Origin of the sequence: Micromonospora sp. DT63 (genome assembly GCF_049841615.1) — a bacterium.
Classification (GTDB): Bacteria; Actinomycetota; Actinomycetes; order Mycobacteriales; family Micromonosporaceae; genus Micromonospora.
This window is the reverse complement of record NZ_JBNCKQ010000002.1, coordinates 852,723-907,725: the sequence shown is the minus strand read 5'-3', so window position 1 is coordinate 907,725 and position 55,003 is coordinate 852,723. Positions and strand designations below refer to the sequence as shown.

At 73.3% G+C, this 55,003-nt stretch carries 54 protein-coding genes and 2 riboswitches (2 of these 56 only partly in view); of the genes, 32 read left to right on the top strand and 22 right to left on the bottom strand.

Annotated elements, in window-relative coordinates; translation table 11 throughout:
• The 11 genes from ACLQ27_RS11055 to ACLQ27_RS11005 all read left to right on the top strand — a co-directional run.
• Positions 1–495, top strand: the 3' portion of a protein-coding gene (locus ACLQ27_RS11055; RefSeq protein ID WP_234583340.1) for a GNAT family N-acetyltransferase. It extends 15 nt beyond the left edge of the window; only the last 495 of its 510 coding nucleotides appear in the window; its start codon lies off the left edge, out of view; its stop codon occupies positions 493–495.
• 280 nt (positions 496–775) lie between these two features.
• The gene (locus ACLQ27_RS11050) at positions 776–1,216 is read left to right on the top strand and encodes a hypothetical protein (RefSeq protein WP_357494874.1); all 441 of its coding nucleotides are present in this window, start codon (positions 776–778) and stop codon (positions 1,214–1,216) included.
• 2 nt (positions 1,217–1,218) lie between these two features.
• Complete coding sequence (locus tag ACLQ27_RS11045; protein ID WP_357494872.1) at positions 1,219–2,448, top strand: SRPBCC family protein; 1,230 nt, start codon at positions 1,219–1,221, stop codon at positions 2,446–2,448.
• A complete protein-coding gene (gene gvpJ / locus ACLQ27_RS11040; protein WP_425866593.1) occupies positions 2,445–2,831 on the top strand; it encodes a gas vesicle protein GvpJ in 387 nt (128 codons plus the stop codon). Before ACLQ27_RS11045 ends, gvpJ begins: the two co-directional genes overlap by 4 nt.
• A 1-nt stretch (position 2,832) precedes the next feature.
• Complete coding sequence (locus ACLQ27_RS11035; protein WP_234583337.1) at positions 2,833–3,588, top strand: GvpL/GvpF family gas vesicle protein; 756 nt, start codon at positions 2,833–2,835, stop codon at positions 3,586–3,588.
• Between the two features lie 2 nt (positions 3,589–3,590).
• Positions 3,591–3,920: a gas vesicle protein GvpG gene (locus ACLQ27_RS11030; RefSeq protein WP_357494870.1), complete on the top strand. Its 330-nt coding sequence runs from the start codon at positions 3,591–3,593 to the stop codon at positions 3,918–3,920.
• Positions 3,889–4,203: a gas vesicle protein gene (locus ACLQ27_RS11025; protein ID WP_234583335.1), complete on the top strand. Its 315-nt coding sequence runs from the start codon at positions 3,889–3,891 to the stop codon at positions 4,201–4,203. The genes ACLQ27_RS11030 and ACLQ27_RS11025 overlap by 32 nt, the downstream gene beginning before the upstream one ends.
• A gap of 1 nt (position 4,204) precedes the next feature.
• Positions 4,205–4,588, top strand: a complete 384-nt coding sequence (locus ACLQ27_RS11020; RefSeq protein ID WP_234583334.1) for a gas vesicle protein — start codon at positions 4,205–4,207, stop codon at positions 4,586–4,588.
• Positions 4,572–5,399, top strand: coding sequence for a GvpL/GvpF family gas vesicle protein (locus ACLQ27_RS11015; protein ID WP_357494867.1), 828 nt, complete (start codon positions 4,572–4,574; stop codon positions 5,397–5,399). Before ACLQ27_RS11020 ends, ACLQ27_RS11015 begins: the two co-directional genes overlap by 17 nt.
• The gene (locus ACLQ27_RS11010; RefSeq protein WP_357494865.1) at positions 5,396–5,608 is read left to right on the top strand and encodes a gas vesicle protein; all 213 of its coding nucleotides are present in this window, start codon (positions 5,396–5,398) and stop codon (positions 5,606–5,608) included. Before ACLQ27_RS11015 ends, ACLQ27_RS11010 begins: the two co-directional genes overlap by 4 nt.
• Positions 5,605–5,958, top strand: a complete 354-nt coding sequence (locus tag ACLQ27_RS11005; protein WP_357494863.1) for a gas vesicle protein K — start codon at positions 5,605–5,607, stop codon at positions 5,956–5,958. Before ACLQ27_RS11010 ends, ACLQ27_RS11005 begins: the two co-directional genes overlap by 4 nt.
• Positions 5,959–6,043: 85 nt before the next feature.
• Here ACLQ27_RS11005 and ACLQ27_RS11000 read toward each other — a convergent pair whose 3' ends face one another.
• The 8 genes from ACLQ27_RS11000 to ACLQ27_RS10965 all read right to left on the bottom strand — a co-directional run bounded on the left by ACLQ27_RS11000 (position 6,044) and on the right by ACLQ27_RS10965 (position 15,380).
• Positions 6,044–6,973, bottom strand: a complete 930-nt coding sequence (locus ACLQ27_RS11000; protein WP_357494861.1) for an SMP-30/gluconolactonase/LRE family protein — start codon at positions 6,971–6,973, stop codon at positions 6,044–6,046.
• Between the two features lie 93 nt (positions 6,974–7,066).
• On the bottom strand, positions 7,067–9,268 hold the full coding sequence (locus ACLQ27_RS10995) for an AAA family ATPase (protein WP_425866590.1): 2,202 nt from the start codon (positions 9,266–9,268) through the stop codon (positions 7,067–7,069).
• Between the two features lie 36 nt (positions 9,269–9,304).
• Positions 9,305–9,826 (bottom strand): hypothetical protein, encoded by a 522-nt coding sequence (locus ACLQ27_RS10990; RefSeq protein WP_234583328.1) that lies wholly within the window; start codon positions 9,824–9,826, stop codon positions 9,305–9,307.
• Positions 9,827–9,863: 37 nt separating this feature from the next.
• Positions 9,864–10,616, bottom strand: coding sequence for a GTP-binding protein (locus ACLQ27_RS10985; protein WP_234583327.1), 753 nt, complete (start codon positions 10,614–10,616; stop codon positions 9,864–9,866).
• Entirely contained in the window at positions 10,594–11,073 is a 480-nt protein-coding gene (locus ACLQ27_RS10980; RefSeq protein WP_425866588.1) for a DUF742 domain-containing protein, read from the bottom strand. Before ACLQ27_RS10980 ends, ACLQ27_RS10985 begins: the two co-directional genes overlap by 23 nt.
• Positions 11,070–11,546: a roadblock/LC7 domain-containing protein gene (locus ACLQ27_RS10975; RefSeq protein ID WP_234583325.1), complete on the bottom strand. Its 477-nt coding sequence runs from the start codon at positions 11,544–11,546 to the stop codon at positions 11,070–11,072. The genes ACLQ27_RS10980 and ACLQ27_RS10975 overlap by 4 nt, the downstream gene beginning before the upstream one ends.
• Entirely contained in the window at positions 11,543–14,209 is a 2,667-nt protein-coding gene (locus tag ACLQ27_RS10970) for a nitrate- and nitrite sensing domain-containing protein (protein WP_425866586.1), read from the bottom strand. Before ACLQ27_RS10970 ends, ACLQ27_RS10975 begins: the two co-directional genes overlap by 4 nt.
• Positions 14,196–15,380 carry a hypothetical protein gene (locus ACLQ27_RS10965; RefSeq protein ID WP_425866584.1) on the bottom strand — a complete coding sequence of 395 codons (1,185 nt, stop codon included), beginning with the start codon at positions 15,378–15,380 and terminating at the stop codon, positions 14,196–14,198. Before ACLQ27_RS10965 ends, ACLQ27_RS10970 begins: the two co-directional genes overlap by 14 nt.
• Before the next feature lie 375 nt (positions 15,381–15,755).
• On the opposite strand from ACLQ27_RS10965, the gene ACLQ27_RS10960 reads away from it, so the two are divergent.
• On the top strand, positions 15,756–18,620 hold the full coding sequence (locus tag ACLQ27_RS10960; protein ID WP_357494850.1) for an alpha/beta fold hydrolase: 2,865 nt from the start codon (positions 15,756–15,758) through the stop codon (positions 18,618–18,620).
• Positions 18,620–19,516, top strand: a complete 897-nt coding sequence (locus ACLQ27_RS10955) for an ABC transporter permease (protein ID WP_234583321.1) — start codon at positions 18,620–18,622, stop codon at positions 19,514–19,516. Before ACLQ27_RS10960 ends, ACLQ27_RS10955 begins: the two co-directional genes overlap by 1 nt.
• On the opposite strand, the gene ACLQ27_RS10950 is transcribed toward ACLQ27_RS10955, so the two are convergent.
• Positions 19,506–20,108 carry a DUF4232 domain-containing protein gene (locus ACLQ27_RS10950; RefSeq protein ID WP_425866581.1) on the bottom strand — a complete coding sequence of 201 codons (603 nt, stop codon included), beginning with the start codon at positions 20,106–20,108 and terminating at the stop codon, positions 19,506–19,508. The genes ACLQ27_RS10955 and ACLQ27_RS10950 overlap by 11 nt on opposite strands.
• 292 nt (positions 20,109–20,400) lie before the next feature.
• On the opposite strand from ACLQ27_RS10950, the gene ACLQ27_RS10945 reads away from it, so the two are divergent.
• The gene (locus tag ACLQ27_RS10945; protein ID WP_234583319.1) at positions 20,401–20,850 is read left to right on the top strand and encodes a DoxX family protein; all 450 of its coding nucleotides are present in this window, start codon (positions 20,401–20,403) and stop codon (positions 20,848–20,850) included.
• Positions 20,851–20,974: 124 nt separating this feature from the next.
• Here ACLQ27_RS10945 and ACLQ27_RS10940 read toward each other — a convergent pair whose 3' ends face one another.
• Positions 20,975–21,280: an ArsR/SmtB family transcription factor gene (locus ACLQ27_RS10940; protein ID WP_234583318.1), complete on the bottom strand. Its 306-nt coding sequence runs from the start codon at positions 21,278–21,280 to the stop codon at positions 20,975–20,977.
• A 91-nt stretch (positions 21,281–21,371) separates the two neighbouring features.
• On the opposite strand from ACLQ27_RS10940, the gene ACLQ27_RS10935 reads away from it, so the two are divergent.
• The 4 genes from ACLQ27_RS10935 to paaN all read left to right on the top strand — a co-directional run bounded on the left by ACLQ27_RS10935 (position 21,372) and on the right by paaN (position 26,839).
• Positions 21,372–22,340: a DMT family transporter gene (locus ACLQ27_RS10935; protein WP_425866579.1), complete on the top strand. Its 969-nt coding sequence runs from the start codon at positions 21,372–21,374 to the stop codon at positions 22,338–22,340.
• A gap of 67 nt (positions 22,341–22,407) precedes the next feature.
• A riboswitch (SAM riboswitch) is annotated at positions 22,408–22,543 on the top strand.
• Between the two features lie 10 nt (positions 22,544–22,553).
• Positions 22,554–23,840 carry a threonine synthase gene (thrC, locus tag ACLQ27_RS10930; protein ID WP_234583316.1) on the top strand — a complete coding sequence of 429 codons (1,287 nt, stop codon included), beginning with the start codon at positions 22,554–22,556 and terminating at the stop codon, positions 23,838–23,840.
• A 255-nt stretch (positions 23,841–24,095) separates the two neighbouring features.
• The gene (locus ACLQ27_RS10925; RefSeq protein WP_425866577.1) at positions 24,096–25,115 is read left to right on the top strand and encodes a GNAT family N-acetyltransferase; all 1,020 of its coding nucleotides are present in this window, start codon (positions 24,096–24,098) and stop codon (positions 25,113–25,115) included.
• Between the two features lie 50 nt (positions 25,116–25,165).
• Positions 25,166–26,839 (top strand): phenylacetic acid degradation protein PaaN, encoded by a 1,674-nt coding sequence (paaN, locus tag ACLQ27_RS10920; protein ID WP_357494839.1) that lies wholly within the window; start codon positions 25,166–25,168, stop codon positions 26,837–26,839.
• A gap of 248 nt (positions 26,840–27,087) precedes the next feature.
• Here the strand turns inward: paaN and ACLQ27_RS10915 are convergent, their stop codons facing one another.
• Complete coding sequence (locus ACLQ27_RS10915; RefSeq protein WP_357494837.1) at positions 27,088–27,618, bottom strand: GNAT family N-acetyltransferase; 531 nt, start codon at positions 27,616–27,618, stop codon at positions 27,088–27,090.
• 302 nt (positions 27,619–27,920) lie between these two features.
• On the opposite strand from ACLQ27_RS10915, the gene ACLQ27_RS10910 reads away from it, so the two are divergent.
• From ACLQ27_RS10910 to groL, 3 genes are all read left to right on the top strand, one after another.
• A complete protein-coding gene (locus tag ACLQ27_RS10910) occupies positions 27,921–28,124 on the top strand; it encodes a cold-shock protein (RefSeq protein ID WP_088950422.1) in 204 nt (67 codons plus the stop codon).
• A 120-nt stretch (positions 28,125–28,244) separates the two neighbouring features.
• Positions 28,245–29,552: a hypothetical protein gene (locus ACLQ27_RS10905; RefSeq protein WP_425866574.1), complete on the top strand. Its 1,308-nt coding sequence runs from the start codon at positions 28,245–28,247 to the stop codon at positions 29,550–29,552.
• Positions 29,553–29,824: 272 nt separating this feature from the next.
• On the top strand, positions 29,825–31,447 hold the full coding sequence (gene groL / locus ACLQ27_RS10900) for a chaperonin GroEL (RefSeq protein WP_234583311.1): 1,623 nt from the start codon (positions 29,825–29,827) through the stop codon (positions 31,445–31,447).
• Positions 31,448–31,505: 58 nt separating this feature from the next.
• Here the strand turns inward: groL and ACLQ27_RS10895 are convergent, their stop codons facing one another.
• The 3 genes from ACLQ27_RS10895 to ACLQ27_RS10885 all read right to left on the bottom strand — a co-directional run bounded on the left by ACLQ27_RS10895 (position 31,506) and on the right by ACLQ27_RS10885 (position 35,483).
• Complete coding sequence (locus ACLQ27_RS10895; RefSeq protein WP_234583310.1) at positions 31,506–31,751, bottom strand: hypothetical protein; 246 nt, start codon at positions 31,749–31,751, stop codon at positions 31,506–31,508.
• A gap of 77 nt (positions 31,752–31,828) precedes the next feature.
• Positions 31,829–32,764 (bottom strand): GNAT family N-acetyltransferase, encoded by a 936-nt coding sequence (locus ACLQ27_RS10890; protein ID WP_357494833.1) that lies wholly within the window; start codon positions 32,762–32,764, stop codon positions 31,829–31,831.
• Positions 32,765–32,813: 49 nt separating this feature from the next.
• Complete coding sequence (locus ACLQ27_RS10885) at positions 32,814–35,483, bottom strand: S8 family serine peptidase (protein ID WP_425866571.1); 2,670 nt, start codon at positions 35,481–35,483, stop codon at positions 32,814–32,816.
• 193 nt (positions 35,484–35,676) lie between these two features.
• Here ACLQ27_RS10885 and ACLQ27_RS10880 point away from each other — a divergent pair, with 193 nt between their 5' ends.
• Positions 35,677–37,491 (top strand): glycerol-3-phosphate dehydrogenase/oxidase, encoded by a 1,815-nt coding sequence (locus ACLQ27_RS10880; protein WP_234588354.1) that lies wholly within the window; start codon positions 35,677–35,679, stop codon positions 37,489–37,491.
• Between the two features lie 89 nt (positions 37,492–37,580).
• A complete protein-coding gene (locus ACLQ27_RS10875; protein WP_357494829.1) occupies positions 37,581–38,117 on the top strand; it encodes a hypothetical protein in 537 nt (178 codons plus the stop codon).
• 9 nt (positions 38,118–38,126) lie between these two features.
• Here ACLQ27_RS10875 and ACLQ27_RS10870 read toward each other — a convergent pair whose 3' ends face one another.
• Positions 38,127–39,527 carry an FAD-binding oxidoreductase gene (locus tag ACLQ27_RS10870; RefSeq protein WP_357494827.1) on the bottom strand — a complete coding sequence of 467 codons (1,401 nt, stop codon included), beginning with the start codon at positions 39,525–39,527 and terminating at the stop codon, positions 38,127–38,129.
• Between the two features lie 56 nt (positions 39,528–39,583).
• Between ACLQ27_RS10870 and ACLQ27_RS10865 the strand changes: the two genes are divergently transcribed.
• Positions 39,584–39,868: a DUF4031 domain-containing protein gene (locus ACLQ27_RS10865; protein ID WP_357494825.1), complete on the top strand. Its 285-nt coding sequence runs from the start codon at positions 39,584–39,586 to the stop codon at positions 39,866–39,868.
• Here the strand turns inward: ACLQ27_RS10865 and ACLQ27_RS10860 are convergent.
• Positions 39,840–40,514 carry an HD domain-containing protein gene (locus ACLQ27_RS10860; RefSeq protein ID WP_425866569.1) on the bottom strand — a complete coding sequence of 225 codons (675 nt, stop codon included), beginning with the start codon at positions 40,512–40,514 and terminating at the stop codon, positions 39,840–39,842. The two genes, ACLQ27_RS10865 and ACLQ27_RS10860, sit on opposite strands and share 29 nt — an antisense overlap.
• Before the next feature lie 120 nt (positions 40,515–40,634).
• On the opposite strand from ACLQ27_RS10860, the gene ACLQ27_RS10855 reads away from it, so the two are divergent.
• A complete protein-coding gene (locus ACLQ27_RS10855; RefSeq protein ID WP_357575053.1) occupies positions 40,635–41,837 on the top strand; it encodes an FUSC family protein in 1,203 nt (400 codons plus the stop codon).
• A gap of 69 nt (positions 41,838–41,906) precedes the next feature.
• Here ACLQ27_RS10855 and ACLQ27_RS10850 read toward each other — a convergent pair whose 3' ends face one another.
• Positions 41,907–43,142, bottom strand: a complete 1,236-nt coding sequence (locus tag ACLQ27_RS10850; RefSeq protein ID WP_425866828.1) for an aminotransferase class V-fold PLP-dependent enzyme — start codon at positions 43,140–43,142, stop codon at positions 41,907–41,909.
• 79 nt (positions 43,143–43,221) lie between these two features.
• Positions 43,222–43,342: riboswitch (SAM riboswitch) on the bottom strand.
• Positions 43,343–43,365: 23 nt separating this feature from the next.
• On the opposite strand from ACLQ27_RS10850, the gene ACLQ27_RS10845 reads away from it, so the two are divergent.
• A complete protein-coding gene (locus tag ACLQ27_RS10845; RefSeq protein WP_357575011.1) occupies positions 43,366–44,850 on the top strand; it encodes a PrsW family intramembrane metalloprotease in 1,485 nt (494 codons plus the stop codon).
• Between the two features lie 15 nt (positions 44,851–44,865).
• Here ACLQ27_RS10845 and ACLQ27_RS10840 read toward each other — a convergent pair whose 3' ends face one another.
• Positions 44,866–45,033 (bottom strand): hypothetical protein, encoded by a 168-nt coding sequence (locus ACLQ27_RS10840; RefSeq protein WP_234588321.1) that lies wholly within the window; start codon positions 45,031–45,033, stop codon positions 44,866–44,868.
• Positions 45,034–45,125: 92 nt separating this feature from the next.
• Positions 45,126–45,464: a GroES family chaperonin gene (locus ACLQ27_RS10835; protein WP_234588322.1), complete on the bottom strand. Its 339-nt coding sequence runs from the start codon at positions 45,462–45,464 to the stop codon at positions 45,126–45,128.
• Positions 45,465–45,569: 105 nt separating this feature from the next.
• On the opposite strand from ACLQ27_RS10835, the gene ACLQ27_RS10830 reads away from it, so the two are divergent.
• A complete protein-coding gene (locus ACLQ27_RS10830; RefSeq protein ID WP_357494819.1) occupies positions 45,570–46,934 on the top strand; it encodes an AI-2E family transporter in 1,365 nt (454 codons plus the stop codon).
• A gap of 41 nt (positions 46,935–46,975) precedes the next feature.
• Here the strand turns inward: ACLQ27_RS10830 and ACLQ27_RS10825 are convergent, their stop codons facing one another.
• Complete coding sequence (locus ACLQ27_RS10825) at positions 46,976–49,165, bottom strand: ATP-dependent DNA helicase (protein ID WP_425866565.1); 2,190 nt, start codon at positions 49,163–49,165, stop codon at positions 46,976–46,978.
• A gap of 100 nt (positions 49,166–49,265) precedes the next feature.
• Between ACLQ27_RS10825 and ACLQ27_RS10820 the strand changes: the two genes are divergently transcribed.
• Positions 49,266–49,772, top strand: a complete 507-nt coding sequence (locus tag ACLQ27_RS10820; protein WP_234588325.1) for a DUF402 domain-containing protein — start codon at positions 49,266–49,268, stop codon at positions 49,770–49,772.
• A gap of 12 nt (positions 49,773–49,784) precedes the next feature.
• On the opposite strand, the gene sigJ is transcribed toward ACLQ27_RS10820, so the two are convergent.
• Complete coding sequence (gene sigJ, locus ACLQ27_RS10815; protein ID WP_357494814.1) at positions 49,785–50,750, bottom strand: RNA polymerase sigma factor SigJ; 966 nt, start codon at positions 50,748–50,750, stop codon at positions 49,785–49,787.
• Positions 50,751–50,940: 190 nt separating this feature from the next.
• Between sigJ and ACLQ27_RS10810 the strand changes: the two genes are divergently transcribed.
• The 3 genes from ACLQ27_RS10810 (at position 50,941) to ACLQ27_RS10800 (ending at position 53,657) form a co-directional block, all read left to right on the top strand.
• Entirely contained in the window at positions 50,941–51,891 is a 951-nt protein-coding gene (locus ACLQ27_RS10810) for a PPK2 family polyphosphate kinase (protein WP_425866563.1), read from the top strand.
• Between the two features lie 127 nt (positions 51,892–52,018).
• Positions 52,019–52,645, top strand: a complete 627-nt coding sequence (locus tag ACLQ27_RS10805; RefSeq protein ID WP_110563272.1) for a DUF47 domain-containing protein — start codon at positions 52,019–52,021, stop codon at positions 52,643–52,645.
• Positions 52,646–52,649: 4 nt separating this feature from the next.
• Positions 52,650–53,657 (top strand): inorganic phosphate transporter, encoded by a 1,008-nt coding sequence (locus ACLQ27_RS10800; RefSeq protein WP_357494810.1) that lies wholly within the window; start codon positions 52,650–52,652, stop codon positions 53,655–53,657.
• A gap of 55 nt (positions 53,658–53,712) precedes the next feature.
• Here the strand turns inward: ACLQ27_RS10800 and ACLQ27_RS10795 are convergent, their stop codons facing one another.
• The gene (locus ACLQ27_RS10795; RefSeq protein WP_357575014.1) at positions 53,713–54,681 is read right to left on the bottom strand and encodes a Gfo/Idh/MocA family protein; all 969 of its coding nucleotides are present in this window, start codon (positions 54,679–54,681) and stop codon (positions 53,713–53,715) included.
• A 207-nt stretch (positions 54,682–54,888) separates the two neighbouring features.
• Here ACLQ27_RS10795 and ACLQ27_RS10790 point away from each other — a divergent pair, with 207 nt between their 5' ends.
• Positions 54,889–55,003, top strand: partial view of an NUDIX hydrolase gene (locus ACLQ27_RS10790; protein ID WP_357575015.1) — the start only. Its footprint extends 752 nt past the window's final position; the window shows 115 of its 867 coding nt (coding positions 1–115); the start codon lies at positions 54,889–54,891; the stop codon falls past the right edge of the window.

Sequence of the window (55,003 nt, the reverse complement as noted above, 5' to 3'; positions counted from 1 at the left end):
CGGCTTGAGCCGGTGGACGAGCAGAACTTGGAGCCATTGCTCTCCGTAGCGGCTGCCGAGGCCGAGCCGGGTGAGGTGATGCCTCCGGTCGAGGCTCCCGCTGGCTGGTCGCTCGCCCGCCGGGAGGCGTTCCGTGAGTTCCACCGGGCGAGTTTCGCCGGTCTGGACGGCCCGACCGGCTCCCAGATGTACGCGATCCTCGTCGGCGGCGAGGTGGTCGGCATGATCCGGATGACGCGCTGTGACGAGCCGGGCACGGTGGAGACCGGCATGTGGCTCGGCCTGTCGGCGCGCGGTCAGGGGATCGGCGCGGCGGCCCTGCGGGAACTGCTCAACGTCGCCGCCCGCGCGGGCATGCGAGCCGTGGTCGCCGAGACGACGTCGGACAATGTCGGCGCGGTAGCAGTTCTCGAAAAATGCGGTGCGAAACTGCGTGAGGACGGCGGAAAGGTGCACGCCGAAATCTGCCTCGATTCGACGCCTCCCGCTCTCTGAAACTGCTCCACTCTTTCGTCGTCGTTGGTGTCCTCCCTGCTCAAGACCGCCTGAAAGTCCTGTCTGTGCCGCTGGGTGCCGTCTTTCCGAATGTCTCCGGTGCCGCGCTCACGGAAATTGTCGGAGCGGTTTCGCGGCAATTCCCCCGGGTACTGCCCGCCGGGTCCGCAGATACGGGACGTCTGATCGAGGGCGTGGCGCGCGCTATTCCCCGGTAGCCCTTCTCCGGCCCCTGCGCGGGCAGACGGTCCCGGACCCACCGGGGAGCGAGGGAGACCTGATGAAGACCGGAACACGAATCGGGCTGGCGGTGGGCTTCGGCTACCTGCTGGGCCGCCGACGCAAACTGCGTACCGCCCTGACCCTGGCCGCGGCGGTGGCCGCCGGCCGGGCGAGCCGCGACCCGGGCGGTCTGCTGAAACGAGGTGGCGACCTCCTCCAGTCGTCCCCGCAGTTGAGCAACCTGAGCCGGCTGGGCGGGCCGCTGGTCAACGCCGGTCGGTCCGCCGCGACCGCCGCGGCCGGCAGCGGCGTCGACGCGCTCACCGGCCGGCTGCGCGGCTCCGCCGACGCGCTGCGCCGCCGCACCGGCAACCAGAGCGGCAACAGCGACGGCGACAACGGCGGTGACGGCAGTCGGAGCGGCAACGGCAACCAGAGCGCCGATCGCGGCGCGACGAGCGACCGGAACGACGCGGCCGGGCAGCGACGGGGGCGGTGACCATGGCGGGAGACACCAAACCGGGAGGCCTCGGCGACAAGCTCCGCGGCCAGTTGGCCGACGAGGTGCGCAACCTGGCCGGGGCGATCGGCGATCGCGCGGTGAGCGTGGTGACGGAGCGGATCACCGGTGCGACGGGCCGCCTGAGCGAGTACGCGCGCCAGGGCGGAGGACCGGGCCTGATCGCCGCCGCCACCGGCGCGCAGAAGCTGGCCGAGGGCGGCTCACCGATGAAGGCGATGGTGCATGCCGGGGTGGCCGGCGGTAAGGAGAAAGTGATGTCGGCTCTCGGCCGCGTGGGCGGCAAGGGCGGTAAGGGCGGCAAGAAGCAGAAGGTCACCAACATCGTCGAGACGATCGAGGTTGGTGTACCGGTGCGAGCCGCGTACAACCAGTGGACGCAGTTCGGCGACTTCCCGAGCTTCATGAAGAAGGTCGAGCAGGCGGAGAACGACGAGGCCGAGAAGATGACCTGGAAGGCGCAGGTCTTCTGGTCGCACCGGACGTGGGAGTCGACGATCATCCGCCAGGTGCCGGACCGGCTCATCCACTGGCGTTCGAAGGGCGAGAAGGGCTCGGTCGACGGCACCGTCAGCTTCCACGGGATCACCCCCGACCTGACCCGCATCCTGGTGGTGCTCGAGTACCACCCGCAGGGCCTCTTCGAGCACACCGGCAACCTGTGGCGGGCCCAGGGCCGGCGGGTGCGGCTGGAGTTGAAGCACTTCGTCCGGCACGTCATGACCGAGGTGGCGCTCGACCCGGACCAGGTGCAGGGCTGGCGCGGCGAGATCCGCGACTCCCAGGTGGTCAAGGACCACGAAACCGGCCTGCGCGAAGACCGGGAGCAGCGCGAGCAGCGGGAGCGCGGCCGGGAAGGGCGCGGCCAGGCTCCGACCGAGCCGGATGACGAGGAGTACGCCGACCAGGAGCCGCCCGAGGAGGAGCCGCGCCGCCGGCCCGGCGGGCGACTGCGTCAGCGGCCACCCCGGCGACCGGCCGAGCCGGAGTACGACGAGGAGTACGAGGCGTACGAGGACGGCTACGACGAGGGGTACGCGGACGAGCCCGACGAGGAGGAGCCGCCGCCGCCACCCCGTCGTCGTGCGCCCGAGCGGGCCCGCCGCCCGCAGCCGCGCGAGGAGCCGCAGCGGCCCCGGCCGCCGGTGCGCCGGGGATCGGAGCCGCCGCGCCGACCCGTGGTACGCCGCCGCCGGGAGGAGGAGGAGTGACGCTCGCCTCCGGCGGTGACGCCGTTGGCGGGGCCCTGGAACGTGTGGGGGGTGCCGCCGGCGGGCTCGCCGACGTCGTGGAGACGGTGCTCGACAAGGGCATCGTGATCGACGCGCAGGTGACGGTCGGGGTCATCGGCATTCCCCTCGTGGAGATCAACGCCCGGGTGACCGTGGCGAGTATCGAGACGTACCTGCGGTTCGCCGAGGCGGTCGACCGGCTCGACCTCGACCCGGGCGAGGGCGAGGGATTGGCCGGCCTCGTCGGTGGCGTCACCGGCGCGGTCCGCGAGGTCACCGGTTCGGTCCGGGACGTCACGGGCTCCGTGCGGGACGTCACCGACGACGCCACCGGCACGGTGCGGGACCTCGGGAGGAGCTGACATGGCGGACGACACGGGACTGTTCATCTACGGGCTGGTGCCGGCGGACGTGGAGGCGACACCCGACGCGGCCGGGGTCGGCGACCCACCCGGCGAGGTGACTGTCATCCGGCACGGAGACCTCGCGGCCCTGGTCAGCGAGGTGCCGCTGGACGCGCCGCTGGGCCAGTCGGCGGACCTGCGGGCGTACCAGGAGCTGCTCGACGGGACGGCGGCCGTGGCGCCGGTGCTGCCGGTGCGCTTCGGCACCGTCGTCACCGGGCCGGACGCGGTGCTCGACCTGCTCCGGCCGCACCACGACCGGTTCGCCGCCGCGCTCGCCGAGTTCGAGGGCCGGGTGCAGTACGTGGTGCAGGGCCGCTTCGACGAGCGGGCGTTGCTGCGCGCCGTCCTCGACGAGAACCCGAACGCCGCTCGGCTCGCCGAGCAGGTACGGGGTCGGGGCGAGGCGGCCAGCAGGGAGCCCCGGATCCGACTCGGGGAGCTGATCAGCCAGGCTGTGGAGTTGCGCCGTGAGGCGGAGAACCGGCGGCTGCTCGACGTCACGGCCGAGTACGTGGTGACCACGCAACTGCGCCCGCCGACCCACGAGATGGACGCGGGGCACGTGGCGCTGCTGGTGGACACCGACACCGAGGCGGACCTCATCGACGTGCTGGAGCAGTACGCCCAGGACCGGCGGGGGCTGCTGCGGCTGCGACTGCTCGGGCCGCTCGCCCCGTACGACTTCGTCGACGCCCACCAGTTGGCGGGCTGACGGTGGACCTGCTCTGGGCGCTGCTGACCCTGCCGTACGCCCCCGTGCGCGGGTTGACCGCAGTGGTCGCTGTGGTGGCCCGGGAGGCCGAGTCGCGTCAGCGGAACCCCGTGAACGTCCGGCGCGAGCTGGAGGAGCTGGACGCCGCCGTGGCGGCCGGCGAACTCAGCGCCGAGGAACGCGACCGCGCCGAGCAGCGGGTGCTGGACCGGCTCACCGGGGGAGCGGGCCGGCGTTCCGAGGGCTCGGCGTCCGCTGACGGACGATCTCGTGGCCCAGTCCGGGAGAGGAGAGTGCGCCGTGACCGACGACGCGAGGGCCCGCGAGCGTGAGCCGGCCGACGAGGATTACCTGCAGCCCGTGTCGGCGGCCGAGGCGGCTCGTGCGGGCCTGCGGCAGCTCGTCGAGTTGACCGGCCGCGAGCCCTCCGTGACCACGTCGCTGGAGCCCACCGAGGACGGTTGGCTGGTCGGGGTGGAGGTGGTGGAGGCACGCCGGATCCCCAACTCGACAGACCTGCTCGGCCTGTACGAGGTGGAGTTGGACATCGAGGGGAACCTGCTCGGCTATCGGCGGGTGCGCCGCTACCAGCGCGGAAAGGGTGAGGTGGGCTGAGATGACCGCTGGGCAGCCGCCCTCGGTGGTGCAGAACTCGGGCCAGGTGCTGCCCGCCGGCCACGAGCCGGCCAACCTGGGCGACATCCTGGAGCGGGTGCTCGACCGGGGCATCGTCATCGCCGGGGACATCCGGGTCAGCCTGCTCGACATCGAGCTGCTGACGTTGAAGCTGCGGCTGGTCATCGCATCGGTGGACACGGCACGCCAGATCGGCATCGACTGGTGGGAGCACGACCCGTGGCTCAGCTCCCGTGCCCGCCCTCCGGTGGAGCCGGGACCGCGCGATCCGGAGCAGGTCGAGGCGGAGCGGCGGCCCCGGGTGGCGGCCCGGGCGCGACGTCGCGACGCCGAGGTGGAGGAGTGGGATGAGTTCGACGGCTGAGGTGGCTCCCGAGCGGCGTGCCGCGGTGACCGGGGTCTGGCTGCACGGCGTGGTGCGGGACGTCGACCGGGTGGCGCTGGCGACGGTCGCCGGGATGGGTGGCGTCCCGGTCCGCGCGGTGTCGGCCGCCGGGCTGGTCGCGGTCGTCAGCACCGCCCCGCTCGACGAGTACGGCGAGGAGCCGCTGCGCCGCAACCTGGAGGACCTGGTCTGGTTGGAGCGGGCCGCGCGGACGCACCATGCAGTGGTCGAGGCGCTCGCCCGACAGGGGCCGGTGGTGCCGGCCCGACTCGCCACCGTGCACACCGACGACGGGCGGGTCGCCGCGTCGCTCGCGGCCCGGCGGGCCGAGCTGTCCGCCACCCTGGCCCGCTTGACCGGGCGCGGCGAGTGGGGCGTCAAGGGCTACCTGGTGCCGGGGGCGTCCGCGCCCAGCGTCGCCGGGGTGGGCGGCGGTGGGGTGGGGACGGCGTACCTGCGCCGCAGGCGTGCCCAGTTGACCGCCCGCGAGGAACACCAGCAGGTGGCGAGCGCGGCAGCGGACGCCGTGCACGTCGCCCTGTGCGAGGTGGCCGTGGCGGGACGCCGGCACGCCCCACAGGACCGGCGGCTCTCCGGGGTGCCCGCACCGATGGCGCTCAACGGGGCGTACCTCGTCGACACCGCGGCGCTGCCCCGCTTCACCGACCTGGTCGGCTCGTTGGGCTCCCGTCATCCGGGCCTGCGGCTGGAGCTGACCGGGCCGTGGCCGGCGTACTCCTTCGTGGCGGAACGGCCGGAGCCCGCCGGCGCTGGCGGGGAGTCGCGGTGACCACCGCTCTCGCGCCGAGCAGCGCGGACGATCCGCTGGCCTACCGGCCGGTCGCCCTGGTCGACCTCCTCGACCGGGTGCTCGCCACCGGCGTGGTGATCAGCGGCGACATCACGTTGTCCATCGCCGACGTCGACCTGGTCCGGATCTCGTTGCGGGCGCTCGTCGCGTCGGTCGGCGCGCTGACGCCACCTGAGGATGTCGGATGACCGGCCGGGACGACGCGGGCGAGTTGATCGCCGCGCTCGACGCGCAGTCGTGGCGGCCACCCCGGGTCACGCCGTTGGACCGCCGGATCGCGGTGGACCGTGACTCGGTCGAGCGGGGACTGGCCAGCCTGGTGCTCACCGTCGTCGAGTTGCTGCGCCAGCTGATGGAGCGGCAGGCGCTGCGCCGGGTGGACCTCGGTGACCTCACCGAGGAGCAGGTCGAGCGCATCGGCGTCACCCTGATGGCGCTGGAGGAGCAGATGGCGGGGCTGCGCGAGCACTTCGGTCTGGCCCCGGAGGACCTGAACCTGGACCTCGGCCCGCTCGGCCCGCTCCTCCCCACGGACTGACCCGTGCCGGACTGACCCGCGCCCGATCGGCCCGGGCCGGGACGGTCGGCGGTGACCCGGACGGGCCGCCGCCGACCGCGCTCGATCAGGCCGGGAGACGGACGATGTCGTAGTCGACGTCCGGGCCGGGTTCGACGTCGAACCGGCCGTTCACCACGTACAGCGCCGAGCCGAGCAGGTCGCCGGTGGCCGGCGACCGCAGGGCCGGACCGGTGATCTCCCGGCGCACCACGCCGACGGTGTAGTCGGCGTTCAGCCCGACGACAGCGATGACGTTTGTCAGGTTGCGGATCACGTAGAGGGTGTGACCGCGCAGCACCAGCCCGTCAGCCCGGTCCACCGAGTAGCCGCCGAGGTCGAAGACACGGCTCGCGCCGGTGCGCGGGTCGACGCGTACCAGCCGGCCGGTCAGCATCTGCGCGACCAGCAGGTCACCGTCGGGCAGCGCCACGATCCCGTTGTTGAACGCGTCGGGCGTCGCGGCCGGGCCGCGCAGCGGCAGGACCCGCGCGGCGCCGGCGGCGGGCAGCCGACCACCCGGAAGCAGCGGTACGACGTACAGCGCCGGTCGGGCCGAGTCGGTGAAGTAGACGGCGCGGCTGGTGACCACGAGGTCGTTGACGATGCTGCCCGGCTCGTCGGTGAACTGGTAGTGGGCCAGTTGGGCGCCGGTGCCGCCGTGGTGGACGCTGGCTCCGCCGGAGGAGAAGTCGGCGGTCCACAGCCGGCCCTGCGGGTCGAGCTTGAGACCGGCCTTCTCCCGGCCCGGCGCACCCGGGATGAGCACCGAGCCGCGCCCGGTACGGACGTCGCCCCGCCAGACCGCGCCGTTGCCGACCGAACCGACGTAGACGGTCGTGCCCCGACCGATGGTCAGACCCTCCGGGCTGAACCCGTCCGGCAGGGCGATCCGGGACGGGAACGACGGCGTCGGGTGCGCCGCCGCCGAGCCGACAGTGGTGAGGGTGGCCGCGGCCACCAGAGGGACGACGAGAAGAGTGAGGAGCCTGCGCAAGAGGAACACCGCCTGTCGTCGAGTGGATCTCTCCACTGAGGAACGTGCCGCTCTGGTAACGCGCCGGGTACGGCAAAAGGTTGGGCGCGGCGCTCAGTCCCTGCCGGCGGCGTACGCGGCGAGCCAGGCGACCTGGGCCGCATCGAGCGACGGCCGGACCCGTTCGCGGGCGGCCGCCACGTGCGCGGCGGTGACCGTGGCGGCGGCCAGGGACTCCCGCATCGCCGCGAGCGCCGCCTCCCGGACCACCGCCGCGCAGTCCGCCGCCGAGAAGCCGGTCAGCTCCGCGCCGAGCGCGGCCAGGTCGACGTCGGGCGCCAGCGGCACGTGCCGGGCCGCGGCGCGCAGGATCTCCGCGCGGGCCGGCCCGTCCGGCGGCGGCACGTAGACCAGTCGCCCCAACCGGCCGGGTCGCAGCAGCGCGGGGTCGACCAGGTCCGGCCGGTTCGTGGCCCCGACCACCACCACGTTGCGCAGCGTCTCCACCCCGTCCAGTTCGGTGAGCAGCGCGGCGACCACCCGATCGGTGGTGCCCCCGTCGGTCGCCTGCCCGCGTACCGGCGCCAACGCGTCCACCTCGTCCAGGAAGATCAGCGTCGGGGCGGCCTCCCGGGCGCGGCGGAACAACTCGCGTACCGCACGTTCGCTCTCGCCCACCCACTTGGAGAGCAGCTCCGCGCCCTTCACCGAGAGCACGTTCGCCCGTCCCGAACCGGCGAGCGCGGTGACCAGGTAGGTCTTGCCGCAGCCGGGTGGGCCGTAGAGCAGCACGCCGCGCGGTGGCTGCACGCCGAGGCGGGCGAACGTGTCCGGGTAGGTCAGCGGCCACAGCACCGACTCGGTAAGCGTCTGCTTGACCTCGTCCAGACCGCCGACGTCGTCAAGGGTCACCGACGCCAGCTCCAGGGTGGACGCCGCCATCGTCGTCGGCCGGACCACCTCCAGGGCGGCGGTGAAGTCGGCCATCGCCACCGTCGGCGTCCGCGCGGACTTCTGCCGCAGCGCGGCGCGCACCCCGGCCTCCCGGACCAGCGCGGCCAGGTCCGCCGCCACGAACCCGGGGGTACGCCCGGCCACCTCGTCCAGCCGGACGTCGTCGGCGAGCGGCACCTGCCGGGTCAGCACGGTGAGCTGCTCACGGCGCAGGGCCGGATCGGGCAGCGGAACGCTGATCCGCAGCGACAACAGGTCCGGTGCGCGCAGCGCCGGGTCGACCGCCTCGGGCCGCCCGGTCGTGCAGACCACTGCGACACCCGCCCGGACGGTTTCCGCGAGCACCTGCCGGAACACCGTGGCCACCGGGCCGGGCTCCTCCGCCGGTGCCAACGCCTCCACATCGGTGACCAGCAGCACCGCCGGTCCGCCGGCCCGAACCGTCGTCGCCGCCGCGCGCAGCCGGTCGGCCGCCGCCTGGTTGGTCAACGCGGCCACCTCGGGCGCCCACAGCGGGTGGACGCGCGCGCCCACCCGGGCGGCGACGGCCCGGACCAGCGCCGACTTCCCGGAACCGGCCGGCCCGGAGAGCAGCACGCCCAGCGAGATGGTGGTGCCCAGCCGGCCCAGCACCTCCCGGTGGTGAAAGCCGAGATCGAACAGTTCGGTCAGCTCCTCGGCCTGGGCGCGCAGGCCGGGCAGCTCGTCCACGTCCGGCACGTCGCCGGCCGCGTCCACCGTCGGGGCCGCGCCGGACGCCGGGGCCGCGGCGGGCTCGCCGTGGGTGGCCGGGCCGTGCTCCCAGGCGACCACCGTGTCCATGGTGACCAGCGACCCGGCGGACTCCTCGACGGCGACCACGGTGAGCAGGGTGCTGGTCCACGCGAAGCCGACGGTGGTGGCGAGGCTGCGCCGGGCCGCCTCGACGAGGCCGCGCGTCGAGGCGTCCGGCAGCACGTCCTGCGGCAGCAGCGACACGTCGTCGCCCGCCGTGACCACCTTGCCGAGCAGGGCGAGCCGGAGCATCTCCGGGCTGACCGACGCCAGCACCTGCACCGGCCCGGTCAACGTGACCCGGGCCGCCGGGGTCAGCGGCAGCGGCGACACCCGCACCGGAGCGCCGTCCCGCAGGCCCAGGTTGCCCAGCGTGAGGTCGTCGGCGTACAGCAGGGCGCTGCTCGCGCCCGACCCGGCAGCGGCGACGATCCCGGCGGTCTCCCGGCGGCCCGTCAGTCGCACCGGGTCGCCGGGGCGCAGCCCCAGCGCGGTCAGCGCCTCCGGGTGCAGCCGCACGATGCCCCGTCGGGCGTCCAGCGCCGCGGGCCGCAGGCTCGCCGTCAGGGTCAGGTCGGGTTGGGCCACCGCCCGACCGTAGCCGCCGTCAGCACGTCGGCGCGGTCAGCGCCGCGGATCCAGCTCATCCAGCAGCGACGGATCCCGCCGGATCAGCTCTGCCAGCCGGGCCGCCGGGTCCGGGGTCAACCCGTCCGGGCCGGGTGCCCACGCCGGAACCGTCCGACCGGACAGCGGCCAGGACGGCGGGGGTTGCACCGGGGCCGCGGGCGGTTCCGGGCCGACCGTGACGTCCGGGCCGTTCCAGGAGACCCGCAGCGGGTACGTCCGACCGTCGTGCTCGACGCGGACGGTCACCGCCAGGCCCGGGTGGGCGCCGACGACCTGGCGGACGGCCTCGGCCACCTCCTCGACCGGACCCCACCCGACGACGTCGCCGGGGCTCTCCGGTTCCGCGTGGCGACCATCGTGCCGGGCGGGCCCGGCGTTGCGCCCACCCGTGGCGGCGCCCTGCCCGGCGGTCGGGCCCGGCGGTGGCGCGGTGTCGTCCCGATCGGTGACCCGCCGGCGCAGCGCCTCCTCGCGCCGGGCCAACCGGGCCAGCGTCTCGTCCAGGTCGCCCCTCACAGCTCACCCCTTCCCGCCACGGCCGGAGCCGGTCGGCTCAGGCCTTCCTGTCCCGGGTGGCCCGGTCCAACGCCCGGTCCAGGACGACCAGTAGAGCGTCCCGTACCGAGAGCCGGTCCCGGGCGTCGAACTGCACCAGGGGAACATGATCGCCGATGGCGAGCGCCCACCGGATCTCGCCGAGTTCCAGGGCCAGTCGTCCGTCGAACGCGTTGACCCCGACCACGAACGGCAACCCTGCCCGCTCGAAGAAGTCGATCGCCGGGAAACAGTCGTCCAGTCGGGAGCTGTCGACCACCACCAGCGCGCCGAGCGCACCCCGGGCCAGGTCGTCCCACATGAAACCGAACCGCGCCTGCCCGGGAGTGCCGAACAGGTAGAGCTTCAGGCTGCGGTCGATGGTCACGCAACCAAAATCCATCGCCACGGTCGTGGTGGTCTTGGTCGACCGTATGCCCGGGTCGTCCACGCCGATCCCGGCGCTGGTCATCTCGGCCTCGGTGGTCAGCGGCGCGATCTCGGAGATCGCCCCGACAGTGGTGGTCTTGCCCACGCCGAACCCGCCGGCGACGAGAATCTTGACCGGCACGGGGGGCGCCGCGGGTGGCCGGTTGGGCGGTCCGTCGCCCGCCGGCGGCCGGTACGGCGGTGGTGGGCCCGGCGGCGGGGGCGTGGCACGCCCGAGCGCCGGAGGAGTTCCCGGGGCCGTGCTGTAGCGGGCGGTGGCGCTGTTGCCGGCGAGCCCTCCGATCGGGACGCCCGGCCATTCAGGAGATCGCACGAAGTCCATCAATCACTCGCAGGATGAGGTCGGGGTCGAGGGCGTCGTCGGCGTCGGTGACGTGCACGTCCAGGTGCCCGGCGGCCCGCAGGTCGCCGACCAGGACCCGGGTCACGCCGAACTGCAGCCGGGTCCGGGCGGAGAGTTCGGCCACCGAGATCGGCTCGGCGCAGAGCGCGATGATCGCCTGGAGCTCCGGCGCCAGCAGGCCGACCGGCGGTTCGGTCCACCGGCCGCCGTCCGGGCGCAGGGTCACCTGCGTCTCCAGCCCGATCGCCGGATCCGCGCCGGCCACCCGCCCGGAGGTGAGCACGAACGGGCGCGGACCTGTCGGGCCGCCACCGCTCTGCTGCGGCGCCGGCGCCGCCGGCACGCCGCCCCCACCCGGGTGCGGCGTGCGCAGGTAGGGGCGGATCCGGGTCCCGGGCTCCGGGTCCGGGTCCTCGCCGGCGACGTCGGGGGTCACTGCTGGACGGCGTTCTTCAGCTCGGCGATCAGTCGCGGGGTCAGCGCACCACCGGCCCGACCGGCGAAGAGCGTCATCTCGTACGCGACGGTGCCCAGGTTCGCCGACCGGTCGGCGACGACGCCGAGTACGGAACCACTGCTGATCGCGCTGATCAGCAGGTAGCCGTCGGCCATGTCGACGATCACCCGGTTCAGGCCGCCGAGCGCGTACCAGCTGGCCGCGCCGCCGGCGAGGCTGGTCATGCCGGAGACCACTGCGGCCAGCCGCTCCGCGTTGGAGCGGTCCTTGATCGCCGACATGGCCATCAGCAGCCCGTCCGAGGAGACCGCGATCGCCTCCAGCACCCCGGCTGTGCTGGAGGTGAAGGAGTCCAGCAGCCAGTTGAACGTGCGCGCCTCGGGACTGAGGTCCCCGACGGCGCCGGGCTGGCTCTGGTGTTCGACGTTGTCGTGCAGGAAGGGGCTGGTCACCGTGATGATCCTTCTTCGTTCCGACGGTCTGGGCTGACTTCGCGGAGAGCACGGGCGACGCCCGCCTCGAACTCGGTGATGAGGTCGCGCACCTCGGCCGGATCCCCGAGGTGCTGGCTGGGCGGCTGGCAGGGCGGGGAGACCGTGAGGTTGGCGCCGGGCACCCGGCGGCTCAGTCGGGGACGGATCCGGGCGGGTCCGGCGGTGTCCGCCACCGTGGGGCCGAGGCCGCCCGGGGTGGCCGGCAGGTCGACCGTCTCGCCCGGATCCTCCGGCGTGGGGCCGGCGCTGGTGGTCGGCTCGGTGGCCGTCCGCATCGACCACTGCCCGACGGGGCGGCCGGCGGCCGGCGGGACGCTCAGCTCGGCCCGGCGTACGCCGGACTGGAACGCCTCGACAAGTGCGCGAGCCGCGTCCGGGTCGGCGCTGCTGGCGTCTGCGGGCCGGGCCGGCGTGGCGGTGGCCGGGAGGCTGGCACCGGGCACCCGCTGCCGGATGCGGGGGCTGGCGGTCGCACCCGCCGCCGTCGCCGGGCTGTCCGGGGCGGCGGCCGGACCGGGTGCCGTGGCGGCCGGACCCGCTGCCGTAGCGGTGGGAACGCCGGTGTCGACGATTTCCCGAGCGCCGAACGCGTCCCAGGACTGGCCCGACTCCAGGCTGCGGGTGGCCCGGCTGAGCAGGTCCGTGTCGAATCCGGCAGGTGCCGCGATGGCGGCGCGGGTGCGGGTTTCGCGGGCGGAGTCGAGAGCGGGCCGTCGGCCCCGGTCCGGCACGGCCGCCCGGGCGACAGTCGCCCCGGCCCGGTCGGCGCGGCGCAGCACCAGCGACGTCTGCGGGATCTCCACCTGCGCGGTCACCCCGCCGCCCGCGGTGGCGGCGAGGCTCACCTCCCAGCCGTGGCGGCGGGCCAGCCGGCCCACCACGAAGAGGCCGAGCACCTCGGTCGGCGCCAGGTCGAGACGTTCGCGCCGGGTGAGTCGGGCGTTCTCCTCGGCCAGTCGCTGCTCGCTCATGCCGATGCCGTTGTCCACCACCGTGATCCGGGCGCCCCGCCCGGACGTCTCGCCGGCCACCAGCACCCGGGTGTGCGGCGGGGAGAAGACTGTCGCGTTCTCCATCAGCTCGGCCAGCGCCAGGACGAGGTCACCGACGACCGCCGGAGCGGCGGCGATGCCGGCCGGCACCTGCACCTCGACGCGGGTGTAGTCCTCGATCTCGCCGAGCGCCAGCCGGACCACGTCGGCCAGCGGCACCGGCGCGGTGTGCGCGTCGGCGCCGGCCGAGCCGGAGAGCACCACCAGGCTGCCGGCGTTGCGTCGCAGCCGGCTGGAGATGTGGTCGAGCCGGTACAGGTGTTCCAGGCGGCCCGCGTCGGCCTCCTGTTGCTCCAGCCGGTCGATGAGCGCGAGCTGGCGACTCACCAGATTCTGCGTACGCCTACCGACGTGGCCGAACATCTGCGCCACGTTGCGCCGGCCGGCGACCTGCCGCTCGACCAGCTGGGCCGCGGTGTTCTGCACCCGGTCGAAGGCCTTGGCCAGGTCACCGATCTCGTCGTTGGACCGGATGACCACCGGTTCCAACCGGACGGACTGGACGTGCTCCGTCTCGTCGTCGGTGACCCGGACCAACTCCGCCTCGGCGACCCGGGCGACCCGGTCGGCGGAGCGGGTGAGCTGACTCAGCGGTCGGGCCACCGTGCGCGCGACCGCCGCGCTGAGCAGCACCACAAGCGCCAGGATCAGCGCCGCCGCGGCACCCACCAGGTACGCGGCGGTAAGCGCCCGCCGCTGGTCGGCCTTCACCTCGGCGAGAACGTCGGCGACGATCTTCTTCTCGACGAACTGGCCGAGCCGGATCATCGTGCGGACGGCCGGGAAGAGCGCCTCCAACGGCACGTCGCGGACCGCGCCGGCCGGGTCCCGTGCGCTGGTGATCAGGAAGTCGGGGCTGGTACGCGCGGCCACCGCGGCGTCGTTGAGCTGGGCCACCTTGAGCTGCTCCGGAGTGATCAGGCTGCGGAAGCGCGCGTTGTCGACCTGAAGTGCGGCGATGCACGCCACGTAGCCGGCGGTGGTGTCCGGAGTGCCGATCGCCTTGACCAGGATGCTCAGGGTGGCGCAGGTGCCGATGCCCTCGTCGGCACGCAGCAGCCCGTCGAGGGCGAGCACCTGGCGGCCGGGCAACGTCTCGGTGTCCACGTTGAAGACCAGCCGTAGCGATCCGATCAACTCTTTGTTGACGGGGCCGAACGCGTCCATGACCTGGCCGGGGTTCGCGGACCGACCCAGCACCGCCCTGCGGAGGTCGCCGAGCCTGGACACCCCGTCGAGCGCGTGGTCGACCTGCTCGGTCAGCGCGTCGCCGCCGTCGGCACGCAGGTCGGCCACCCGATCGTCCACGTCGGCGGCCTTGCGGATCACCTCGGAGCGGTCGACCCGGCGCAGGAGGAAGCCGACCGACAGGATGCGTTCCTGTTGCAGGTCCTGGACGAGGCTGCCGACCCGGCTGGCGAGCCGCACCTGCTCGGTGATGTCGGCGGCGCGTTGCGCGGCGGCCACCCGGTCCAGCACCACGGGCACCGCGAGGCCGACCATGCTGAGCAGGGGGATCACCACGAGCAGCGCGAGCTTTCCGCGGATTCGAAGCCTACCGAGAAGCATCGAACGGCCCCCACTGCGCGAGGATCGGCTCGTGGGCCGCGCCGACCGGTTGCAGCGGTCGAAGCTCGGCCGGTTGGCCGGTCGGGGCCGACGGTTGCCAGGGGTCGCCGGGCGGCGGGGTGGCGGGGTTTCCGGCGTCCGGCGTGGCGGCCCGTCGACGTGCGCGTCGACCAGCGGCGATCAGTATCCAGGCGAGCCAGGCCAGCAGCAGGAAGGCTGCCACGCCCGCTCCGGCGGCCAGCCAGCGGTCCCGGGCCAGCCCGTCGCTCCGCTCGGTGAGCAGGGCGTCCAGTTCGCCGAGGATGACCGGTTGGAGCTGGCGCGCGGCGTTGCGGGAGTTGAGCGCCGCCGCGGTCAGTTGACCCTGGTCGACGGTGCCCCCGCCGCTCGGGGTCGAGTACAGGGCCAGCGCCTCCACCGACCGCTGATAGGCGTCCAGCGGGGTCAGCACGTTGGCGCCCAGGTCGGTGCTCTCCGAGCTGTCCACGGCGGAGCGCAGGTTGTCGACCACCTCGTTCGCGGGCAACAGGGCGGACACCCGCAGGCCGGTCAGCTCCATCAGGCTGCGGGGCCGTTCGGCGGCCGGCCGTCGGGTGGCGAGCGCACCCAGGTCGGCGAGCCGGCCGGCGGCCACCACCGCCTCGGGCAGCTTCTGACCGGCGCTGTCCTGCAGGAAGAACGAGTCGGCGCCCGGGTCACGGCCCAGTCCCGAGCTCTCCCGGACCTTGCGGTGCAGGGCGAGCAGCAGGTCGGTGACCTCGCCGTACGCGGTGTAGGCGGCCTCCGGGTCGGCGGGGCTGCGGTCGCGCAGCGCCTCCACCTTGGCCCGTAGCCCGGCCCACCGTTCCTGGCTGCGCAGTTGCCCGCCGATGCGGGCGTCCACCGTGGCGGCCTGCTCGACCGCGCGGCTCAGCGGCTCGCCGGGAACGGGGCGTCCGGCCACGGCCGCGGACTGGGCTTCCACAAGTGCCTCGGTGACCGGGGCCAGGGCGCGCAGGTACTGCACGCCGAGTCGTTCGGAGTCGGCAAGGCTCCGGTCGGCACCGGTGTGCCGCCACGTGGATGCGAAGAGCAGCCCCACCGGTGCCAGCAGCGCGACGATGAGCAGCAACGGCATCGACCGGCCCAGCATGGACGTCCGTCGACGGGCCCGCGGCGCGGGGACTGTCATGGTGTGTCTCCTCCGGCGTCGGGCGGGGGAACTGCACGGCGTCGGGCTCGCCGACAGGTCCCGTCCACCGGACCGGAAAACTAACCGAACCCTGTGGGGGTCGACCGGTTGCCGGTGAGTCAGGTTTGCGTCAGTTCGAGCGATGTCACCGTTCGTCAGGGTTCCGAGCACGCTGTGTTCCGTCGATGTGTGTGACATGAAGGGATCGAGGGGGATATCCGCGGAAGATCGGAATTCACGGGATCCGAACTCAACTCACCCGGCCGCGGCGGAGGATGGGCGGTCGCACCGGAGTGGATCACCGATCGGAGCAACCGGACGGACGTACGGCGGATCTCAGCCAACGCTCAGCCTGCGGCCCGTACCGTGTGCCGCATGAGACCGCCCTCGCCGGCCGCGTGGTTCCGGCGTGCCCTGCCCACCCGCCGCCGCGCGATCGCCGCAGTGGCTGTCGTCGTGCTGCTGGCAGCCGCCGTGACCTGGGCGGTGTGGCCACAGGGATCGGGCGTACGCACCGAGAGCGCGATGCTCACCGTCCGCTCCGGACCAGCCGGCGACCAGCCGGTGAATCTGGACACGACCCTCTACCTGCCGGACGACGCCTCGTCCGGCCGGAAGGTGCCGGCGGTGCTGCTGGCGCACGGGTTCGGCGGTACAAAGGAGTCGGTGCGCTCGGACGCGGAGGAGTTCGCCGGGCGCGGCTACGCGGTGCTGACCTGGACCGCGCGGGGCTTCGGCCGCAGCGGCGGCGAGATCCACCTGGACAACCCGGACTACGAGGTGCGCGACGCCGAGCGGCTGCTGGACTGGCTGGCCGCCCGGCCCGAGGTGCGCACCGACGCCCCCGGTGACCCGAAGGTCGGCGTGGTCGGCGGCTCGTACGGCGGCGGATTGGCGCTGCTGCTGGCCGCCCAGGACCGGCGGGTGGACGCTATCGTCCCCATGATCACCTGGAACGATCTGTCCCGGGCGTTCCTGCCGGAGAGCACCGGCGCGGCACCGACCGAGGGCGTGTTCAAGAAGGGCTGGGCGGGTCTCTTCTTCGGTGGGGGCGGCAACGTGGGCAGTGGCCCGGCCGGCCTCTCCGGTACGACCGCGGCCCAGCCCGAGCAGGCGCCGGCGTCGGCCGGCCCGCCCAGCCCGGGCCCGGGTGCGGGCCCGGGCACCGCTCCCGGTGGCGCCCCGGCCGGCGCCGCCGACCCGTCCTGCGGGCGGTTCGCCGCCGACGTGTGCGCCGCGTACCTGCGGATCGCCACCACCGGCCAGGCCGACCAGGCCGCCGTGGACCTGCTGCGCCGCTCCAGCCCGGCGGGCGTGCTGGACCGGATCAAGGCCCCCACCCTGCTGGTGCAGGGTGAGGCGGACACGCTCTTCCCGCTCGGTGAGGCGGACGCGAACGCCAAGGGCATCGCCGCCGCCGGCACCCCGGTCCGGGTCGCCTGGTTCACCGGCGGCCACGACGGTGGCAGTGGACCCCGCTCGGACTCGGACCGGGTGAAGTTCCTGACCGTCCAGTGGCTCGACCACTACGTCAAGGGCGAGGGCGACGCGCCCGGCGACGACTTCACCTGGTCGCGGATCGCCGGCTTCGACGCGCTCGACCGGGGCCTGGTCGCCACCGGCTTCCGCCGCGCCGACTATCCGGGCCTGGGCGGCAACGCCCGCCGGGAGGTGACGGTCACCGGTCCGGCGCAGCCGATCGCGAACCCGCCGAACGGCAACCCGGCCGCCATCTCCTCGATCCCGTTCGCGGGCGGGCTCGCCTCGCTGCTGGACGGGGTGGCCGGTGACGTGCCCGGCCAGCACGCCCGGTTCGAGTCGGCACCGCTCACCGAGGCGGTGGACGTGGCGGGCGCACCCACCGTCACGGTGCGGGCCGCCTCGCCGACCGGGGAGGCGGTGCTCTTCGTCAAGCTCTACGACGTCGACCCCGACGGCGCGGCCACCCTGCCGAACGGCCTGGTCGCCCCGATCCGGCTCACCGGCCTGCCGCAGCGGGTGCAGGACGCCCGCCCGGTCACCGTGACGCTGCCCGGGATCGTCCGCCGCGTCGAGGCCGGCCACCGGCTGCGGCTGGTGGTGGCCACCTCCGACCAGGCGTACACCACGCCGGCCGCGCCGACCGTCTACACGGTGGCTGCGGACGGCGCGGTCAGCCTGCCCACCGTCAGCGGCGAGCCGATCCCCACCGCCGCCACGATCTGGCGCTGGGTGCTCGCCGGCCTGCTCGCCGCCATCGTGATCGGGCTCGTCGTGGTCGTCGCCCTGGTCCGCCGCCGGCACCGCCGCCAGGACCGCTCGGTGCATCCGGAGTACGCGGACACCCCGCTGGCCGTACGCGCGCTGCGCAAGGAGTACGCGGACGGCTTCGTCGCGGTGTCGAACGTCGACTTCGAGGTGCACCCCGGTCAGGTCGTGGGTCTGCTCGGGCCGAACGGCGCCGGTAAGACCACCACCCTGCGGGTGCTGATGGGGCTGACCCAGCCGACCGCCGGCGAGATCTACGTCTTCGGTCGTCGGCTGGTGCCCGGCTCGCCGGTGCTGTCCCGGATCGGCGCGCTGGTGGAGGGGCCCGGTTTCCTGCCGCACCTGTCCGGTCTGGACAACCTGAAGGCGTACTGGAAGGCCACCGGCCGGCCGGCCGAGGACGCGCACTTCGACACGGCTCTGGAGATCGCCGGGCTGGGCGACTCGGTGCACCGGAAGATCAAGAATTACAGCCACGGCATGCGCCAGCGGCTCGCCATCGCCCAGGCGATGCTCGGCCTTCCCGAGCTGCTGGTGCTGGACGAGCCGACCGACGGGCTCGACCCGCCGCAGATCGCCGAGATGCGCCGGGTGCTCCAGCGCTACGCCACCGACGGTCGCGCGGTGCTGGTCTCCAGCCACCTGCTGGCCGAGGTGGAGCAGACGTGCACGCACGCCGTGGTGGTGAACAAGGGCCGGATCGTGGCGTCCGGGCCGGTGCAGGAGATCGTCGGCGAGTCGCCGAGCGTGCTGTTCGACGTGACCGATCCGGTGGCGGCGCGGGCGGTGCTGGACCGGCTGCACGGCGTACGGGTGCTGCCGGAGAGCGACGGGCAGCTGGTGGTCGACACCAACGGCACGGCCCGCAGCGAGGTGGTGGCGGAGCTGGTGCGCGCCGGCATCGGGGTGGACCGGGTGGTGCCCCGGCGACGCCTGGAGGACGCGTTCCTCGCCCTGGTGGGCGAGAACTCTCGGGGAAGCGGTGACCGGTGATGGCTGGATCTTCCGTCGAGGCGCCGGTGGGTGTCACCGACCCGGCCGGTGCGGCCCGGGGCTACCGCCCCTCGGCCACGATGCCCTTCGCGGCGGAGTTCCGCCGGCAGGCGTCCCGGCGGCGGACCCAGCTGGCGCTCGGGTTCATGGTGCTGCTGCCGCTGATCATCCTGGTCGCCTTCCAGTTCAACTCCGGCGGCGACGACGACAACGGCAACAACGAGTTCGCCAGCCTGGTCGACCTGGCCACCTCCGGCGGGCTCAACTTCACCCTCTTCTCGATCTTCGTGTCGGCGTCGTTCCTGCTGGTCGTGGTCGTCGCGCTGTTCTGCGGCGACACGGTGGCCAGCGAGGCGAGCTGGGGCAGCCTGCGCTACCTGCTGGCCATCCCGGTGCCCCGGGCCCGGCTGTTGACGGTGAAGCTGGTGGTCGCGCTCGCGTACTCGGGGCTGGCCCTGCTGCTGCTGGCCGGCACCGCCCTGGTCGCCGGCACGCTGCGCTACGGCTGGTCGCCGCTGCGCAGCACTGTCGCCGCCGAGCTGGAGCCGACCGAGGGGCTGCTCCGGCTGCTGGCAGTGCTCGGGTACCTCGCGGTCGTACTCCTGGTGGTGGCCGGCCTGGCGTTCCTGCTGTCGGTGACGACGGACGCCGCGCTCGGCGCGGTCGGCGGAGCGGTCCTGCTCTGGATCCTGTCCAGCATCCTGGACCAGATCACCGCGCTGGGCGGTCTGCGTGACTTCCTGCCCACCCACTTCAGCACCGCCTGGCTGGGGCTGCTCTCCACGCCGGTGCAGACGGACGACGTGGTACGCGGCTGCATCTCGGCGATCAGCTACGCGACGCTGTTCTGGGGGTTGGCGTTCTGGCGGTTCACCCGCAAGGACATCACGTCGTAGCCGCCTTCCAGGCGCTCACGCCGATCCGGCCGGTGTTGCCCACGTCGACCGGGCCGTGCGGGTCGACCTCCTCGGCCGGCTGACCGGCGGCGGGCGCGATCGTCAGGTACGCCCCGGCGGTGGCCACCACCGTCGGATCGGTGACCAGGTTGCGCCAGAGGACGGTGGCGACGGCCCGCTCGCCCTTGTGCAGCGTGATCGGCTGCGGCGGCTGATCGAAGCCCGACGTGATCTCCTTCGCGCCGTTCACCACCCGCAGGATGATCGGCTTGCGCTGCTCGTTCAGGACCCACACCACCGGGTAGCCGTTGAGCTGGTAGGGGCGGTCGGCGCAGTTGACCAGTTCCAGGCCGAGGGCGCGCAGGCCCATCGCCGCGTCCCCGCCGGTGGACCGGATCCGGACGCCGGAGGCCGGGCACTCGGCGACCGGGTCGGCGCTCGCCGACGGGGTCGTGGCGGGCCTGGGCGGTGGCGGGCCCGTAGGGTCCCCGCCCGCGTCCCGATGTTCGTCGGTGGTGCAGGCGGTGAGTAGAAAGGCCGCCGCGACCGCCGCGACGACCCGTCGCCGTGCTGCCGTACCGAGGGAGATCATCCGCCGATCCTCGCCCACCCGGGCGTTCCGCCGCAGGCCGGCCCCGCGCTCGCCACGGTCAGGTGCTGGTGCCACCGGCGATCCGCTCGGCCTCGCCGGTGGTCCTCCGCCCCACAGCTGGGGCAGCTCGACAGGCTGTACGGCCCCCCGGCGGGCGATACGTTCTGGCGGGAGCGCTCCCATACTGCGATATATTCCGATCGGGGATTTTCCCACCAGCAAGGAATTTATTAACTTCGATACATTCGTGGCCCACCATTGAAGAGATCTGTCCCCTTCGATGGAGGTCTCCATGAACGTCTCTCGGCTCGGCGGGCCGACCCTGTCCCTGTTCCGCATCGTGACCGGCCTGCTGTTCATGCTGCACGGCCTGTCCTCGGTCTTCGGGTTGTTCGGCGGCAACCCCATGACCGGTGCGGCCATCCCGCTCGGCTCCTGGCCGGGCTGGTGGGCCGCGCTGATCCAACTGATCTGCGGCGCGCTGGTGCTGGCCGGGCTCTTCACCCGGCCCGCCGCGCTTCTCGCCTCCGGCTCGATGGCGTACGCCTATTTCGTGGTCCATCAGCCCGAAGGCCTGCTCCCGCTGCGCAACGGCGGTGAGTTGTCGGCGCTCTTCTGCTGGTCGTTCCTGCTGGTCGCGGCACTCGGCTCGGGCCCCTGGGCGCTCGACGCGCTGCTCGCCCGGCGTCGCGCCGACGCCCCACCGGCCTCGGTGAGCGACCCCGCCCCGGTTTCCGCCTGACCGCACCCGAAACCGCGCGTCGCCGGAGCCTCAACGAGGCGGCTCCGGCGACGCGCCCGGTCAGGGTCGGGCCGGCTCGGGCCTGGTCGGGCCGGGTCGATCGGAAGTGGAAGCAGGCGGGGCGTCAGGCCGGAGGGCGCGGGGCGAGGACCGCGTCCAGGAGGCCCGGGTACCGCTGGTCCACCTCGTCGCGGCGCAGCCGGACCAGTCGGCTGGTGCCGGCGGCCCGGGTGCGGGTCAGGCCCGCCTCGCGCAGCACCTTCAGGTGGTGGCTGCGGGTCGCCTTGGAGACGCCGAAGTCGAAGCTGCCGCAGGCTGCCTCGCCGCCCTCGGCGAGCGCCCGCACGATCTGTAGCCGCACGTCGTCGGCGAGTGCGGCCAGCACAGCGGTGACCGGTACGGCGGCCAGGTCGGGTTCGTGCGGCTCCATGTGACCAGTGTAACCCTTGTTCGACAACTTTCGAACAACACCCTATGGTCGGTGTCGTTGGTTCGAAGATACTCGAACATTGGAGCTGACGATGCGATCCCGCGCCGCCGCCTATCCGCTGCTCGCCGTGCTCGCCTGGGGCGCGATGTTTCCGATCCTGGCCAGCGCGCTGAGCCGGGTCGATCCACTCAACCTGACCACCGCCCGCTACCTGTTCGCCGCCGTCATCCTGGTCGCCATCCTGCTGGTCCGCGAGGGCGCCACCGCGCTGCGGCTCAGCGGTCGGGGAGTCGAGGTGGTGGTGCTCGGCGTCGTCGGCTTCGCCGGCTTCAACCTGCTCACCAACCTGGCGCTCGAACACGCCGCCCCGCAGCAGATCTCCCTCTTCGTGGCCACCACACCGGTCATCACCCAACTGGTCCGGTGGGCGCGGGACGGCGTACGACCGAAGCCGCTTCTGCTGGCTCTCTCCCTGGTGGCGCTCCTCGGAGTCGGCCTGGTGATCACCCGCGGCAGCCTGGCCGGTCTCGGCCAGTTCGGTCTCGGCGGCCTCATGATGATCGGCGCGGTGCTCGGCTGGGGCATCTACACCCACGGCGCCAGCCGGTTCGGCGCCTGGTCGCCGCTGCGCTTCACCACGCTTACCGCGCTCGCCGGCACGGCCGCCATGCTGGCCGCGAGCATCGGCGCCGACGCCGTCGGGTGGCAGCACGCGCCGGCCGCCGCCGACCTCGTGGCGGTCGCCCCACAACTGGCGTACGCCGTGATCGTCGCCGCCGTCGTCGCGGTGCTGGCCTGGAACACAGGTGTGCAGCGGCTGGGCTCCGCCAACGCGGCCCTGTTCATGAACCTGGTCCCGGTGACCACCTTCGTCGTGCAGATCGCCCGCGGCTACCGGCCCGAGGCCATCGAGCTGGTCGGCGCCGCGATCACCATCGCCGCCCTCGTCGCGGCGAACCTCGCCACCAGGGCACGGACCCGGTCGTCGTCCCTGCCGCAACCCACAGCGGTCACCGACCCGGCCGCGGTGGTCGACCCGGTGGCGGTGGCCGCCCGCTGACCCACTCACTGGGATACCCGGTGGAGGCGACAGGCAACGTTGCCTAGACTCGACGGCACAACTGCATACCTCATCCAGAGGGGCTGAGGGATACGGCCCGACGACGCCCCGGCAACCACCCCGCGCGCTCACCGCTGAGCGACAGGCGGGGCAGGTGCCAATTCCGTCCCCGCCGCACCGTGCGATGCGGGGAAAGATGAGAGGACTCTCGACATGACGTCGACGCTCGCCGCCTCCGGCATCGACACCTCCGCCAGCCCCGCCCGCGCCCTGGTCTGTCGCGCCTGTTCGGCCCGCTACCCGCTCGCCGCCCAGCACGCCTGCTACGAGTGTTTCGGCCCCCTCGAAGTGGACTACGACACCGCGGCCCTGGCCACTGTCACCCGCGAGCAGATCGAGGCGGGCCCGAACAACATCTGGCGGTACGCCGCGCTGCTGCCCGCCGGCCAGGACCCGGCCACCCGGGTCACCCTCGACCCGGGGCTGACCCCGCTGGTGGCCGCCCCGCACCTCGCCGCCGAACTGGGCATCACCGCACCGCTGTGGGTCAAGGACGACAGCGCCAACCCGACCCACTCGTTCAAGGACCGGGTCGTCTCGGTGGCGCTGACCGCCGCGAAGGCACTCGGCTTCACCCGGTTCGCCTGCGCGTCCACCGGCAACCTGGCCAACTCGGTGGCCGCGCACGCCGCCCGAGCCGGTGTGCCCTCGGTGGTCTTCATCCCCAGCGACCTGGAGCAGGGCAAGGTCATCACCACCGCCGTCTACGGCGGCGAGCTGGTCGCCATCGACGGCTCGTACGACGACGTCAACCGGCTCTGCGGTGAGCTGGTGGAGACCGACGAATTCGAGGACACGGCGTTCGTCAACGTGAACGTCCGGCCGTACTACGCGGAAGGCTCCAAGACCCTCGGTTACGAGGTGGCCGAGCAGCTCGGCTGGCGTATCCCGGCCCAGGTGGTCATCCCGATGGCCAGCGGTGAGCTGCTCACCAAGATTGACAAGGCGTTCTCCGAGCTGGTCGAGATCGGCCTGGTCGAGGCGCCGGCCGGCGGCTGGAAGGTCTTCGGCGCACAGTCGGCCGGCTGCAACCCGATCGCCGCCGCGCTGCACGCCGACACGGACACGATCACCCCGGTCAAGCCCACCGGCATCGCCAAGTCGCTCAACATCGGCGACCCGGCAGCCGGCCTCTACGCCCTGGAGGCGGTCCGGCGCACCGGCGGTTGGATGGAGTACGCCGACGACGACGAGATCCGCGCCGGCATCCGCGACCTGGCCCGCACCACGGGCGTCTTCGCCGAGACGGCGGGCGGGGTGACCGCGGCCGTGCTGCGCAAGCTGGTCGAGTCCGGGCGACTCGACCCCACGGCGGAGACTGTCGTGTTCAACACCGGCGAGGGCCTGAAGACCATCGACGCGGTGGCCAGTCAGGTCGGCCCGACCCACCACATCAAGCCCAGCCTTCGCGCCGCCCGCGACGCCGGCCTCCTCGGCTGACCCTCGTGCCGCGCCGGGCGACCTGCCCGTAACTGGGTTTTCGCTGTGAGTATGGAAAACCCGCCGGTCTGGACTTGACGGCAGGAACCGGACGGCGCAAGATGCTCCGTGCGGGAGGGCATTTCGCCGGAGACTTTTGAAGTTCTTGCGACCCAACGCCGGAGGCGTTGTGCGAGTGTCCCTCCCGACCACGTCCGATGAGGCCAGCGAATATTCGCTGGCCTCATCGCTTTTGCGGCTGTCAGGCTCCCGGGCATGAGCATCACGATCACGTCGTTCGACGGCGCCGACCGGGCCGCTGTCGACGAGGCGTACCGGGTCGGGGCGGCGGCCAACGAGGCCGACCTACCGGACTTTCCGCCCTTCTGCCGGCGTCGCTTCGACGCGCTGTTCCACACCCCGGCACCCGGCACCCGATCGCTCTGGGCACTGGCCCGGCTGGACGGCGTGCCGGCCGGATACCTCCAACTCGACCTGCCGCAGCTCGACAACACCGACAACGCCACCGCCGAGCTGACGGTGCGTCCCGACCTGCGGCGGCGCGGCGTCGGCCGGGCGCTGCACGAGTACGGGGTGCGACTGCTGCGGGAGCACGGCCGCAAGCGGGTGGTCGCGATGACCGTCCGCGCGCTGCCCGGCGGTGCGGCCCGTTCCGGGGCGGGCGACGCGTTCGCCGCCTCGACCGGCGCGCAGTCCGCCCTGGCCGAGGTGCGTCGCCGGCTGGAGATCGCCGACATCGACCGACCTGCCCTGCGGGCGGCGCTCGCCGAGGCCGGGCCGCGGGCCGAGGGCTACCGGTCGGTCTGCTGGCAGGGCAGCACGCCGCAGGAGTACGTGGCGGACATCGCCTACCTGGACAGCCGGCTGTTGATGGACGCGCCAATGGGTGACGTGCAGTGGGAGCCGGAGCAGGTGGACGCCGAGCGCATCCGGGGCAACGAGCGCGCGTTGGACGCCCGGGGCCGGCGGCGCTACCACCTCGGGATGCGGCACGAAGCGTCCGGTCGGCTGGTCGCCTGGACACTGCTCGACGTGGGCGCCTCCGCCGACTGGCACGCCTTCCAGCAGATCACCATCGTCGACCCGGCCCACCGTGGGCACCGCCTGGGCCTGATCGCCAAGGCGGAGAACCTGCACCACCTGCTCACCCACGAGCCGGCGGTACGCGTCATCGACACCTGGAACGCGGCCAGCAACAGCTACATGGTGGCGATCAACGAGCAGCTCGGCTTCCGCCCGGTGGACGCCTGGAACAACTGGCAGCTCACCGTCTGACGGGTATCGGCGCTACTGCTCGCCGACCGGACTCAGGCATGATGGCTGGCATGACGGAGACCCCGCATCCCCTGTACGACAGGCACGCCGACACCCTCAACCGTGCGCTGACCGCGATCACGGAGCGGGGCTACTGGTCCGCCTATCCCGAGTCCCCCAGCCCCCGCGTGTACGGCGAGACCGCCGCCGCCGACGGCAAGGCCGCCTTCGAGGCGTACCTGGGTGGTGATTTTCCGCTCGACCAGCCGGGCACCGGCGAGCGGATCGCCACCGAGACGAGCCCGTTCGGGGTCGAGCTGGCGGTGCGTTACCCGCACGCCGGCACCGACGAGCTGATCGCCGCCGCCTCCGCCGCGCTGCCGGCCTGGCGCGACGCCGGCCCGCAGGCCCGCGTGGGCGTGTGCCTGGAGATCCTCGACCGGCTGCACAAGAACATCTTCGAGCTGGCCAACGCGGTGCAGTTCACCAGCGGGCAGGCGTTCGTGATGGCCTTCCAGGCCGGCGGCGCCCACGCGCTGGACCGGGCGCTGGAGGCGCTGGCGTACGCGTACGCCGAGATGACCCGGCACCCCGGCACGGCCGGCTGGGAGAAGGCCGCCGGCAAGGGCGACCCGCTGCGGATGACCAAGACCTTCCACGTGGTCCCGCGTGGGGTGGCGCTGGTGATCGGCTGCAACACCTTCCCGACCTGGAACTCGTACCCCGGGCTGTTCGCCTCGCTGGTCACCGGCAACCCGGTGATCGTCAAGCCGCACCCGCGCGCGGTGCTGCCCCTGGCCATCACGGTGAAGTACGCCCGGGAGGTGCTCGCCGAGGCCGGCTTCGACCCGAACCTGATCATGCTGGCAGCCGAGGCGCCCGGCGAGAAGCTCGCCAGCGACCTGGCCCTGCACCGCTCCGTCAAGATCGTCGACTTCACCGGCTCCACCGAGTACGGCGACTGGCTGGAGACGCACGCCCGGCAGGCGTCGGTCTACACCGAGAAGGCCGGACTGAACACGGTGGTCATCGACTCCACCGACGACTTCGCCGGCATGTGCCGCAACCTCGGCTTCACCCTGACCCTCTACAGCGGCCAGATGTGCACCACCTCGCAGAACATCCTCATCCCCGCCGGTGGCATCGAGACCGACCAGGGCCACAAGAGCTTCGACGAGGTGGCCGGCGGGATCGCCGCGGCGGTCGGCAAGCTGACCGCCGACCCTGCCCGGGGCGTCGAGCTGACCGGCGCCATCGTCAACGACGGGGTGCTGGAGCGGCTGGCCGAGGTCACCAAGGTGGGTGAGCCGGTCCTGGAGTCACGGGCCGTGGCCCACCCGGCGTACGCCGACGCGGTGGTGCGTACCCCGACGATCGTGAAGCTGCGCGCGGACGACGCCGAGACGTACGGCCGGGAGTGGTTCGGGCCGATCTCGTTCGCCATCGCCACCGACTCCACCGCGCACAGCCTGGAGTTGCTGCGCCGGACGGTCGGCGAGAAGGGCGCGCTGACGGCCGGGGTCTACTCGACCGACGAGGCCGTGCTGGACGCGACCGAGGCGGTGGCGATCGAGGTCGGGGTGCATCTGTCCTGCAACCTCACCGGCGGGGTCTTCGTGAACCAGTCGGCGGCGTTCTCCGACTTCCACGGCAGCGGCGCCAACGCGGCGGCGAACTCGGCGCTGACGGACGGGGCGTACGTGGCCAACCGGTTCCGGATCGTGCAGTCGCGGCGGCCTGTCTGATTGTTGCGGTTGGGGTTTCCGGGGCAGCCCGCCCCGCTCCGGGCGGTCAGGCTTGATCCCTGCGCGGGGCGGGCTGCCCCGGAAACCCTGGCGTGGGCACTGTTGTCGCTGACGCATCCGGCTTTGGGAGACATCACCGGGGTTCTGCCTTGGGATGGGTTCTTTGTTTCCGGGGCGGTTCTCCTGGCTCCGGGTCGGTTGTCTTGGCTCCGGGGCGGTTCTTTGTTTCCGCGGCGGTTCTCTTGTTTTTAGGCGGGGCGGCGCATCTGTAGTTCGTTCAGCGCGGGGATCGTGGGGTGGGGGACCCGCACGCCGGTGTCGGTGAAGCCCAGCCGCTGGTAGGCCCGGTAGGCGCGGTCGTTGCCCACCACCACCTCCAGCAGCAGCTCCGGTCGGCCGCAGGCCCGCGACCAGGCGGCCACCCCGTCGATCAGCTCGCCGAGCAGCCCACTGCCCCGCCAGGCCGGCGTAACGTACACGGCGTAGATGACTGTCAACCCCGGGTCGTTCGGAGCGACCGTGCCACCGGCGTGCCCGACCAGACGGCCTCCCGGGTCCGCGACGAACTGCGCGTTGTGGGGGCCGACCGACGTGTACGCCACCCGCGCGGCGAACTCGCTGTGCGGTCGGGCCGCCGCGTCGGCCAGGGTCTCCAGGAAGGCCAACGGCGCGTCGGCGAGCATCTCCAGGCGCAGTGCCCGCATCCGGGCGGCGTCCTCCGGCCGGACCCGGTGGATCTCGGCCTGCCGAACGGCGGCTGAGCCGATATCGGTGGTCATGCCTGCATGCCTACCACAGGGGCCGGAGCTGCCTCGGGGCGTGGCCCGCCCCGCTGGCGGGCCGCCGAGGACCCCCGGGACCGGACGTCCGGGGCCCGTTCCGGCCCGTCCCGGGACCCGGTCGGGTCGCCCGGGAATACGCCCGATTTGGGGTCGTGCGCGGCCGTCACTCCTCGTGTAGCGTGCGATTTCGGTCACCCTTTCAGCGGCCGTCGTCGATCGCTGAGGCGGTGGTTCGAGGGCGTCCGGCCGTGCCGCGCGCCCGGGCAGGCAACGCTGCGCAAGAGTGAGGGAAGTGCACAGTGGCACAGGGTTCCGTGAAGTGGTTCAACGCCGAAAAGGGCTACGGCTTCATCGCCGTCGACGGCGGTCAGGACGTGTTCGTTCACTTCTCCGCGATCGAGATGGACGGCTACAAGGCGCTGGACGACGGCCAGCGGGTGGAGTTCGAGATCGCCCAGGGGCAGAAGGGCCCGCAGGCGGAACACGTACGCGTCATCGCCTGAGCGAATTCCCGGCCTCCTCGCTGGCGGATCGCCCCCGATCGGCTGACCGGTCGGGGCTGGCGGTGCGGACGCCCACCCGGGAAGATCGTGAGCCGTTCCAGCCGATGCTGAGGAGGGTTCATGACCGACCAGTCGCCCCCACCCACCACGCCCTCCGGGCCGGGTGAGCCGGGCCCGTCCGACCCCACCTCACCCGTCTCCGGCGCGGCTCCGGGCGGGTCACCGGCCTCCGGCGCAGACCCCGGGCCGCCCGCGACGCCGCCCGGATACGACGCCGGCCCCGCGATGCCGCCGGGACCCACCCCCCAGGCCGGTCCGCCGGATCCCACCGCGCAGGGCGGTTGGGGTCCGCCGGCCGGGCCGCCGCCCGGTTGGGACCCCGCGCAGGGTGGCTGGGGTCCGCCGGCCGGGCCGCCGCCCGGTTGGGACCCGGCGCAGAGCGGCTGGGGTTCGGCCGGTGCGCCGCCGCAGGGTTGGGCCTATCCGCCCACCGGCGGCTACCCGCCCGGGGCGGGCCCCTACGGTGGGCAGCCGTGGTATCCGGGGGCGCCGGTCGGCTGGTACCCGCCGGGTCACGGGCTCGACCCGAACGACGCCCTGGTCACTCCGCCCGGCGCCGGCGTCGGGGCCTGGTTCGAGCGGTGCGGTGGCGCGCTGCGGCGGGGCTGGCGGCAGTTGGTGCCGATCATGCTGCTCACGCAGGTCCTGCCGGCGGCGGTGCTGTCCGTCGTCTCGCTGGGCCTGGACCCGTCGCCCGGCTGGGAGGCGCAGGCCGAGATGGACCCGGCCGCCGGACTGCCGGACAACTTCGCCGCCACCCTGGTAACCCTCGTCGCCGTGCTGGTCGGCGGCAGTCTGCTGATCGGTCTGGTGCAGGCCGTGGGGTGGGCCGCCGGCAGTTGGGTGATCACCCAGCAGGCGACCGGCCAGCCCGCCAGCGTCGACGCGGCGCTGCGGTACGGCCTGCGCCGGGCGCTCGGCCTGTGGGGCTGGACGTTGCTGGTCAGTGTGCTCATCGGTATCGGCTTCTGCTTCTGCGTCCTGCCGAGCATCTACCTGGCGTTCGCGTTGAGCATGGCCGGTCCGGTCTACCTGTTCGAGCGGCAGAACCCGATCGGCAGGTCGTTCGGGATGTTCCACGCCCGGCTCGGGCTGCTGCTCGGCCGGGTGGCACTGGTGGGCGGGGCTGTGATCGTCGGCACCGTGGTTCCGGGCGTCCTGGAGTCCGTGGGCACCACCGGGATCGGTACGGACCCGTTCGCGTCCCCGGGCACCGCGGTTCTGGTGGTGGGGGTGATCGGTGTCACGGCGGTGCTGGCGCTGCCGGCCCACCTCGCCCAGTTGATCGGCCTGCTGATCACGTACGCCGAGCAACGCGCCCATGAGGCGCCGGTGAACGGGGCCGCACTGGCTGCGGAACTCGGCTGAGCGGGTCCATCGTGCTTGCACTCGGCAGGTGAGAGTGCTAAACAAGTCATTGGCACTCGCATACCGTGAGTGCCAATGGTCGGGACGGTGGGGCCAGGTTGCCCGGGCGTGGAGACGCCGGGGCGGCACATGGCCGGTCGTCGCGGGCTATCCGGCCCGGCCGAAGGACGTCGTCGTCGCCAGGTGGCGACGTCCCAAGGTGCGTACACCAGGCGGCCCATCCGGGGGACACATCTCGGGTGGCCCGTGAGTGTCCAGGAGGACAACGCCGTATGGCCAAGATGATCGCTTTCGACGAAGAGGCTCGCCGCGGCCTCGAGCGGGGCATGAACCAGCTCGCCGACGCCGTAAAGGTGACCCTCGGCCCCAAGGGCCGCAACGTCGTGCTCGAGAAGAAGTGGGGTGCCCCCACCATCACCAACGATGGTGTGAGCATCGCCAAGGAGATCGAGCTCGAGGACCCGTACGAGAAGATCGGCGCCGAGCTGGTCAAGGAGGTCGCCAAGAAGACCGACGACGTCGCCGGTGACGGCACGACGACGGCGACCGTCCTGGCCCAGGCCCTGGTTCGCGAGGGCCTGCGCAACGTGGCCGCCGGCGCCAACCCGATGGCCCTGAAGCGGGGCATCGAGGCCGCGGTCGCGAGCGTCTCGGAGGAGCTGTCCAAGCTCGCCAAGGACGTCGAGACCAAGGAGCAGATCGCCTCCACCGCCTCCATCTCCGCTGGTGACTCCAGCGTCGGCGAGATCATCGCCGAGGCGATGGACAAGGTCGGCAAGGAAGGCGTCATCACCGTCGAGGAGAGCAACACCTTCGGGCTGGAGCTGGAGCTCACCGAGGGTATGCGCTTCGACAAGGGCTACATCTCGGCCTACTTCATGACCGACCCGGAGCGCATGGAGGCCGTCTTCGACGACCCCTACCTCCTGATCGTCAACAGCAAGATCTCGTCGGTCAAGGACCTGCTCCCGATCCTGGAGAAGGTCATGCAGGGCGGCAAGCCGCTGCTGATCATCGCCGAGGACATCGAGGGCGAGGCCCTGGCCACCCTGGTCGTCAACAAGGTCCGGGGCACCTTCAAGTCGGTCGCCGTCAAGGCGCCGGGCTTCGGTGACCGCCGCAAGGCCATGCTCGCCGACATCGCCATCCTCACCGGTGGCCAGGTCATCAGCGAGGAGGTCGGCCTCAAGCTGGACGCCGTCGGCGTCGACATGCTGGGCCGTGCCCGCAAGGTCGTGGTCACCAAGGACGAGACCACCATCGTCGACGGTGCCGGTGACGCCGAGCAGATCCAGGGCCGGGTCAACCAGATCCGGGCCGAGATCGACAAGAGCGACTCCGACTACGACCGCGAGAAGCTGCAGGAGCGGCTGGCCAAGCTGGCCGGTGGCGTTGCGGTGATCAAGGTCGGCGCGGCCACCGAGGTCGAGCTCAAGGAGCGCAAGCACCGCATCGAGGACGCCGTTCGCAACGCGAAGGCGGCCGTCGAGGAGGGCATCGTCCCGGGTGGTGGCGTCGCGCTGGTGCAGGCCGGCAAGACCGCCTTCGACAAGCTGGACCTGGTCGGCGACGAGGCGACCGGTGCCAACATCGTCAAGGTGGCGCTGGACGCCCCGCTGCGGCAGATCGCCGTCAACGCCGGCCTCGAGGGCGGCGTCGTGGTGGAAAAGGTCCGTAACCTCGAAGCGGGTCACGGCCTCAACGCCGCCAACGGCGAGTACGTCGACCTGCTGGCCGCGGGCATCATCGACCCGGCCAAGGTGACGCGCTCGGCGCTGCAGAACGCGTCGTCGATCGCCGCGCTGTTCCTCACCACCGAGGCCGTCGTCGCGGACAAGCCGGAGAAGACCCCGGCTGCCCCGGCTGGCCCGGGTGGCGGGGACATGGACTTCTGAGTCCAGTTCCGACACACCGAACGGGGCGGGCCGCTGACGCGGTCCGCCCCGTTCGTCGTCAGGTGGGCAGCGGGCGCTGGTTACGGCGTTTCTGCGCCCGGTCGTACGGCGGGAGCAGCTGGATCGGCGCGTCCACCATCTCCTGCGGTTCCTCGGCCAGCGGTTCGCCGTCGGTGGTCATCTCGGCCAGTTGCTCGGCGTCGCCGTAGTCGAGCCGGTCGAACGGGAGTTGGCCGGGCAGTTCGCCGACCGGTTTCCAGGTGATCGGCGGGCCGTCCTCGGTCTGGTCGTCATCCGTGGTCATGGCTGCCTCCTCTACCGAAACGGTAAGGGGCGTCGATGGCTCATGCGGGCGAATGGATTCATGTCCCATTTGCCCTCTCACGTCACCGGTAGGGTCCGCCGGTACAGGAAGAAGACCCGCTCGATCCGGGCACCCGCGCTGCCGGAGTAGAACGGCACCGGCCCCACCCAACCGATCTGCGCCCGGTCCACCCCCGCCGCGCGCTGGTCACGCAGGCAACGTCGCAGCAGCACGCCGCCGATGCCCGAACCCTCGGCGGAGGGCGCGGTGCCCATCGGCCCGAACCAGCTCGGCCGGGACGACCCGTAGGCGGCGAAGCCCAGCACCTCACCCGCCCGCTCCGCGAGGTGGCAGCCGGCCCCGGCGCGGCCCACCGACCCGGCCAGCTCGCCGTCCCAGGTGCCACCGAAGGTGGACCGGGCGAACGCGGCCAGCGCCGGCAGGTCCGCGGGCTCCGCCCGGCGTACCGTGATGCCCTGCCCCGCCAGCCGTTGCTCCGCGGCCTCCGTGGACCGCAGGGCCGGTGACCCGTCGTACGACAGGTCGGCGGTCATGTTCCAGGCGGTCCGGTCCTGGTGGTAGCCGAGCGCCAGGGCGGCGCACACCGCCGGCGTGTACCGCACATCGATGCCCGGCCAGGCGTAGTACGGCGGGTTCCCGGCCAGCAGCACCTCGGTGACGCCGCGCTGGCCGAGTGCCTGCTCGGCGCGCGACAGCAGCGCGCGACCCACCCCCCGGCGGCGCTGGTCGGGGAGCACCGCGACCAGGTCCACGTGCCCGATGCCCGCCTCGGTCGGCGACACCGAGCAGAGCAGCACCCCGACCAGGTCGTTCCCCCGGTACGCGCCCAGCCCCACCACCGCGCGGTCGGCGGCGGCCCGGGTCCACAGCACGTCCACGATGGCTGCCGCCTCGGCCGCGTCCTCGGGCAGGTCAAGCGCCTGCGCGCAGAGCCGCGCCACGGTGGGCGCGAGGTCGGGGCTCAGTTCGGCGACGGTGATCTCGGCGTCCATGGTCGCCGACCCTAGATCACCTGCCGGCGGTGACCGGCCCCGCCCTCGTTCACCCCTGGGCGGCGCGAACGGCTGCGTACGCGTCGACCTGGCCGGCACCGGTGACGTTCGACGGGCCGCCGCAGGCGTCGGTGGGGTTGTCGGAACGGTACGTCGGTTCGGCCGGCGTCGCGGTGTCCCGCAGGATCTGCCGGGTCCTGGTCAGGTCCCCGATCAGCGCCGGGTTCGCCGACCACATGAGCGCCACCACTCCCGCCACCTGCGGGGTCGCCATCGACGTGCCGTCCAGCGCCGCGTACCCGCCGCCGGGCATGGCCGACACCACGCCCACCCCGGGCGCCAGCACGTCAGGTTTGCCGATGCCGCCCGGCACCGGTCCGCGTGAGGAGAACTCGGCCACCCGCCGCTTCGCGTCCACCGCGCCCACGGTCAGCACGTTCGCGTACGGAGCGGGCGGGTCGTCGATCGACGCGCACCACGGGCCGGTGTTGCCGGCCGCGGCGACCACGAAGATCCCGGCGGCGTCCAGCGCCGTGGTGGCCGGGAGCAGGGCCTCCCGGTCGCAGCCCTCGATCGCCGGGCAGCCCCACGAGTTGGTCAGCACCTGCGGGGCGCGCTCGGGCCGGCCGTCGGTGAACGGATCACCGCCGGCCGGGAAGGGCGCCAGCATGAACTGGAGGCAGTCCAGGTAGTGCCCCGGGCTGCCCAGATTGCGGTCCAGATTGACGCAGCCGACCCACTGCGCGTCCGGGGCCACCCCGATGCCGTCCCGCCCGACCGCGCTGCCCGTCGTGTGGGTGCCGTGCCCGCCCTGGTCGTTCGGCGTTCGGGTGCCGTCCCACGGGTCGTACCAGGAGTCGTCCCCGCCCCGGAACCCGGCCCGCAGCGCCGGATGGCCGCCGTCCACGCCGGAATCGGAGCTGCCGACGACGATCCCCCTGCCGGTCACCCCCAGTTGGGACCAGACGCGGTCCGCGCCGAGCTGACGGATGTTCCACTCCGGGCCGGTCGGCGCCGGCGCGGTGCCCCGGCTCTGCCCGGCCGGGGCCGGCAGCGGCCGCAGGCGCTGACTGACCAGCACCCGAGCCACCTCGGGTCGCCGCGCGAGCCAGGCCCGTACGGCCGGGCCACCATCCACCTCGACCGCATTGACCAGGTAGTACGGCACCGGGTCGAGTCGTAGCCGCCCCGCCGTGCGGCGCAGGTCGGCCTGACTGCGGTCGGCGGTGGTGACCAGCAGCCGGTAGACCTCCGCCGCCCGGGCGTCCCGTCCGGCCTGCCCGGGAGCGCCGGCCGGGATGCCGCTCAGGTCGGCCTGCTCACGCAGCACGACCAGCAGCCGCTCCCCGTACAGGCCGGGTTGGCCGGGCCCGACGTCGACGACACCCACGGTCACCAGCAGGACCGCAGCGGCCAGCGCGGCGACCCGGCGACTCGGGGTGCGTGCCGTCGGGCGGGCCAGCAGCACCGCGTACCCGATGGCGACCAGTACCGCGACGGCGAGGCCGGCCCCGGCGGCGACCGCCACCCAGAACGGGACGTCCCGGGTGCCGATCAGCAGCAGGCTGATCTCTTCCGGGTCGGTGAAGGCCAGCGGGCCGAACGCGGCCAGGCCCACCAGCCAACCGGTCGCCGTCCGGCCGGCGCGTGCGGCGCCGGCCGGGTCGGCCGTCGGTCGCCAGGTCGCGGTCGGGCCGGCGGTGGGCTGCCCGGTCGCGGTCGGGTCGGCGGTGGGGCGGCCGGTCGCGGTCTGGTCGGCGGTCGGTCGCCAGGTCGCGGCGTACAGCGCGGCCAGCGCGAAGCCCGTCGGCGGCAGCGTCAGCAGGGCGGGCAACTGCGCGCCGGACTGGCCCGTCCCGGCCGCGAGCAGCAGCAGCGCCACCCCGGCCACCAGGCCACCGACCAGCACCAGGCGGGCCGGCCGGGGCGGCCGGCCGACCGCGAACCGGGACCAGAAGGTGGCGTCCAGCAGCACCGCCGCCAGCACGCCCAGCGCGGCGGCCGCCAGGCCCGCGAGGACGGTCTCCAGGAGCCCGCCGAGCGCGCCCAACCAGGCCCACGGCAGCAGCAGCGCCAACCCGGCGGCGACCGCGAGCAGCGGCACCGGCCCGGGCCGACGCGATCCACGCTGTCCCCGGACCGGCTCGGGGCCCTCGGCAGCCGACGGGGCGACGTCGACGCCCGCCTCGGGCCGTTCGATGGCCCGAGCTGTGGCGGCGTCGCCGTTCGGCACCGCACCGCCGAGACCGTCGCCGGCCCACGGCGCGGTGGCGTCCGGCGCGGTGCCGACGTTCGAGCCGGACGATCGTCGCGCCGACCAGGCCACGGTGAGCGCGCTGAGGGATGCGGCGGCGGCCAGCGCGGCGAGGTACGCCTCGTGGTGCACCGGCGGCACGACGCGCAGCGCCGTGAGCACCCCGAGCACGAGTGCCCCGACCAGCCAGACCCGCCCGGTGGCCCGGACCGTGGTCGAGCGGGGCAGCACGGCCAGCAGCAGGGCGGGCGTGCCCACCAGCACGACGACGGTCAGGCCGAGCACCGGCCAGAGCCAGCCCACCCGGTCCCGTCCGAAGCCGAGCAGCACCTGATCGGTGAGCCAGCCACCGGTCTGGGTGGCCACCGTGACCGCCACGGTCCAGCAGCCGACGAACACGGCCGCGACCACCGGCCACGGGGAGTTGCGGTCGCCGAGCCCGGGATGCGCAGGTTGACCATGCATCCGGAAACCCTACGACCACCCCGAGCAGTCGCGAATCGAAGAACCGCGCAGATCCTGGGACAGTTTCCGGCAGCCGCTGACGGAAACTGTCCAAGATCTTCCGCGGGGCGACGCGGAAGGAGGCGGGCTGCGCGGGCGGCGAATGCCGACCGGCCGGCACGGCGGTTACGGTGGATGGGTGCGTGACCCCAACATCTCCCGATCCGTCGCCGGGCAGCTCTCGCCGGTTCGCCGTACGGCCGACCTGCGCCGACTCCGCGCCGAGCGCTTCGACGTGCTGGTCATCGGGGGCGGGGTGACAGGTGCGGGCGCCGCCCTGGACGCGGCGTCCCGGGGCCTGAAGGTGGCCCTCGTCGAGGCCCGCGATTTCGCCTCGGGCACGTCGAGCCGATCCAGCAAGCTCATCCACGGTGGGCTGCGCTACCTGGAGCAGTTGGAGTTCCACCTGGTCCACGAGGCGCTGACCGAGCGGGGCCTGCTGGCGACCCGGCTCGCGCCGCACCTGGTCCGCCCGGTGCCGTTCCTGGTGCCGCTGCCGGCCGGCCGCGGCCTGCGGGACCTGCCCGCGCGGATCTTCCGCCGCTCGTACTACGGCGCGGGCGTGGCCACGTACGACGCCTTCGCCGGCCTCTTCGGCGGTGGCCGGGGCATGCCGCTGCACCGGCACCTGACCCGCGAGGGGGCCCGGCGGATCTTCCCGAGCCTGCGGGCCGACGCGCTGGCCGGGGCGATCCGCTACTACGACGGGCAGGTCGACGACGCCCGGCTGGTCGTCACCCTGGCCCGCACCGCGGCCAGCCTCGGCGCCACAGTGGTCAGCAGCGCCCGGGCCGTCGGGCTGATCCGGCAGGCGCGGGAGGTCACCGGCGTCCGGGTCCGCGACCTGGAGGCGCCCGCCGGGTCCCCGGACGCCGAGTTCGAGGTGCAGGCCCGCACGGTCATTGCCGCCACCGGTGTGTGGAGCGACGACATGTCCCGGATGCTCAACGACGTGGGCCTGCGGCCCGGCGTCCGGGTGCGCGCCTCGAAGGGGGTGCACCTGGTGGTGCCCCGCTCGGCGATCACCGGCGAGACGGGGCTCATCCTGCGTACGGCACGGTCGGTGCTCTTCGTCATCCCGTGGGGCGGGCACTGGATCATCGGTACGACGGACACCGACTGGCGACTGGACAGATCCCACCCGGCGGCCTCGGCCAGCGACATCGACTATCTGTTGGAGCAGGTCAACACCGTGCTGGACCGGCCGTTGACCACCGCCGACATCGAGGGCGTCTACGCCGGGCTGCGGCCGTTGCTGGCCGGTGAGGCCGACTCCACGTCGAAGCTCTCCCGCGAGCACGCAGTGTTCGAGCCGATGCTCGGGCTGCTGCTGGTGGCCGGCGGTAAGTACACGACGTACCGGGTGATGGCGTCCGACGTGGTCGACCGGGCCGTACGCCGGTTGGGTGGCGCCCGCGCGTCGCGTACCGCCGACCTGCCGCTGCTCGGCGCGGACGGCTACCCGGCGATGTGGCGCGACCGGGCCGACCTGGCCCGCCGGCACGGCGTGCCGGTGGGCGTGGTGGAGCACCTGCTGGAGCGGTACGGCACCCTCACGCTCGACCTGCTGGCGCTGATCGACGCCGACCCGTTGCTGGCGTCCCCGCTGGCCGGTGCTCCGGAGTACCTGGCGGCGGAGGTCGCCTACGCGGCGCGGGCCGAGGGTGCGCTGCACCTGGAGGACGTGCTGACCCGACGGACCCGGATCTCCTTCGAGACCAGCCACCGTGGCCTGGAGTCCGCCGAGCACACCGCCGAGCTGATGGGTGCGGTGCTCGGGTGGGACGCGGCGAGGAGCGCCCGCGAGGTCGAGAACTACCGTGCGCGGGTGGAGGCGGAGCGGCAGTCCCAACTGATGCCGGACGACGCCGGGGCGGACGCGGCCCGACTGGGCGCACCTGACGTACGGGGTTACGCGGCGGACCGGGGTGACGACGACCAGGCCGAGCTGCGCCCCACGCCACAATGACCGAAAAGTAACGTTACCGAGTGGTAACTATCGATACCGGCCCGGATGGTGGTTTCGAACGCTACCTACGGTGGGGTAGGTTTCCGCGCGTGCTGTACCGCGCGCGCCCCCGTCTCCTCACCCCCCTTCTTGCCGTGGCGCTCGCCGCCGCCCTGGCCGGATGTTCGCTGTTCGGCGGCGACGACGCCGACAAGCCGGTCGCCCAACCGCCGGCCGGCTCGGCCGCCGGTGTGCCGGCGCCCGAGATCCCGACGACAGTCGCCGCGGGCCAGGTCAGCCTGATCCAACGGCTCGGCGCCGACGCCCCGCTGCGCACGTTGAGCGTCGAGCGGGACGGCTCATGGCAGTGCCTCGACTGTGCCGGCGACGGGGTCACCTCCCGGGGCAGGCTGGCCGCGGAGCAGACCGAACGCCTCCAGGTCCTGCTCGCCGACCCCCGGCTCGCCGAGGAGACCGACCAGGTCCGGCGCTACCGGACCACCTGTATCGACGCGCTGACGTCCAGCCTGCTCACCTCGTCCGGGCTGGTCACCTCGCAGGACTGCCCGGGTGAGGAACGCCCGACGGTGGCGGGGGAGATCCTGTTGCTGCTCACCCAGGCGACACCCGCCGAGGTCAAGGGCTGACGCGGCCCGTCAGAGCACCTTGCCCGGGTTGAGCAGGCCGGCCGGGTCCAGCGCCGCCTTGATGGCCTGATGCACCCGGACGCCGACCGGGCCGATCTCGGCCGCCAGCCAGTCCCGCTTGAGCAGCCCCACCCCGTGCTCGCCGGTGCAGGTGCCCCCCAGGGCCAGGCCGAGCCGCATGATCTCGTCGAACGCCCGCCGGCCCCGCTCCACGCTCGCCGGGTCGGCCCGGTCGACGACGATGTTCGGGTGCATGTTGCCGTCCCCGGCGTGCCCCACCACACCGATCGGCACCTCGCAGTCCGCCGCGATCCGGGCCACCCCGTCCAGCAGTTCGGCGAGAGCGCCCCGCGGCACCGCCACATCGTCGATCACCAGGCCGCCGTTGCCACCCGGGTGGGTGTCGGCCGCGAACTTCTCCATCGCCGGGTGGGCCAGGCGGCGGGCCTGCAACAACGCCGCGGCCTCCAGTGCGTCGGTGGCCGCGTAGACCTCCTCGGCGCCAGCCGCCTCGCACACCTCGGCCAGGGCCGCCAGGTCGTCGCCCGCCCGGTCGCCGGTGTCGGCGGCGGCCAGCAACACCGCCTGCGCGTCGGTCCGCAGCCCCATCGGCTGGTACGCCTCGATCGCCCGCAGGTGGGTCTGGTCCAGCAGTTCCAGCAGGCTGGGCGTGAGGCCCCGCGCGGCGATCCGGGCCACCGCCGTGCCGGCCGCCGCCGTGGAGCCGAAGACCGCCACCAGGGTCAGCGAGTCGGCCGGGGCCGGCCGCAGCGCCACGGTCACCTCGGTGATCACCCCGAGGGTGCCCTCCGAGCCGACGAAGAGCCGCGTCAGGTCGTAGCCGGCCACCCCCTTGGCGGTACGCCGCCCGGTGCGCAGCACCTCGCCGGAGGCGAGCACCACCTCCAGGCCGAGCACGTACTCGGTGGTCACGCCGTACTTCACGCAGCACATGCCGCCGGCGTTGGTGGCCACGTTGCCGCCGATCGTGGACGACTCCCAGGAGCCGGGGTCCGGCGGGTACCAGAGGCCCTGCCTGGCGACCGCCGCGGCGAGCGCGGCGTTGACCACGCCGGGCTGGACCACAGCGATACGGCCCACCGGGTCGATCTCGCGGATCTCGTCCATCGCGACGGTGCTGATCACCACCGCGCCGTCCACCGCGTTCGCCGCGCCGGCCAGCCCGGTCCGCGCGCCCTGCGGCACCACAGGTACGCCGTGCCGTGCCGCCGCCCGGATCACCGCCACCACCTGCTCGGTGGTGCGGGGGCGGGTCACCACTGCCGGGACTCCGGCGGCGCAGAGGTCGGCCTCGTCGCGCTGGTGCAGGCGCAGCAGGTCCGGGTCGGTGAGCACGGCGTTCTCGCCCAGGGCGGCGCGCAGGTCGTCGAGGAGTCCGGTGGGGGCCATGCCGCCGAGGCTAGGTCGCCGACCACCGATCATCAACGCGGGCTAGCTTGGGCACCATGCTCTACCTGGACCGGCCGGCCTGGCCGTGGCGCGGTCGACTCTGGTCGCACCTGATCAGCGACGTCTCCTACGCCGAGTTGCACGCCTTCGCCGAGGCGCTTGGCGCACCCCGGCGCGGCTTCGACCGGGACCACTACGACATCCCGGCCGACCGGTTCGCGGCGGCGGTGTGGCTCGGGGCCCGGGTGGTGCCGAGCCGGGAACTCGTCAGGTTGCTGCGCGACGCGGGACTGCGTCGCCCGAAGCACCTCGTCAAGCCGGGTTCGTCGGCGATCCGCTGAGTGCGGCCAGCTCACGGCGCAGGTTGTCGCGGGCCGGCTGCTCCCACCGGTCGGCGAGCGGCGGCAGCCGGAACAGCGCGGGCAGCGCCAGCAGCCCGGTGAGCACGGTGGCCCGTCCCGTCCGGAAGGCCGGATCGGGCACGTGCGCGTACTCCCGCCGGATCGCCGCCGCGTAGCTGTCGTAGGCGGCCGGCGGTCCGGCCAGCACGGCGAGGTCCGCGTCACAGAGCAGGGCGCCGTCGGGGTCGCCAGGGCCCACGGCGTGCCCGGCGGTGAGCAGGACCAACCGGCGCACCTCGGCCACCGCGGGCGCCGGCACCCCGAGGCCGGTGAGCAGGTGCCCGGCCAGCGCGGCACTGTCCCGCTCGTTGGTGTCGCCGGGGGCCCGCGGGTCGTAGACCGCGTCGTGGCACCAGGCGGCCAACCGGACCAGGTCGGGTCGGTCGGCCGACGCGGCGTGCCGGTCCACCACATCGAGGACGGCGCTCAGGTGCGCCACCGTGTGGTACTGCCGGTGCGGCTCCCGCCACCGGGCCAGCAGCTCCTCCCCGGCCCGGGTGGAGCGCTCGTCGGGTCTCGCCCCGGCGTCACGGGCCGCCGCCCGCCACCGGTCCAGCAGATCGGCCACCGCCCGAGTCTGCCGCATCCGTGCGCCGCACGCGGGAGAGAGGATTCAGGGCCCCCGCCACGGGTAGTCGCGCCCATGGCGGTGGCCCGGGACAAGAAACCTCCGGTGGTACGGCGTACCCCGCTGCGCGAGGGCCTGGTGGACGTCGACGGGGCGCGCATCGCCGAGGCCACCCAGCAACTGCGGCACCGCGGCCGGGCCACCCTGCACGACCGGCTGCACCGGGTGCGGATGGCGGGTGGGCTGGCCGTCCAGGCCGGGTTGGCGGCCGGGCTGGCGTACCTCGTCTCGCACAAGTTGCTCGGCAACCCGCAGCCGGTCTTCGCGCCGATCTCCGCGGTCGGCACGCTCGCCGCGTCGGTCGGGCAGCGGTTCCGCCGGACCGTCGAGCTGATCGTCGGGGTGGGCGTCGGGGTGTTCGTCGGCGACCTCCTGATCTACTTCCTCGGCACCGGGGCGTGGCAGCTCGGCCTGGTGGTCACGGTGGCGATCCTGCTCACCATCTTCGCCGGGGCGAGCGTGGCCATCGTCATCCAGGCCGCCGCCACGGCGGTGCTGATCGTGACGTTGAGCCCGTCCACCCAGAACCTGGAGATCCCCCGCTTCGTCGACGCCTTTCTCGGCGGCGGCATCGCGCTGCTGGTGACGGCTGTCCTGTTGCCGCTGAACCCACTGCGTGTGATCAACCGGGCCGCCCGGCCGGCGCTGGACCTGCTCGCCGCCCAGCTCGACGCCACCGCCGACGGGCTGCGCGACCGGGACCGGGCCGGCATCCAGCGGGCGCTGGAGCGGCTGCGCAACAACAAGGACGAGCTGGCCACCCTGGCCGAGGCGATCGAGGGCGCGAAGGAGACGGCCACCCTGTCGCCGGCCCGCTGGCACCGCCGCGGCGAGCTGATCCACTACGCGGAGGCGGCCGACCCGATCGACCGCGCCATGCGTAACAGCGGCACGCTGATCCGCCGGTCCGTCACCCTGATCGAGGACGACGAGCCGGTGCCGGATCCGATGCCGGACGCGATCGGCCACCTCGCCGAGTCGGTCCGGCTGCTCAAGCACGAGTTCGCGGCGGGCGAGGAGCCGCAGAAGGCACGGGAGCGCTCGCTGCGGGCCGTCAGCGAGGCCGGCCGGGCGTACGGGGCGGGGGTCGGCTTCTCCGGGAGTGTCGTGATCGCCCAGATCCGGACCACGGCGAGTGACCTGCTGGTGGCCTCCGGGGTCGAGCAGGAGGAGGCGAACCGGTGGATCCGGACGGCCTTCGGGGAGCAGGAACGGCCGATCGGCGAACCGGCCGAGCCGGGCGAGGCGCCGAAGCCACCCACCGCCCCGCCGGTCGGCTGAGCGCGGGGCGGCGGGGCGTCCGGGGCAGGGACTCAGCCCGGCGCAGGCGCAGGCGCAGGCCAGCTCGGCTCAGGCCAGCTCGGCGAGCGCGGCCAGTAGGCGGTCGACCTGGGCGGCGGTGCTGCCCAGGCCGATGCTGGCGCGCAACGCGGTCGGCGGAAGATCCCGCCGGCCGGTACGCCCGGCGGCCTCGCCGAGCAGCCGCCGGGCCAGCGGGTGGGCGCAGAACAACCCGTCCCGGACGCCGATCCGGTGTTCGGCGGCCAGTCGGGCGGCCACCGCGGCGGAGTCCCGGCCGGCGACCACGAACGAGACGATGCCGACCCGGGGCGCGTCGGGGCCGAACGTGCGCAACTCCACCACGTGCGGCAGGGCGGCGAGGCCGGTGCGCAGCCGGGCCAGCAGCGCCTGTTCCCGGGCGGCCAGCGCCACCCGGTCGGCGTCGGCCAGCGCCGCGCACACCGCCGCCAGCGCCACCGCGCCCAGCAGATTCGGGGTGCCGCCCTCGTGTCGGGCCGGGCCGTTCGCCCAGGTCACGTCGTGGGTGGCCGGCCCGACGTGGCTGGTGGCGCCGCCGCCGGCGAGGTACGGCGCGGCGGCGTCCAACCAGTCCGTGCGGCCGATGAGCACACCCGTGCCGAACGGGGCGTACAGCTTGTGGCCGGAGACGGCCAGGTAGTCCACGTCGAGCGTGTCCCTGTCGACCGGGGCGTGCGGCGCGAGCTGTGCGGCGTCGAGGACGATCCGGGCGCCGTGGCGGTGGGCCACCCGGGCCAGCTCGGCGACCGGCCACAGCTCGCCTGTCACGTTGCTCGCCCCGGTCACCGCGACGAGCACCGGCAGCGCGGGATTGCTGTCGCGGCGCAGCTCGGTGAGGGCGGCGGCGAGAGCGCGGACCGCCCCGCCCGGGTCGGCGGGCACCGGCAGGCGCACCGAGCCGCGTGGCCAGGGCAGCAGGTTGGCGTGGTGCTCGCCCGCGAAGGTGACGACTGTCGTGCCGGCGGGCAGCGCCCGGGCCAGCAGGTTGAGGGCGTCGGTGGTGTTCCGGGTGAAGATCACGTGGTCGTCGGCGCGGGCGCCGAAGAAGTCGCCTACCGTCTGCCGGGCCCGCTCGTAGGCCAGGGTGCAGCGCCGCGACAGCGCTCCCGCGCCGCGGTGCACGCTGGCGTACCAGGGGAGCAGTTCGGTGACCGCGTCGGCCGCGGCCCGCGCGCACGGCGCGGTGGCCGCGTAGTCGAGGTTGATCTCGCCGGGCACGCCGAGCACGTCGAGCGCCGCCGACGGCTGGGGCGCGACGGTGGGCAGGGCGGGCAGCGAGGGTACGAGGGTGACGGACACGCCGGAACCTCCGGGGTCAGGGACCCCGGGTGTGGCCTCGGGACGGGGTCCGCGCTTGCCCAGCACGCCGATCGGGCTGGGCCCGGTCATCACCCGGGGCACCCCACCGCGAACTCGACGAGGGTTGCCGGCCAGCAAGCCGGGGCTTGACGCTGGCGCTCGTGACCTGCCGGCAGCATAGCGGCTGTGGATGCGGCCGAACCAGCCGGCGGCGGATGGCTACGCTGACCGCATGGCCGACACCCCGCCCGGTGCACCCCTGCCGTCGCCGCCGCACCCGCCGGCGGCCCCGCCCGTCGGCGGGTCAACCGGGATCCCGCCGCGCCGCTTCGGCTGGCTGCGGTTCCTGGTGCTGGCCGGGGTGGTGCTGTTCATCGCGGCGTGCGCGGTCTTCATGGTCATCACCCTCGGCCAGTCGCTGGGCGTACAGGCGCTGCTGGTCGGGGTGGGCGCTGCGATCCTGCCGGTGCCGGTGCTCGTCGCGTGCTTCCTCTGGCTCGACCGCTACGAACCGGAGCCCCTGAAATACCTGATCTTCTGCTTCGCGTGGGGCGCGTTCGTCTCCACCGCCGCCTCGTTGAAGGTGAACGAGTTCGCCGCCGGGCGGTTCGCCGACTGGGGGCTGCCGGACGCGCTGACCGGCGTGCTGGTGGCGCCGTTCATCGAGGAGCTGACGAAGGCGCTCGGCCCGATCCTGCTGCTGGTGTTCCGGCGGCGGGAGTGGTCCGGGATCACCGACGGCCTGGTCTACTGCGGGCTCTCCGCGGTCGGCTTCGCGATGGTGGAGAACATCCTCTACCTGGGCGGGTACGGCTATGCGGCCGGCGCCGACCGGTACGGCCCGGCGACCGGCGCCCAGCAGGTGATCGCCATCTTCATCGTGCGGATCCTCCTGTTCGGGTTCGCCCACCCCCTCTTCACCTCGATGACCGGTGTGGGGCTCGGTGTCGCCGCCCGGACGGCCGACCGGCGGGTCCGGGTGCTCGCTCCGATCGCCGGCCTGCTGCTGGCGATGATGCTGCACGGCACGTGGAACCTGCTGCCGACGCTGACCCAGGCCACCGGCGAGGCCGTGATCATGCTGTACGGCTTCCTGGGTCTGATGGTGCCGGTGTTCTTCGGCGTGGTCGGGCTGGCCGTGTGGCTGCGCGCCTGGGAGGGGCGGCTCACCGAGCGGACGCTGCCCGACTACGTCCGCGCCGGCTGGTTGAGCCCGCCCGAGGTGGCCGCGCTGAGCAGTCTGGGCCGTCGGCACGCCGCCCGTAGCTGGGCACGCCGGGTCGCCGGGGACGCCGGGGTGCGGGCGATGCGCGGATACCAGCTCGCCGCGACCCGGCTGGCCCTGCTGCGCGACGGGACGCTTCGTGGTCTGGACCGGAAGCCCGCTGACCGGGAGCGGACGTTCGCCGAGGAGCGGCAACTGCTGGAGGCGATCACCGCGTACCGGTCGTACTTCGTGGGTCGCGACCCCCAGGCCCCGGTGGGTGTCTGGGACGGCAGCCGTTACCACCTGCGCTTCCCGGACGGTACGCAGCGACCGGTGGACGCGCCCGACGAGCCGGTCGTGCCGATCCCGGTGGTGCTCGCCCCGCCGCCGCCTCCGATGGGCTACGCGCCGCCCAACTGGCACGGTCTGCGCCCCGCAGCGCCGTGGCCGCCGCCCGGTCACCCCTGACGGCGGTCGGCGGGCTCAGGTCATCAGCGTGGTGAGGAAGTCACCGAGCCCCTGCGCCATCGCGATCAGCGCGGCCCCGATCGCCTTGAACATCTGCGCGGCGCCGTCCGGGCGGAACGCCATGAAGTAGATCAGGAACGCGACGCTGCCCCAGGTCAGCAGTTTCTTCACGAATACCGGCATCGTCCCTCCCCAGGGCCCACGGTCGCCGGCTGGCTTCCCGCGCCACGGGCTGGCAAACGGCGCGGTGGCGTCCGCCGGCCAGGGGAGGTGCGTCAGAGATAGAGACCTGTGGAATCGTTCTCGATCCGCTCGGCGGCCACGGCGTGCACGTCGCGCTCCCGCAGCAGCACGTACCCGCGGCCGTGCAGCTCGACCTCGGAACGGTCGTCCGGGTCGAAGAGGACCCGGTCACCGGAGACGATGGCGCGGACGTTCGGCCCCACGCCGACCGCGGTGGCCCACGCGAGGCGCTTGCCGACCGCGGCGGTCGCCGGGATGACGATGCCCGCGGTGGAACGGCGCTCGCCCTCGCTGCCGTCCATGCGTACCAGCACGCGGTCGTGCAGTAGGCGGATCGGCAGGCCGGCGTCGAGATCGTTGTCGGCGGTCACGCCGCAGAGGCTACCGTGTGGCCGACGGGGGCCGGCCGGTGGTTACGCAGGAGATGGTCGGGGCAATGTGTGGCTGAACTGTCCTACGGTGTCGGGAACGGACGTATGCTGTCCGACCTGTCGCCGTGGGCGGGCCGGGTTTTCTGCCAGGAGGTGCGTTTGAGCCGCTTCGAGCGGGTACGCGGGCGGCTTCGCCGCGCCTACCAGTCACGACAGGAGTCGACGCGCGTCGACGAGGGCACGTTGAGTGAGGAGTTGAGCGACGTGTCGGGGGCGGCCGGTGTGGCGTCGCCGGCGGTGCCGGGGCCGACCGCAGCACCGAGCGCCACCGTCTACGGCGCGGATGCTGCGGCGGAGCTGCACAGCTCCACCGCCAGCCGGGACGACGCCGACGTCCCGCACGGGCTGCGGATCGCCGCCGCGTGGTGCTGGCGGCTGATCGTGATCGGTGTGGTGGCCTGGGCCCTGCTCAGGATCGTCGGCACGATCAAGATCGTGATCATTCCGCTGGCCATCGCGCTGCTGCTCTCCGCGTTGCTCGCGCCAGCGGTGGGCTGGCTGTTGCGGGCCCGTTTCCCCCGGTCGCTGGCGACGGCGGTGGTGCTGGTCGGCGGCCTGGTCGCAGTCATCGGCACGCTGACGCTGGTGGTCAACGAGTTCATTCGCGGCGTACCCGAGCTGAGCGAGAAGTCGTCGGAAGGCGTCCGGCAGATCCAGAACTGGCTGAAGACGGGTCCGCTGCACCTCTCCGACACCCAGCTCGACCGCTACATCGACGAGGCGCAGGCCTGGATCAACGACAACACCTCGAAGTTCACCAGCGGTGCGCTGAGCACCGCGGCGACGCTGGCGGAGGTGCTGACCGGCACGCTCCTGGTGCTCTTCGCGACGTTCTTCTTCCTGCGCGACGGCAACCGGATCTGGCGGTTCCTGGTCCGGTTGCTGCCGGTGGCCGCCCGGTGGAAGGTCGACGACGCCGGCCGCGCCTCCTGGCAGACCCTCGTCGCGTACGTCCGCGCGACGGTGCTTGTCGCCTTCATCGACGCGGTCGGTATCGGCATCTTCCTGGTCATCTTCGACGTGCCGTTCGCCTTCCCGCTGGCGGCGCTGGTGTTCCTCGGCGCGTTCATCCCGATCGTCGGCGCGGCGCTCTCCGGCGGCGTGGCGGTGTTGGTGGCGCTTGTCGACAGCGGCCCGGTCACCGCGTTGATCATCCTCGGAGCGGTGATCGGCGTGCAGCAGATCGAGGGGCACGTGCTTCAACCGCTGATCATGGGGCGGGCGGTCGCCCTCCACCCGCTCGCGGTGATCATCGGCATCGCCGCCGGCGTGGTGCTCGCCGGCATCACCGGCGCGCTGGTCTCGGTGCCACTGATCGCCGTGCTGAACACCGCGGTCCGCCGACTGGCCGCCCGCACGGTCCCGGACACCCCACCCGACGCCGTGGTGGTAGCCGCGCAAGCCCCCTGACCCTTCTCCGCGGTCTTGGGGCAGGGGTGGGGCGTGTTGGGTCAGGTTGTGGCTAGGCGTTGCAGGGCGCCGCGGGCTACCTCGGGGCGGGTCGTGTACCAGAACGGGGGCAGCGAACGGCGCAGGAACGGCCCGTAGCCGCGCGCCGTCTCCAGCCGCGAGTCGAGCACCGCGACGACTCCCTTGTCGCCGGTCGCCCGGATCAGCCGGCCCACTCCCTGCGCCAGCCGGACCGCCGCGATCGGCACGCTGACCGCCGCGAAGCCGGAGCCACCACCCGCGTCCACGGCAGCGGCGCGGGCCGCCGCGAGGGGTTCGTCCGGCCGGGGGAAGGGCAGCCGGTCGATGACCACGAGCTGGCAGGCGTCGCCCGGCACGTCCACCCCCTGCCAGAGCGACATCACCCCGAACAGGCAGATGGACCGCTCCTCACGGAACCGGCGCACCAGCAGCGGCAGCGCCTCCTCGCCCTGCAACAACACCGGCAGATCGGTCCGCGCGCGCAGCAGCTCCGCCGCCTGCGTCGCGGCCCGCCGGGAGGAGAACAGCCCGAGAGTACGACCACCGAGCGCCTCGACGAGCCCGAGCAGCTCCTCCCCGGCCGCGTCCGGCAGCCCGGAGACGCTGGGCCGGGGCAGGTGCGCGGCGACGTACAGGATGCCCTGCCGGGCGTAGTCGAACGGCGAGCCCACGTCCAGCGAGCGCCAGCCCGGCCCCTCGGTCGCTGGGATGGTGGCGGGATCGGCCAGCCGGCGGCCCGGTGTCTCGGCGGCCGGGCGGCCCGAGCCGGTGCGGGCGGCCAGCGAGGCGGCGGCCGGCGACGCGGGGACCGGCGGCGCGTCCAGGCCGAGGGCGCGGGCCACCGTGTCGAACCGGCCGCCGAGCGCCAGGGTGGCCGAGGTGGCCACGACGGTGCGTTCGTCGTACAGGTGGGTGGCGAGGGTGCCGGCGACCGACAGGGGCGCGACCACCAGGGCCCGTCGGCTGCCGCTGTCGTTCTTCTCCACCCAGGCCACGTCGTGGTCGGCCTCTTCGAGGAGCCGCTGGGCGGTGGTGGAGAGCTCGTCCAGCGCGGCCTTGGCCTGCTGCTTGCGGACCGGGTCGGGATCGTCCGACTTGACCTCGCCGATCGCGTCCAGGGCGGTGCGGGTGGCCGCGTCGAGCAGCGTGCACGCCTCGCGCAGCGGCGTCGGCAGGCCGGCGGTGAGTCGACCGGCCGGGGCCTCGGCCAGCCCGACGGCGAGGGCGTCACCGGCGGCGGTGAGCGCGTCGGCGGTCTCCGGCCGCAGCAGCGTACGGGCCCGCCGGGTGGTCCGGTCGATCAGCTCCGGCACCAGCTCGGCCTGCGCCGCCGAGGAGACCCGGTCGGCCAGCTCGTGTGCCTCGTCGACGATGAGCAGCTTGTGCGGCGGGACGATGTGCCGGTCGGCCAGCATGTCGACCGCCAGGAGGCTGTGGTTGGTCACCACGATGTCGGCCTCCCGGGCGCGGGCCCGGGACGCCTCGGCGAAGCACTCCGCGCCGAACGGGCAGCGGGTCGCGCCGACGCACTCCCGCGACGGCATGGAGACCAGCCGCCACGCCTGGTCGTCGACGCCCGGGTCCAGCTCGTCGCGGTCGCCGGTGTCGGTCTTCTCGGCCCAGTCGCGCAGTCGCTCGATCTGCTTTCCCAGCCGGCCCGCCTCGCCGAGCCACTTCGTGCCGCCGCCGGGGCGGGCGGCCGGGGCGTCGAAGAGGGTCTCCTCCGGCTCGTCCGCGGTGGAGTTGTCCAGCCGGGCCAGGCAGAGGTAGTGGTGCCGGCCCTTGAGCACCGCGAACGTGGGGCGGCGGCCGAGCAGCGGCTCGACGGCGTCGGCCAGCCGGGGCAGGTCGTGGTCGACGAGCTGGGACTGCAGGGCCAGGGTGGCCGTGGACACCACCACCGGGCCGTCCACGGTGAGGGCCGGCGCGAGGTAGGCCAGCGACTTGCCGGTGCCGGTGCCCGCCTGCACGAGCAGGTGCTCACCGCTGGTCACGCACTCCTCGATGGCGGTCGTCATCTGCTGCTGGCCGGGCCGCGCCGTGCCGCCGGGGACCGCGCCGACCGCCGCCGCGAGCAGGTCCGTGCCGCTGGGCCGGGCACCACGCCGCCGGCTCCCGCCGCGGGCCGACGGGGTGGCGGAACCGGTGGCGGTGCGGGGCGGAGTCACCGTGCGACGGTACCCGCCGCCGCCGACACCGACCGTGCCCATCCGCCCGCGTGGCGCGGACCACCCATCGACCCCGCTGGTCCACCCCGTCCGGTTACGGCCGTGCTACGACGCGTGGGCAGTATCGGTTAGGGTGCGAATCATGCCGAGCGACGTGGTCCGAGTGATCTACCGCAAGTACGACGGCAGCGCGCACCGTGACTACCCGGCCCGTCGCCTCGCGGAGGACGACCTCGGCATCTGGCTGGGCGTCCCCTTCGGCACCGAGTCGGTCTACCACGGCCGGCCGTCGGTGGAGAAGATCCCCTTCGTTCTGCTGGTCCCGCACCACGCCTGGTGGACGTGCATGTTCAACCCGCCGCCACGGACCAGCGAGGTCTACTGCGACATCGCCACCCCGGCCCGCTGGGAGTCCGACGACACCGTCCACCTGATCGACCTCGACCTGGACGTGGTCCGGCGACGGGCCACCGGTCTGGTGGAGCTGCTCGACGAGGACGAGTTCGCCGAGCACCGGGCCCGTTTCGGCTACCCGCAGGACGTGGTGGTCGAGGCCGAGGCGGCGGCCCAGTGGCTGTACGGCGCCCTCGGCGACGGCACCGAGCCGTTCGCCACCTCGTACCGCAAATGGCTGGCGCTGGTGGTCTGAGCCGGCGCGGGCTCACCAGCGCGGCGGCCACGTGTCGTCGTCGCCCAGCGGCGGCAGGCCGGCCAGCTTCTCCGGGTTGAGCTGGTTGAAGATGCCGGTGATCCGGCCGCCGTCGACCGAGAACGCGGTGACCAGCCGGATCGGCCGCCCGTCGCTGTGCGCCGTCTCCAGCAGCAGGCCGAGGACGCCGTCGACGAGCACTGGGCGGGACCGCATCCGTCGCGCGTACCGCCCGGTCCGGCCGAACAGGCCGAGCGTGAAGCGGCCCACCGTGTCCGCGCCGACCACCGGCCGGCGGGCCGTCGGGAAGTGCCCGCCCGAGTCGCCGATCAGGACCACGTCCGGCGCGAGCACCCGCAGCAGCGGATCCAGCTCGCCGGACTCGGTGGCGGCCACGAACGCCGCGAGGACGCGTCGCTGCTCGGCCGGGTCGGCGGTGTGCCGGGGCGCGTCCGGCGCGGCGACGGCCCGGCGGGCCCGGGAGGCGAGCTGCCGGGCGGCCACCTCGCTGGTGCCGAGGACGTCCGCCACCCGCGCGAACGGCACCGCGAACACGTCGTGCAGCACGAACGCGAGCCGCTGTTCGGGCGCGAGGCGTTCCAGCAGCACCCGCAGCGCCGTGCCGACCTGGTCGGTGCGGACGGCGTGTTCGGCGGGGTCGGGGGCGTACCCGCCGGTGGGCGGCCCGCCGTCCAGCGGGCTCACGACCGGTTCCGGGAGCCACTGCCCGGGGTACGCCTCGCGGCGGACCCGCGCCGAGCGCAGCACGTCCAGGCAGAGCCGGGCGCAGGTGGTGGTCAACCAGGCGGAGAGATCGCGGATCTCGGCGCGGGCGGCCGGGTCGGCGAGCGCCCCGGCGTAGCGCAGCCAGGTCTCCTGCACCGCGTCCTCGGCCTCGCTGCGGCTGCCCAGCATCCGGTGGGCCACCGCGAGCAGCCGGCCCCGCTCGGCCTCGAACTCCGTCGCCAGGTCCCGCACGACCCACCACCCTCCCCCGAGCGCCACGTGCCTGGCGTACATCCTGCAACCAACCGGACGCGCCGGCGGCCCCGGACGTGACGGCGGGCCTGTGGCGCATCGAGCGGCCTCGACGCGATAGGGGGCGTCGGCGGCTGCCGTCGGCGGGCCTCGACGCGCGGATGGCCGGCGGGTGGGCGATGATCCGAGGATGAGCGAACCCCGGCAAGGGCAGAGCGGAGCTGTCGTGGCGCCGGACGGCGGGTCGGTGCGGGACCTGTTGCGGGTGACCGCGCCGGTGGATCTCGCCGCCATCGATCCCCGGTCCACGCCCGGCCTGCCGCCGCCGGACGTCATCGGCGAGCACCGCAAGACCTGGGCCCGTGCCCAGGTGGAGCTGGTCGGCGAGGAGTTGGGCCGGCAGCAGGAGATGCTGTTCGCGATGGCCAAGGCGGAGTCGGCCCGGCCGGCGCACCGGGTGCTGCTGGTGCTCCAGGCGATGGACTGCGGTGGCAAGGACGGCACGATCAAGCGGGTCGCCGGCGCGATGAACCCCCTGGGTCTGCACATCCGCTCGTTCGGTCCGCCGACGCCGCAGGAGCTGCGGCACGACTTCCTGTGGCGGATCCGCCGCGCGCTGCCGCCGCCCGGGTACGTGGGGATGTTCAACCGCTCACACTACGAGGACGTGTTGATCGCCCGGGTCGGGTCGTTGGTGCCGGAGCCGATCTGGCGGGCCCGCTACGACCAGATCAACGCCTTCGAGCGGGAGCTCGTCGACGACGGGGTGACAGTCGTGAAGGTGATGCTGCACATCTCGTACGCCGAGCAGGGCGAGCGGCTGCTGGAACGGCTCACCGATCCGCGCAAGCACTGGAAGTACAACCCGTCGGACGTCGACTCCCGCGCGCAGTGGGACGACTACCAGGCCGCGTACGCCGAGGCGCTGAGCCGGTGCGGCACGGACGCCGCGCCGTGGTTCGTGGTGCCGGCGGACCGCAAGTGGTATCGGGACTGGGCGGTCGCCCACCTGCTGCGGGAGACGTTCGACACGCTCGATCTGGGGTATCCGCCTGCCGATTTCGACGTGGCGCGCGAGCGCGAGCGGTTGGCCGCTGGGGGTGCGGAGACGGTTGGGACGCCCGAGATGAACAGCAGGTGAACGAGCGGTGAATGTGGCCTGGCCAGGGGTGGGCCGGCGAAGTTGCGGTTCTGGCGTTTTCTAGCATTCACCGAGCGGACGCCTTCGGACGCCGCCACCCTTCCACCGACGCGACGAGGTCTGTGCTGTGAAGTTTTCCTTCCGCCCCACCGAGGGCGCCTTCTACGAGCTCTTCACCAGGGCCGCGCAGAACCTGGTCCGGGGCACCGCGTTGTTGAACGAGCTGGCTCTGCCCGGTGTCGACGTGCAGTCGGTCAGCGAGCGGCTGACCGAGGTCGAGCACGACAGCGACCAGATCACGCACGATCTCTACAAGAAGATCAACTCGACCTTCATCACGCCGTTCGACCGGGAGGACATCTACCGGCTCGGCTCGCTGCTCGACGACGTGATGGACCACCTGGAGGCGGTCGGCGACCTGCTGTACCTGTACGGGCTGACCGAGCTGCCGGCGCTGCCGCGGGAGCTGCACGAGATGGTCAACGTGCTCGACCAGCAGGCCAAGCTGACGGCCGACGCGATGCCCCGACTGCAGTCGATGAAGGATCTCGAGGACTACTGGATCGAGTGCAACCGGCTGGAGAACGAGGGCGACCGGATCAACCGGCAGCTGCTCGTCCGGCTCTTCTCCGGTGAGTACGACGCCCTGACGGTGCTCAAGATGAAGGAGGTCGCCGACGAGCTGGAGGCTGCCTGCGACGCCTTCGAGCACGTGGCGAACACGGTCGAGACCATCGCCGTCAAGGAGTCCTGAGCCGGTGTCCCCTGAACTCATCGCCGTGCTGGCGGTGATCGCGGTTGCCCTGGCGTTCGACTACACCAACGGCTTCCACGACGCTGCCAACGCGATCGCGACAAGCGTCTCCACCCGGGCGCTGACACCCCGGATCGCCCTCGGCCTCGCCGCGGTCGGCAACTTCATCGGCGCGCACTTCGGTGCCGGGGTCGCCAAGACCGTCGGCGACGGCCTGGTCACGCTGCCCACCGGGGTGAGCAGCCTCGGGGTGGTCTTCGCCGGGGTGCTCGGCGCCATCGCCTGGAACCTGATCACCTGGTACTTCGGCCTGCCGTCGTCGTCCTCGCACGCGCTCTTCGGCGGCCTGGTCGGCGCGACCCTGTTGTCCGCCGGCGGCATCGTGCAGTGGGGCAACATCGGCGAGAAGGTCATCCTGCCGATGGTGCTCTCGCCGATCGTCGGCCTCACCCTCGGTTATCTGCTGATGCTTGCGATCCTCTGGCTGTTCCGTAACGGGCAGCCGGGCAAGCTCAACCGGGGCTTCCGCCACGCGCAGACCGTTTCGGCGGCGGCCATGTCGGTCGGCCACGGCATGCAGGACGCCGCCAAGACGATGGGCATCGTGGTGCTGGCGCTCTACACCGGCGGTTTCCAGGAGAGCAAGACGCACATCCCGGGCTGGGTGTTCTGGACGTCGGCCACCATGCTGGCGCTCGGCACGTACGCCGGTGGTTGGCGGATCATCCGCACCCTCGGCCGCAAGATCATCGACCTCGGGCCTCCGGAGGGCTTCGCCGCCGAGACGGTGGCCAGCGCGGTGCTCTACTTCAACGCCCTGGTGCTGAAGGCGCCGATCTCCACGACCCACACGATCACCTCGGCGATCATGGGTGTGGGCGCCACCAAGCGCCTCTCCGCGGTCCGCTGGAACGTCGCCGGCAACATCGTGATCGCCTGGATCATCACGTTCCCGGCGGCGGCGCTTATCGCCTGCCTCACCTACCTGGTGATCCGGCCGCTCTTCGGCTGACCTTCGGAAAGGGCCCCTCGTCACGGTCTCACCGTGGCAAGGGGCCCTTCGCCGTTCAGACGTACCGCACGCCGATCTGCTCGCGCACCGTGTCCAGCAGGGTCATCACCTCGAGCGTCGTGGTGTGCGGCACCAGCGGACTCTCGGTCAGCCCGGCGGCCAGGCACCGCTGGACCTCGATCGCCTCGTACTGGTAGCCGTTGCCGACCTCCGCACCGGAGATCGTCTCGGGCTCGAAGCCGTCCCGGTGCAGGGTCAGCGAAGCCGGCCGGAAGAACGGCTCCGGCAGGTCGATGCGGCCCGCGCTGCCGGTGATCGAGGCAGCCAACGAGCTCGCCCCGACCATGCCGCAGCTCAGCGTCGCCACCGCCCCGCTGTCGTAGCCGAACAGGATGCCGGTGTTCTCGTCGGTCCCCTCCGGGCCCAGGTGCGCCCAGGAGCGGATGTGCTGCGGCACGCCCAGCAGCAGGTGCGCGAGGCTGATCGGGTAGATCCCCAGGTCGAGCAGGGCGCCCCCACCCAGCGCCGGGTTGCGCATCCGGTGCTCCGGCGGGAACGGCCCGGCCACCCCGAAGTCGGCCCGGACGTTGCGCACCGTGCCGATCGCGCCCTCGGCGATCAGCTGGACCGCGCGGAGGATGAGCGGGTTCGTCCTCATCCACATGGCCTCCATCAGGAAGACCCCCGCGGCGCGCGCGGTTTCCACCAGCTCGGTGCTGGTGGCCAGTTCGAGGGTGAACGGCTTCTCCAGCAGCACCGCCCGGCCGGCGGTCAGGCAGGTCAGCGCCGCCTCGTGGTGCGCGGCGTGCGGGGTCGCCACGTAGATCACGTCGACCTCCGGATCGGCGGCCAGCTCCACCCAGGAGCCGTATGCGCGCTTCGCGCCGTACGTGTCGGCGAACCGCTGCGCGCTGTCGGCGGAGCGGGAGCCGACCGCGACCAGTTCGGCGTCCGGCACCAGCCGGAGGTCTTCGGCGAAACGGCTGGCGATGTGGCCGGTGGCCAGGATGCCCCAACGAGTCATGCCGGAACGCTAACCCCTGTGCCGGCGGGGCGAACGCCGCCCCTCGCTGCCCCGGCCACCCCCCGGGTTCCCTTTGCTCTGCTTCAGCCCAGGCAACACCGACGGGCCGTTTCTGTCGCCTCCGCTGAAGCAGAGCAAAGGGGTTGAGCTGAGCATGGGTCAGCGGCGGCCCGGCAGCGTGGTGTGGCGGCGAACTAGGCTCGCGGCATGACGATCGACAGTGACGGCTTCATCGCGCCCGCCGCCCTGGTCGAGCACGCCCGCCGGTTCCGGGCCGAGGGCGGCACCCCGGCGACGCCGCGCGTCGCCGCCACCGTGCTGC

Excerpts from the sequence above, each read along its gene's own strand:
- ACLQ27_RS10820 (WP_234588325.1), top strand. The coding sequence starts at position 49,266 with ATGCCGAGCGACGTGGTCCGAGTGATCTACCGCAAGTACGACGGCAGC.
- ACLQ27_RS10960 (WP_357494850.1), top strand. The coding sequence starts at position 15,756 with ATGAGACCGCCCTCGCCGGCCGCGTGGTTCCGGCGTGCCCTGCCCACC.
- ACLQ27_RS10935 (WP_425866579.1), top strand. The coding sequence starts at position 21,372 with ATGCGATCCCGCGCCGCCGCCTATCCGCTGCTCGCCGTGCTCGCCTGG.
- ACLQ27_RS10940 (WP_234583318.1), bottom strand. The coding sequence starts at position 21,280 with ATGGAGCCGCACGAACCCGACCTGGCCGCCGTACCGGTCACCGCTGTG.
- ACLQ27_RS11050 (WP_357494874.1), top strand. The coding sequence starts at position 776 with ATGAAGACCGGAACACGAATCGGGCTGGCGGTGGGCTTCGGCTACCTG.
- ACLQ27_RS10840 (WP_234588321.1), bottom strand. The coding sequence starts at position 45,033 with ATGCCGGTATTCGTGAAGAAACTGCTGACCTGGGGCAGCGTCGCGTTC.
- groL (WP_234583311.1), top strand. The coding sequence starts at position 29,825 with ATGGCCAAGATGATCGCTTTCGACGAAGAGGCTCGCCGCGGCCTCGAG.
- ACLQ27_RS11035 (WP_234583337.1), top strand. The coding sequence starts at position 2,833 with ATGGCGGACGACACGGGACTGTTCATCTACGGGCTGGTGCCGGCGGAC.
- ACLQ27_RS10795 (WP_357575014.1), bottom strand. The coding sequence starts at position 54,681 with ATGACTCGTTGGGGCATCCTGGCCACCGGCCACATCGCCAGCCGTTTC.
- ACLQ27_RS10905 (WP_425866574.1), top strand. The coding sequence starts at position 28,245 with ATGACCGACCAGTCGCCCCCACCCACCACGCCCTCCGGGCCGGGTGAG.
- ACLQ27_RS10845 (WP_357575011.1), top strand. The coding sequence starts at position 43,366 with ATGCGGCCGAACCAGCCGGCGGCGGATGGCTACGCTGACCGCATGGCC.
- ACLQ27_RS10970 (WP_425866586.1), bottom strand. The coding sequence starts at position 14,209 with ATGCTTCTCGGTAGGCTTCGAATCCGCGGAAAGCTCGCGCTGCTCGTG.
- ACLQ27_RS10890 (WP_357494833.1), bottom strand. The coding sequence starts at position 32,764 with ATGGACGCCGAGATCACCGTCGCCGAACTGAGCCCCGACCTCGCGCCC.
- thrC (WP_234583316.1), top strand. The coding sequence starts at position 22,554 with ATGACGTCGACGCTCGCCGCCTCCGGCATCGACACCTCCGCCAGCCCC.
- ACLQ27_RS10915 (WP_357494837.1), bottom strand. The coding sequence starts at position 27,618 with ATGACCACCGATATCGGCTCAGCCGCCGTTCGGCAGGCCGAGATCCAC.
- ACLQ27_RS10945 (WP_234583319.1), top strand. The coding sequence starts at position 20,401 with ATGAACGTCTCTCGGCTCGGCGGGCCGACCCTGTCCCTGTTCCGCATC.
- ACLQ27_RS10985 (WP_234583327.1), bottom strand. The coding sequence starts at position 10,616 with ATGGACTTCGTGCGATCTCCTGAATGGCCGGGCGTCCCGATCGGAGGG.
- ACLQ27_RS10870 (WP_357494827.1), bottom strand. The coding sequence starts at position 39,527 with ATGGCCCCCACCGGACTCCTCGACGACCTGCGCGCCGCCCTGGGCGAG.
- ACLQ27_RS10965 (WP_425866584.1), bottom strand. The coding sequence starts at position 15,380 with ATGACAGTCCCCGCGCCGCGGGCCCGTCGACGGACGTCCATGCTGGGC.
- ACLQ27_RS11005 (WP_357494863.1), top strand. The coding sequence starts at position 5,605 with ATGACCGGCCGGGACGACGCGGGCGAGTTGATCGCCGCGCTCGACGCG.
- ACLQ27_RS10885 (WP_425866571.1), bottom strand. The coding sequence starts at position 35,483 with ATGCATGGTCAACCTGCGCATCCCGGGCTCGGCGACCGCAACTCCCCG.
- ACLQ27_RS10865 (WP_357494825.1), top strand. The coding sequence starts at position 39,584 with ATGCTCTACCTGGACCGGCCGGCCTGGCCGTGGCGCGGTCGACTCTGG.
- ACLQ27_RS10955 (WP_234583321.1), top strand. The coding sequence starts at position 18,620 with ATGGCTGGATCTTCCGTCGAGGCGCCGGTGGGTGTCACCGACCCGGCC.
- ACLQ27_RS10950 (WP_425866581.1), bottom strand. The coding sequence starts at position 20,108 with ATGATCTCCCTCGGTACGGCAGCACGGCGACGGGTCGTCGCGGCGGTC.
- ACLQ27_RS10810 (WP_425866563.1), top strand. The coding sequence starts at position 50,941 with ATGAGCGAACCCCGGCAAGGGCAGAGCGGAGCTGTCGTGGCGCCGGAC.
- ACLQ27_RS10895 (WP_234583310.1), bottom strand. The coding sequence starts at position 31,751 with ATGACCACGGATGACGACCAGACCGAGGACGGCCCGCCGATCACCTGG.
- ACLQ27_RS11045 (WP_357494872.1), top strand. The coding sequence starts at position 1,219 with ATGGCGGGAGACACCAAACCGGGAGGCCTCGGCGACAAGCTCCGCGGC.
- ACLQ27_RS10925 (WP_425866577.1), top strand. The coding sequence starts at position 24,096 with ATGAGCATCACGATCACGTCGTTCGACGGCGCCGACCGGGCCGCTGTC.
- ACLQ27_RS10860 (WP_425866569.1), bottom strand. The coding sequence starts at position 40,514 with ATGCGGCAGACTCGGGCGGTGGCCGATCTGCTGGACCGGTGGCGGGCG.
- paaN (WP_357494839.1), top strand. The coding sequence starts at position 25,166 with ATGACGGAGACCCCGCATCCCCTGTACGACAGGCACGCCGACACCCTC.
- ACLQ27_RS11015 (WP_357494867.1), top strand. The coding sequence starts at position 4,572 with ATGAGTTCGACGGCTGAGGTGGCTCCCGAGCGGCGTGCCGCGGTGACC.
- ACLQ27_RS11020 (WP_234583334.1), top strand. The coding sequence starts at position 4,205 with ATGACCGCTGGGCAGCCGCCCTCGGTGGTGCAGAACTCGGGCCAGGTG.
- ACLQ27_RS10825 (WP_425866565.1), bottom strand. The coding sequence starts at position 49,165 with ATGGGCACGGTCGGTGTCGGCGGCGGCGGGTACCGTCGCACGGTGACT.
- ACLQ27_RS10830 (WP_357494819.1), top strand. The coding sequence starts at position 45,570 with ATGCTGTCCGACCTGTCGCCGTGGGCGGGCCGGGTTTTCTGCCAGGAG.